Here is a 57,671-nt window from a genome sequence, read left to right on the forward strand (position 1 = left end):
ACCCGGCGGTTTTCCCCGGCGGCAACACCTTTACCCATCACATTGTCAGCCGCCTGTTCGAGGCCCAGGGCCTCACGCCGAACATCGCGATGAGCACGAACTATCTGGAAACCATCAAAATGATGGTGTCCATCGGCTTGGCGTGGAGCGTATTACCGCGCACCATGCTCGACGATCAGGTGACAAGTATCGCTTTGCCGGGCATACAACTCAGTCGCCAGCTAGGCTATATCGTGCATACCGAAAGGACGCTGTCGAACGCTGCGCGGGCTTTTATGAGCCTCTTGGATGCACAGGTCGAGCTGCCAGGGACACCGGCATGAAGCTGTGCGGCCTCAAGGCCTGAATAAAACCGCGCCGAACGCCCATCGAGCCAAGGCTTTTTGATAATGCGCAATCCCGTCGACCCTATGCCACCCCTGCCCCGCATTTACGCCCTGGACCCTGAAGAGGCGGAACAAAGCTGGGACAGCGCCCCGCAACTGCTGGCAGCGCTTAACGCTGCACGGCTGGGTGCATGGTGCTGGGAAATCGATACCGGGCGTATCAGTTGGTCACGGGGCACCCAGGCGCTGTTCGGCTTCGACCCGCGCCAACCGTTGCCCAAGGATCTGGAGTACCTGGACCTGCTCGCGCCGCAAGACCGCGCCCGGGTGATACGCGCGTTTCACGCGGTGCTGGCCGGCGAGCCATTCGAGCAGGCCATGCACCACCACATCCAGTGGCCGGATGGCAGCCAGCACTGGCTGGAAATCAACGGCAGCCTGGCGCCGGACAAAGCCGGCCGGCGCCGCATGATCGGGGTGATCCGCGAGACTACCCGCCAGCGCGAGCGGGAACACGCCCTCAGCCACTCCGAAAAGCGCTTCGCCACGCTGTTTCACCTGTGCCCGAACATGGTCCTGCTCACCCGCCAGTCCGACGGCTTGATCAGCGAAGCCAACCAGTATTTCCAGATCCTCTTCGGCTGGCCGGTCGCCGACGCCATCGGTCGCACCACCCTGGACCTCGGCCTGTGGCTCCACCCTGAACAGCGTGCGCAATTGGTCAGGGCCACCCAGCGCAAGGGCGAACCCATCACCATGGAAGTGCAATTCTGTGCCAGCAACGGGCAGATCCACGATGGCACGCTCTGCGCGCAGAAGGTCGAGCTGGACGGCGAGGCCTACCTGATCAGCACCTTTCTCGACACCACCGAGCGCAAAAACGCCGAGCAAGCCTTGAAAGACAGCCAGGAGCGCCTGGACCTGGCCCTGGACTCCGCGCAATTGGGCACCTGGGACTGGCACATTCCCACCGGCATGCTCTACGGCTCGGCCCGCGCCGCCCAACTGCACGGCCTGCCGGCGGAAGCGTTCCATGAATCGTTCGAGGCGTTTTTCGAGGGCATGCCCAAGGAAGAGCGCGAGAGTATGCGCAACGCCTATCGCACCCTGCGCGAAGGCCCGGCCGGCAACTATCAGCTGACTTACCGTGTACAACTGGAAGACGGCAGCCCGCGCTACCTGGAAAGCCGCGCACGCCTGTACCGCGACGAAAAAGGCGCGCCACTGCGCATGGCCGGCACCCTGCTGGACATCACCGACCAGGTCGAGCGCGAACAACGCCTGAGCGCCTCCGAAGAAAAATTCGCCAGCCTGTTCCAGGCCAGCCCCGACCCGATCTGCGTCACCCGCCTGGACAACGGCGAGTTCATCGAGATCAACCCCGCCTTCACCCAGACCTTTGGCTGGACGGCCGCCGAAGTGATCAACATGAGCGCCGAACAGATCGGCCTGTGGGACGAGTCGAGCCAGCGCCTGCAACGCATCGAACAGGTGATTCGCGACCAGGCGCTGAACAACGTGGCGATCATCGCGCACCACAAAAGCGGCCAGGCCCTGACCTGCGTGATTTCCAGCCGGATGATCAAGGTCGGCGACCAGCCGTGCATCGTCACCACCCTGCGCGACATTACCCAGCAGCAACGCTCCGAGGCCGCGCTGAAGGCCAGCGAAGAAAAATTCGCCAAAGCCTTCCATTCCAGCCCCGACGCGATTTCCATCACCGAACACGACACCGGCCGCTATGTGGAGGTGAACGACGGGTTCTGCCGCTTGACCGGTTTTCGTGCCGAAGACGTCATCGGCCTGACGCTGTACCAGGTCGGCATCTGGGCCGATGAAAACCAGCGCGCGGTGCTGCTGGCCGAACTGCAACTCAAAGGCCGTATCCGCCATTTGGAAATGCTCTGGCACAACAAGCGCGGCGATGTGCTGGCGGTGGAGGTTTCAGTCGAGCCGATCATCCTCAACGAAACCCCTTGCCTGTTGCTGACCGCGCGGGATGTGAGCCTGTTGAAAAACGCCCAGGCGCAGATCCGCCACCTGGCCTACCACGACCCGCTGACCAACCTGCCCAACCGCGCACTGCTGATGGACCGCCTGAGCCAACAGATCGCCCTGCTCAAGCGCCATAACCTGCGCGGTGCATTGCTGTTTCTCGACCTCGACCACTTCAAGCACATCAATGATTCCCTCGGTCACCCGGTGGGCGACACCGTGCTGAAAATCGTCACCGCGCGCCTCGAAGCCAGCGTGCGTATGGAAGATACCGTGGCGCGCCTGGGCGGCGATGAGTTCGTGGTGCTGCTCAGCGGCCTGGATGGCACGCGCACCGAAGTCAGCGCCCAGGTTCAGGAACTGGCCGACACCCTGCGTGAATTGCTCTCCGAACCGATGTTCCTCGACGGCCAACGCCTGCAAGTCACGCCGAGCATCGGTGTGGCGCTGATCCCCGATCATGGCTCGACCCCGGCCGACCTGCTCAAACGTGCCGACATCGCGCTGTACCGCGCCAAGGATTCGGGGCGCAACGCCACGCAGATGTTCCACAACAGCATGCAGAAAACCGCCAGCGAACGCCTGCGCATGGAAACCGACCTGCGCCTGGCCCTGTCACGCGGCGAATTCAGCGTGCATTACCAACCCCAGGTGGACGCGCGCGGCAATAAGATCGTCGGCGCCGAGGCCCTGGTGCGCTGGCAGCATCCGCAACTGGGCGCGCAGGCGCCGTCCGAATTCATCAAGGTGCTGGAAGACAGCGGCCTGATCCTCGAAGTCGGCACCTGGATACTCGATGAAGCGTGCGCCGCCTTCGAGCAGTTGATCAAAGAAGGCAAGGTGGACCCGCTGAATTTCAGCCTGTGCGTGAACATCAGCCCCCGGCAGTTCCGCCAGAACGACTTTGTCGAACGCGTCGAGCGCAGCCTCAAGCAGCATTCACTGCCCTACTGCCTGCTGAAACTGGAAATCACCGAAGGCATCGTGATCCAGAACCTGGATGACACCATCAGCAAAATGCGTCGCCTGAAAAAGCTCGGCGTGAGTTTTGCGATGGACGACTTCGGCACCGGTTACTCATCGCTCACCTACCTCAAGCGCTTGCCGGTGGATACGCTGAAGATCGACCAGTCCTTCGTGCGCGATGCCACCCACGACCCCAACGACGCCGAAATCATCCGCGCCATTGTGGCCATGGCGCGCAGCTTGAACCTGGGGGTGATCGCCGAAGGCGTTGAAACCCCGGAGCAACTGGCGTTCCTGCAAAAGCTGGGCTGCCACTTGTTCCAGGGTTATTTGCACAGCCGGCCCTTACCGATAGAAGGGTTCAGGCTCTTGCTGGATTGAGGCTCAGACCAGCTTCAGGGCCCGGAACCCCGAACTCATCCAGCGCGATGAGGCCAGGTCGTGCTTTTTTCCATAGAAATCCAGCGCCCCATCGATCACCGCCACCGAATGCCAGTTGTCTGCCAGGGTGCCGATCGCCCCGTTGGCCAACTCTGCGACCGTGCTTTCACGCACGTAGCCAAACAACCCCAGGCGGCGCAGCGCTTCGCCAGGGTACTCGCCATCGTTGAGGGTTTGCAGAGCCGTCGTGTAACTCTGGCGGGCACGAAAATCGTTGTTCTCGATCTGCGCGCGCTTGGCACTGACTGCGTACAAAAAGTGCGCGGCATTCAGCAACTGTCGATTATTGCCATGAAAGTTCGACTCGGCGGCAGCCTGGCGCACTTCCTCGTGGGTCAGTTGCAACCGGAAGGCATCTCGCATGACCACGTCAAACCCCGTCGGCGTGATGTGAACCTGCTTATAGATCGCCCTCGGGTCTTGCCCGAACCGGATCATCGCCGCCTTGATCGCCGAGACCGTGACGCAATTGCCTTCGACCCCCTGGTAAAACCCGCTCCAGATGTCCGCGGGCCGGACGCTCGCGACCACAGGGGCGGCGCCGCGATTGCTCGGCGGCGGCAGTTGATCATCGAACAAGACATACCCATAGCCCCGATCGGCCGTTCGTGGTGTCCCGCCATCATGCCTGACCCCCTCGCGCACCAGCGCCGACCCGCGGTTATGGGTCTCCAGCACCCCTACCGCGCCCTTGCCCGCCATATCGCTCACCGGGACGAACTGCGACAGGCCGAACACCCCCATGCCTTGCAGACAACGCTGGGTGGTCTCGCCCTCGAGCGTCTTTGCCAAGGCGGCTTCGAACGTGGCATAGCCCCCGGTCAGTTGCTTGCGTTTGACAAAGGCGGCAAACATGAAATTGGCATCCTTTACCACGCCGCTGTCCGCCCCCGTGAAGCGGGAAGCCTGCGACGCCTGCTGCAACTCCTGGCGTGACAGGTGCAGCTTGAACTCATCCTTCATCGTGACGTCGTACCCATCGTCCGAGGGTAGCAACTCGTTAAACATCGCGGCTGGACGCTGACCGAACGTCATCATCATCAACTTGATCACCGCCGCGTGGCTGCTGCAATCAAAACTCTCGCCGAAGCGCCGCTCGCTCGTGTGGAATGCCGAAGCGATATCAGCCGGCCTTTCACCTGCGGGTTTCACCGGAAATACGGGAGAAGCCCCGCGCTGCTGGGCCGTTTCGATCATCGAACGGCTAGCTGTGGAGATATACATGCACTGGGTTCCTGACGCTTGTAAAAAATAAGCGGCCGAACGGGCAGCCAGGTTTGGGCTGACTGCCCCGTTCGCAGCCCTTCAATTCAACGGATTCACCAATAGGGCTATGGCACCAGAGCTATGGCATCGCCGTGCGTGGGCGCTTTTCCCTGTCGCCCCCATAGCTCTTCGCGACCGTTGATGACCGCCACCGAATGCCGGGCCCGATTGCACATGCCCAACTGCCCCTTGGCGAGCTCACGCACGGGGACCCTCTTCATGTGCTTGCTCAGCCCCAGCCGCTTCAACCCCTCCCCCGGCCCTCGCTCATCCTCGCCATCATTCAGGCTGCGGATCGCCGCACCGAAACTGCGTGCCGCCCTGCCATCGTTGTTTTCGTCCTGGGCACGCTTGGCGCTGATCGCGAAAAGAAATTGCGCGTCTTTGAGCATCTCTTTGTCAGCCCCGACAAATTTTGCCCCACGCGCACCTTCGGCGAGCTCCCGGTCCGTCAGGTTGACGGTTACGTCATCGCGCATGACCACGTGATAACCACGCTCGGTTTTTTCACCTCCTTGAAAATATCCGTAGGGCTTTGGCCAAACTGGTACATCGCCGCCTTGATGGCCGATACCGTCACGCAGTTGCCATCCGGCCCTTGGCGAAAGCCGCTCCAGATATTGTCGGGCTTCGCGCCGTTGCGCTTCTTCGAAAGGCCCGCGATCATCGCCGCAGGCTCGGGTTTGGGCGGCGCCGGCGCAGGCACCACAGGCGTAGTGACCTCCGGCCGCGATGGGGATATTCCCGGCAGCGGCTTCTCTTTGTTATCAGAGACCAAGTTAATCAGCTGAGTCAAAAACGAAGTAAACAGCGTCATTAACTTATCGAGCGGCTCTGAATTATTCGCCACGCCATGAGTGTTTTCCCGCACATGCTCCAGTACCCCCTGGCTCGCCGGAGACGGCACACTCAAGAAACCGCTTAATTGCGCAAACTGTTCATTTTTTGCTTTCATGGAATCGACAGGAAGTACCTGACGAACATCCACAACACGCGCAATATTATTAATTGAACAACATGACATACGGGCCTCCACTTGCAGGCACTTCCCGGAACATCAGCCCCAAAGAAGTGCACATCCAGTTCAATACGTATAAAGGAAGTTGCTGACGTCAGGCTCTGAATGCAGGCCGGCGGCTGGTCCGCCAGTCGCGCATATCAGATTGACGTTCAGCCGGGCCGGGACTGGTTATATCCGGGGTAGGCGTATCTGGTTGTGGTTGTGGTTGTGGTTGTGGTTGTGGTTGTGGCTGTGGCGTGATCGCAGGTACTTCCGGGGTGGCCGGTCGCGGCTTGACCTCAAGCGCATGCACACCCGGCTTGGGTGCCGGCATGACCTCCGGCGTAGGTGTGTGCTTGTGCGTAGCCGTAGGCGTAGGCGTAGGCGTAGGCGTAGGCGTAGGCATGGGCGTAGGCGTGTGCGTAGGCATGGGCGTCGGCGCAGGCGTGTGCGTGTGCGTAGGCATGGGCATGGGCGTAGGCATGGGCGTAGGCGTAGGCGCAGGCGTGTGCGTGTGCGTAGGCATGGGCATGGGCGTAGGCATGGGCGTAGGCGTAGGCGCAGGCGTGTGCGTGTGCGTGTGCGTAGGCGTGTGCACAGGCACCACTTCAACCTTGCGAGCGGCTTCCGGCATCGGCATGACGCGAGGTAAAACCGCTGCCGCATTCGGTTTCGTTTCGCCGCTCAGCGCCTTCGTATCGGGGCAATGACAATGACCGACGTTAACGTTCACTTGCACCTGATTGTCGGCATCCTTGATCACGGAGGCAGCGGATTGATGCATGTGGGGTGACATCGGAAGAGCCGGCTGGCCTCGCCGATCAGCCGTCAATGCGAGGTGTCCAGGCTTCTCCGGCAGCTTGCTCGCATCCACTGGAATGGCGGGCGTTTTATCCGCCCCAGGCAACATGCCGGACACCATGTTCCGCCCCGAAAACATCTCACGCACGGTTTTGACAACCTGCTCCAGCATGTCAAGCAAGCGTGCAAGCCCGCCTGTCTCGATTGTCATGTTGCTGTTCGAAACCTTGAAAGGGTCATGAGGCACACCAGGGTGAGCCACAGTCGTATTGGCCCCCAATGTGCCGGTTTGCGTGAAGGTTTTCGACATGGATGGCGACAACCGCTCCATGGATGTTGTATCGCCGTTGAACAAAGGTGAATGATTAATCGATAGCGACATCAGTAAGTTCCTTATTGGCACGGCCCGGCTCGGTTAATCAGCGGGGCAGGCGAGGTTTTTTTATCGACTGGAAACAACCCTTGCTGCTTCACAGTCGATACTTTCGTGGAATACGAGGCTATCGAGTTCCAGAAATCGCGACTCATATAAGGAAACCAAATCAAACTTTCGGACTTTTCCCCCTGTTAATTTTTAAAAGACCGCAAACCAAGTAGCCTTAGGGATGGTCTGAAGTAGCCATGTATTTCCCCGGCATACCACCTAGCGCAACTTTTAAACTCGCCAAATGATCAAAAAACAATCAATTCGACGAGTATTTCTTACGTTTTCGCCACCCGGACCCCACTCCGGTGGCCATTTCCCGCATTACAGGCGCACCTCTCCTGCATTCGTCAGTAAATGTCGGCGCGCCATCCACAGGTTCGACAGAGCGAACAGTGTCACCAGTTGCGCCGTGTTTTTGGCCAAGCCGCGAAAGCGCACCTTGGTGTAACCGAACTGGCGCTTGATTACCCGGAACGGATGCTCGACCTTGGCGCGCACCTGAGCCTTGGCCTTTTCAATCTTGCGCTTGGCTTTGTACAGCACGCTGCGCTTATCGAGTTTTTTGTAGGTGCTGCGGCGTGCCGCCACCTGCCAGATAACTTCACGTCCTTCATGCTCGGGCCGCTTTTCGACACCGGTGTAGCCTGCATCGGCGCAGACCACGTTTTCGTCGCCATGCAGCAATTTGTCCACCTGGGTGACATCCGCCACATTGGCCGCCGTGCCCACTACGCTGTGCACCAGACCCGATTCGTCATCGGCGCCGATGTGGGCCTTCATGCCAAAATAATACTGGTTTCCCTTCTTGGTCTGGTGCATTTCCGGGTCGCGCTTGCCGTCCTTGTTCTTGGTCGAACTGGGCGCATTGATCAGCGTTGCATCGACGATGGTGCCCTGGCGCAGCGACAGGCCGCGGTCGCCCAGATAGCCATTGATGACAGCGAGGATGCCGGCCGCCAGCTCGTGTTTCTCCAGCAAGCGGCGGAAGTTGAGAATGGTGGTTTCGTCGGGGATGCGCTCCAGGTTCAGCCCGGCAAACTGGCGCAGGATCGTGGTTTCGTACAGCGCTTCCTCCATCGCTGGATCGCTGTAGCCGAACCAGTTCTGCAGCAGATGCACACGCAGCATCGCCATCAACGGGTAGGCCGGACGGCCACCTTCACCTTTCGGATAATGTGGCTCGATCAAAGCAATCAAGCCCTTCCACGGCACCACCCGATCCATCTCGATCAGGAACAACTCCTTGCGGGTTTGCTTGCGCTTGCCAGCGTACTCGGCGTCGGCGAAGGTCATCTGCTTCATCGGGAAACTCGGTGGGTGGGGTCGCGGTATTTTGCCAAATCAGAAAGTCTTTTTCAGAGTTTCCTTAGCCAGATCCGACTGGACACACACGCTAATAAACCACCCTCTGGGCAACTTACCGACACAACCCCAAAACCTGCACGGCATCCGGCTGTGTTATTTCGCCCCGACTTCCTCGCGCCAAAACGCAAAATGCCCCGCATCTTTCGATACGGGGCATTTTCTTCAAACAAACGAGCTGCGCATTCAAGCGCAACGGGTCACCCCTCAGACGCGGCAGGATGGGCCATCCCCAACAACCGGCTCACCTGCTCCAAGTCCGTCTCCCGACGCATGGCGGTGAACAGCTCGACGGCCTCCGGGTAATTGCGCGTCAGCATCGCCAACCACTGCTTCAGCCGGCCGGGCGCCTGGCGTTCGGTCAGTTGGGCCACCGACTGGGTCCAGAAATCCTGGAGCATCGGCTGCATCTGCGCCCAGGTCATTGCCACGACGTCTTCGCCGGCGCGTGCCGCCGCGATCTGCCGCGCAAGATCCGGACGCGCAACCAGCCCGCGACCCAGCATGATGTCTTCGGCGCCGCTGACTTCGCGGCAACGCTTCCAGTCTTCGACGCTCCAGATATCGCCATTGGCGAACACTGGCACCTTGACCACATCCTGCACGCGTGGAATCCACTCCCAGTGAGCCGGCGGTTTGTAGCCATCGGTCTTGGTCCGCGCATGCACGACGATATGCGCCGCGCCGCCCTCGGCCAGCGCCGTCGCGCATACCAGCGCGCCATCCGGGCTGTCGAAGCCCAGGCGCATCTTGGCGGTCACCGGGATATGCGCCGGCACTGCGCGACGCACATGCTCGACGATGCGGTTGAGCAGCTCCGGCTCCTTGAGCAGCACCGCGCCGCCACGGGACTTGTTGACGGTCTTGGCCGGGCAGCCGAAATTCAGGTCGATCACCTCGGAGCCCAACTCGCAGGCCAGGGCCGCGTTCTCTGCCAGGCACACCGGGTCGGAACCGAGCAACTGCACACGCAGCGGCACGCCAGCGGCGGTGTGGGCACCGTGCAGCAGTTCGGGGGCGAGCTTGTGGAAATAGGCCGGGGTGAGCAGGCGGTCGTTGACGCGGATGAACTCGGTCACGCACCAGTCAATACCGCCCACGCGGGTCAACACGTCCCGCAGGATGTTGTCGACCAACCCCTCCATGGGCGCCAAAGCAATTTGCATGGAAAACACTCTACAAAAATCGTGGCGCAGTTTACTGGGTTTCCCGCCGCGACCGTTAACCCCCTGTCAGGGCGGCGCCGTAGCCGTCGAGAAACTCCGCCGGCATGCGCTTGGGCTTGCCGCTGGACAGTTCGATGCAGACAAAGGTGGTTTGTGCGCGCAGCAGGGTCGCGCCGTCGCGAGGGCGTACCAGCTGGAAACGCCGGGTCATTTTCAGGCGCTGGTCCCAGTCGACGATCCAGGTCGCCAGTTGCAGCTCGTCGCCTTCATAGGCGGCCGCCAGGTAGTCGATCTCATGGCGCACCACCGCCATGGCGCGGTCCAGTCGCCGGTACTCGGTGAGGTCCAGCCCCAGGCGCTGGGAATGGCGCCAGGCGCAACGTTCCAGCCAGGACACGTACACCGCGTTATTGGCATGCCCCAGGCCGTCGATGTCCTCAGCGACGACCTGCAGATCGATGATAAACGGCGTTGCCAAATCCCAGCCCATACCTTGCTCCTGTCGATTGATGTCGGCAGGGCAGTGTATCAGGCAGTTTGGCGCGCCTGTAAACGGCAGCCCGCCAGCAGCGCCAGCACCGCCTCGACGACCCGCGGATCGGCCAGCACGCGCTGGTGCCCGCCCTGCTCCAGGCGCAACAGGCGGCTGTCAAACCAGGCGTCGTGGATGACCTGGGAAGCGCTGACCGGCACGAAGGTATCGTCTTCGGCATGCACGATCAGGCCGGGGAGGTCCATCTGGTAATGGGCCACGTCCAAGTGCTTGAGCGGCATGCCCAGGGTCAGCTCGACTTCCTGGATAAACGCTGAGCGCGCCCGCGACGGCAAACCGACCATCCCGGCAAACCCGCCGAGCACATCAAGGAAGCGCGACGGCGCGGCAATGCTCACCAGCGCTTCGGTACGCAGCCCCAATTGCACCGCCAGCATCGCACTGGCGCCGCCCATGGAGTGGCCGACCACCGCATGCAACGGCGGCAGCTCGGCCGCCGCTTCAAGCATCGCGCGGGCAAACAGCAGTACGTGGGCTTCACGCCCCGGCGAACGGCCATGGGCCGGGCCATCGAGGGCGAATACCGAATAGCCGTTCTGCACCAGCGCAGTGATCAGGCTGGCGAACTGGGTGGGCCGACCTTCCCAACCGTGCATCAGCAGCACCGCCGGGCCCTGGCCCCAGCGCAACGCCGACAGGCCGAAACGCAAGGTGACGCGCTCGGCGTGCGCCAGCAGCGGCAACTCCCAATCCCGCGGTGGCAGATCCCGCGGGGTCATGAAGACCCGCCGCATGCTGTTGGCCACCGTGTGCGGCGCCAGGCGCCCCAAAGTGCCGTTGACGCCACGAATCCAGGTCAATGCGCCCATTCTTATAACCCCTCTTAACGTATGGCCGACTTGGCGGCACGCAACACACGATCGGACAATTCACCCGGCCCCAGGGCACGCGCCAATGCCAGCCCACCGACCATCAAGGCCATGTCCGCCAGGGCCTTGTCAGTGTCTTCCGGGCTGGCGGCCAGTTGTGCGGCCATCAGTTCCACATGTTCGTTGAGGACATCGCGAAAGGCGTCCGGCAGGCGGCCCATCTCGCCCACGGTTGCCGGAATCGGGCAAGCCTTGGCCGTGGAGTCGCGGTGCTTGCGCGACAGGTAGAACGCCGCAACCAGGGCACGGCGCTCTTCGCCGGTGAGTTGGGCATCCATGTCGTCGATCGATGCACGGCGCTGGGCCAGCAATTGGCTGAAGGCTTCCAGCATCAGCGCATCTTTGCTTTCAAAGTGCGCATAGAAGCCGCCGACAGTCAGCCCCGCCGCCCCCATGACCTCGCCAACGCTCGGCTCGGCCGGGCCACGCTGGACCAACGCGGCGCTAGCAGCCTGCAGGATACGTTCGCGGGTTTGCGCTTTTTTATCGCTCATCGTGTGCCTCCGACTCTCATGGGTTAAATATTATAGCCATAATAATATTTCGCAAGCGAGCGGCACGACCATTGGTCAGAAGCCCGGAGGGGCAAGGGAAGGGAGAATTGGCCAAACGCCAGACAAACAAAAGGGCCATTCAATAATTGAATGACCCTTAAAAATCCCGCAGAGCGGGTAATCGTGGCGTCCCCTAGGGGACTCGAACCCCTGTTACCGCCGTGAAAGGGCGGTGTCCTAGGCCACTAGACGAAGGGGACACAAACCTTCTATACAACTGATCAGGCTGAGACTGATCGATCCAAGGGCGGCGTGGCCAAAACCTTGAACCTGTAAATTGGTGGAGCTAAACGGGATCGAACCGTTGACCTCTTGCATGCCATGCAAGCGCTCTCCCAGCTGAGCTATAGCCCCGGATTTTTCGCCTCGCGGCGCAGCAGACCTTGCGAACTGCTTGTTGAAACTGGCGTCCCCTAGGGGACTCGAACCCCTGTTACCGCCGTGAAAGGGCGGTGTCCTAGGCCACTAGACGAAGGGGACAAAACCTTCTGTACAACCTGATCAAGCTAGGCCTGATCGATTCAAGGACGGTGTGGCCAGACCTTGAACCTGTAAATTGGTGGAGCTAAACGGGATCGAACCGTTGACCTCTTGCATGCCATGCAAGCGCTCTCCCAGCTGAGCTATAGCCCCTCATCGGTGAGGACGGGGCGAATCTTAATGGCGCTTTGGGAACGTGTCAAATTTATTTTCAACAATTTCCAAAATTTTTTGCCGGGATAACAATCACTTACCAACCAAACCCCGAAAAACCGGGGTTTGGCCGCCACAAGCGCTGACTCAGGCGATCGCGCCCAGCAGCTTCTCCCACTCTTTGTTTTCTTTCTTCGACACACCACCAAGCAAATCAAGGGCTTGGCGCAGACGGAAACGCGTAAGGTCCGGGCCGAGAATTTCCATCGCGTCGAGTACCGACACCGAACTGGCCTGCCCGGTGATCGCGGCAAACATCAGCGGCATGGCATCGCGCAATTTCAGCTCGAGGGATTCGACCACGGCCTGGATCGTCGCGGTGATGGCGTCCTTCTCCCACTGGCGCAGGCTTTCGAGCTTCCACAGGATCAGTTGCATCAACTGGCGCACCTGATCGGCGGAGAGTTTCTTCGACTCAAACAGTTTGACGTCCGGGTTCACGCCACCGGCGAAGAAGAAACTGGCCAACGGTGCGACCTGGCTGAACGTCTCCACCCTGCCCTGCACCAGCGGCGCGATCTTCATCATGTACTCGGGGTTCAACGCCCACTGCTGCACGCGGCTGGCGAACTCTTCCACCGGCAGGTCACGCAGCCACTGGCCATTGAGCCACGACAGCTTCTCGATATCGAAGATCGGCCCGCCCAGCGACACGCGGGACAGGTCGAAGTTATCGACCATTTCCTGCAGCGAGAACTTCTCGCGCTCGTCCGGCATCGACCAACCCATGCGGCCCAGGTAGTTGAGCATCGCTTCGGGCATGAAGCCCATGCGCTCGTAGAAGGTCACCGAGGTCGGGTTCTTGCGCTTGGACAGCTTGCTCTTGTCCGGGTTGCGCAGCAGCGGCATGTAGCACAACTGCGGTTGTTCCCAGCCGAAGTACTCGTAGAGCAGGATCAGCTTCGGCGCCGAGGGCAGCCATTCTTCCCCGCGCAGCACATGGGTGATGCCCATCAGGTGGTCATCGACCACGTTGGCCAGGAAGTACGTCGGCAGGCCGTCGGTCTTCATCAACACTTGCATGTCCATGCGGTCCCACGGGATCTCGACGTCGCCGCGCAACATATCCGGCACCACGCACACGCCTTCGCTCGGCACCTTCATGCGGATCACATGGGGCTCGCCGGCGGCCAGGCGCGCGGCCACTTCTTCTTTCGACAGCAGCAGCGCGCGGCCATCGTAGCGCGGGGTTTCTCCACGGGCCTGTTGTTCGGCGCGCATCTGGTCCAGTTCTTCGGCGGTGCAGAAGCAGGGGAACGCATGGCCCATGTCGACCAACTGCTGGGTGTACTGCTTGTAGATGTCGCTGCGCTCGCTCTGGCGATACGGGCCGTGCGGGCCGCCGACGTCCGGGCCTTCCGACCAGGTGATGCCCAACCAGCGCAGGGCATCGAAAATCTGCTGTTCGGACTCGCGGGTCGAACGCAGTTGATCGGTGTCTTCGATCCGCAGGATGAATTCACCGCCGTGCTGCTTGGCAAAGCAGTAGTTGAACAAGGCGATGTAGGCAGTGCCGACGTGGGGGTCCCCGGTAGGCGATGGCGCGATGCGCGTGCGGACGGTGGTCATGGCTGGTCTCGAATGGGCGATATAACTGAAATTGAAACAAGGGGCGAATGGTAACAGCCATGGGCACTTAGGCTCCAGCGTCCTCCGTACCGAGCATGGCATATAGGCCAAGTTTGAGCCTGGAGACTCGCCGTAGCTATTTGCCAACTGGCTGGCTGGTTATATTCCATTACCTCTTGTTACAGACTCCGCGCCCATGCCTGCCCCACTGAAACGCCGCCTGCTTATCTTCGTATTGATCGTGAGCCTGATCGCCCTGGGTTTCTTCGCCCATTGGTTCTTCAGGGGCCGCTTCTACGAAAGCACCGACAACGCCTACGTGCAGGGTGAGATTACCCGTGTCTCCAGCCAGCTCGGCGCGCGGATTGTCGAGGTGCTGGTGGGCGACAACGAGCACGTGCAACAAGGCCAGTTGCTGGTGAGGCTTGAAGACGACGACTTCCACCTCGCCGTGGACCGCGCCAACGCCGCCCTCGCCATGCGCGAAGCCGAGCGCACCCAGGCGCAGAGCAAGTTGACCCAGCAAGCCAGCCTGATCGCCGCCGGCGAAGCCAAAGTCGCGTCCAGCCAGGCCAGCCTGGGTCGTTCGCAGATCGACCTGTCCCGCGCCCAAACCCTGCGCAAACCCGGCTACGTCTCGGAAGAACGGGTGACCACCCTCTCCGCCGACAACCATATCGCCCGCTCCCAAGTGGCCATGGCCCAGGCCGACCTGCAGGGGCAGCGCCAGCAGGTCAACGCGCTGAATGCCGAGATCAAGCGCCTCGACGCGCTGATCGCCAATGCCAGAACCGACCTGGCCCAGGCCGAGCTGAACCTGACCCGCAGCGAAATCCACGCGCCCATCAGCGGCCTGGTCGGCCAACGCGCCGCGCGCAACGGCCAATACGTACAGGCCGGCGCCTACCTGCTGTCGATCGTCCCCGACCAGGACATCTGGATTCAGGCCAACTTCAAAGAAACCCAGATCGGCCACATGCAGCCTGGGCAAAAGGCCGAGCTGACGTTCGATGCTTACGGCGATACGCCGATCGAGGCGCGGGTCGACAGCCTGTTCGCGGCCTCCGGGGCGCAGTTCAGCCTATTGCCGCCGGACAATGCCACCGGCAACTTCACCAAAGTCGTTCAACGGATTCCGGTGAAACTTACGTTTGCTGCGGATAACCCGCTGAAGGGCAAGATCCGCCCCGGCATGTCCGTCACCGTCAAAGTGAACATCAAAGATCAGCCTGATGGCCGGTGATCAACTGCTGCGCCCGGTCGGCGAACCGACCCGGCGCGACTGGATCGCGGTGATGAGCGTGATGCTCGGCGCCTTCATGGCGGTGCTCGACATCCAGATCACCAACTCGTCCCTCAAGGACATCCAGGGCGCGCTGTCGGCCACCCTGGAAGAAGGCTCGTGGATTTCCACCTCCTACCTTGTGGCCGAAATCATCATGATCCCCCTCACCGCCTGGCTGGTGCAGTTGCTCTCGGCACGGCGCCTGGCGGTATGGGTGTCGGTGGGGTTCCTGATCGCCTCGCTGATGTGCTCCATGGCCTGGAGCCTGGAAAGCATGATCGTGTTCCGCGCCCTGCAGGGTTTTACCGGCGGCGCGCTGATCCCGCTGGCGTTTACCCTGACCCTGATCAAGCTGCCCGAGCACCACCGCGCCAAAGGCATGGCGATGTTTGCCATGACCGCCACCTTCGCGCCGTCCATCGGCCCGACCATCGGCGGCTGGCTCACGGAAAACTGGGGCTGGGAATACATCTTCTACATCAACGTGCCGCCCGGGCTGCTGATGATCGCCGGGCTGCTCTACGGCCTGGAAAAAAAGGCGCCCCACTGGGAGCTGCTCAAAAGCACCGACTACACCGGCATCGTCAGCCTCGCCATCGGTTTGGGCTGTTTGCAGGTGTTTCTGGAAGAAGGCCACCGCAAGGACTGGCTCGAGTCGAACCTGATCGTCAGCCTGGGCAGCATCGCCCTACTGAGCCTGATCACCTTCGTGATTGTGCAGCTGTCCAAACCCAACCCGCTGATCAACCTTGGCATCCTGGCCAATCGCAACTTCGGCCTGTCGAGCATTTCCAGCCTGGGGATGGGTGTCGGGTTGTATGGCTCGATCTATCTGTTGCCGTTGTACCTGGCGCAGATCCAGAACTACAACGCGCTGCAGATCGGCGAAGTGATCATGTGGATGGGCATTCCGCAGCTGTTCCTGATCCCGCTGGTGCCCAAGCTGATGAAATACGTGTCGCCCAAATGGCTGTGCGCCGTAGGCTTCGGGCTGTTCGGCCTGGCGAGTTTTTCTTCGGGGGTGCTCAACCCAGACTTTGCCGGCAGCCAGTTCAACCAGATCCAGATCATCCGCGCCCTCGGGCAGCCGTTGATCATGGTAACCATCTCGCTGATCGCCACGGCCTACATCCTGCCGCAGGACGCCGGGTCGGCTTCCAGCCTGTTCAACATCCTGCGCAACCTCGGCGGCGCCATCGGCATCGCGCTGCTGGCGACCTTGCTGGATGCGCGCACCAAGACCTATTTCGATTATTTACGCGAAGCGATCGTGCCGACCAACCCGCAGGTGGCGGAACGGCTGGCGACGCTGACGGAACAGTTCGGCAACCCGACGGCGGCGCTGGGCAAACTCAGTGAGATTACGCACCAGCAGGCGCAGATCATGGCCTACAACGATGCGTTTCACTGCGTGGGGTTCGCGTTGGGCGTAAGCATGCTCGCGATCTTGTTGACCAAGGCGTTGCCGGCGGGGCTTAAGGCTGGGGGGAGTCATTGAGACCGTGTCGCGCCTATCGGGAGCAAGCTCCCTCCCACATTTGATCGGGTTCCAACGTTGAAATGCGGTCAAATGTGGGAGGGGGCTTGCCCCCGATGAGGCCAGTACCGCCACTACCGATCAAACCGCCAACAGGCGCTCACGCAACTTGCCGATCTCATCGCGGGTTTGCGCCGCCGCTTCGAACTCCAGATCCCGCGCCAGTTGGTACATTTTCTCGCCTATCGGGAGCAAGCTCCCTCCCACACTTGATCGGGTTCCAACGTTGAAATGCGGTCAAATGTGGGAGGGGCTTGCCCCCGATGAGGCCAGTACCGCCACTACCGATCAAACCGCCAACAGGCGCTCACGCAACTTGCCGATTTCATCGCGGGTTTGCGCCGCCGCTTCGAACTCCAGATCCCGCGCCAGCTGGTACATTTTCTCGCCTATCGGGAGCAAGCTCCCTCCCACACTTGATCGGGTTCCAACGTTGAAATGCGGTCAAATGTGGGAGGGGGCTTGCCCCCGATGAGGCCAGTACCGCCACCACCGATCAAACCGCCAACAGGCGCTCACGCAACTTGCCGATTTCATCGCGGGTTTGCGCCGCCGCTTCGAACTCCAGATCCCGCGCCAGTTGGTACATTTTCTCTTCCAACTGGCGGATACGCTTGGCGATCTCGCTCGGCGAGCGCAGTTCGTTTTCGTACTTGGCGCTTTCCTCGGCGGCCTTGGCCATGCCTTTGCGCTTCTTGCTGCGCGAGCCAGGCACGGTGGCGCCTTCCATGATATCGGCGACGTCCTTGAACACGCCTTTGGGCGTGATGCCGTTCGCCAGGTTGAAGGCGATCTGCTTGTCGCGACGGCGCTCGGTCTCGCCAATCGCCCGCTCCATGGAGCCGGTGATGCGGTCGGCGTAGAGAATCGCCCGGCCATTGAGGTTACGCGCCGCACGGCCGATGGTCTGGATCAGCGAACGCTCGGAGCGCAGGAAGCCCTCCTTGTCCGCGTCCAGAATCGCCACCAGCGACACTTCCGGCATGTCCAGGCCTTCGCGCAGCAGGTTGATCCCCACCAGCACATCGAAGGTGCCCAGTCGCAGGTCGCGGATGATCTCCACGCGCTCCACGGTGTCGATGTCCGAGTGCAGGTAGCGCACGCGCACGCCGTGGTCGGCCAGGTAGTCGGTCAAGTCTTCGGACATGCGCTTGGTCAGCGTGGTGACCAGCACCCGCTCTTCCAGGGCCACGCGCTTGCTGATTTCCGAGAGCAGGTCGTCGACCTGGGTCAACGCCGGGCGGATTTCGATCTGCGGGTCGACCAGGCCGGTCGGGCGCACCAGTTGCTCGATCACGCGCCCCGCGTGCTCAGCCTCGTAATTGCCGGGCGTCGCCGAGACGAAGATGGTCTGCGGGCTGATGCGTTCCCATTCGTCGAAGCGCATCGGCCGGTTGTCCAGCGCCGACGGCAGGCGGAAGCCGTATTCCACCAGGGTTTCCTTGCGCGAACGGTCGCCCTTATACATCGCGCCGACTTGCGGCACGCTGACGTGGGATTCGTCGATCACCAACAGCGCGTCGTCCGGCAGGTAGTCGTAGAGCGTCGGCGGCGGCGCTCCGGATTCACGGCCCGAGAGGTAGCGCGAGTAGTTTTCGATGCCGTTGCAGTAGCCCAGTTCCAGGATCATCTCCAGGTCGAAACGGGTGCGTTGTTCCAGGCGCTGGGCTTCCACCAGCTTGTTGTTGGCGCGCAAGTATTCCAGGCGCTCGGCCAGCTCGACCTTGATGCCCTCGACGGCGCCCATCAGGGTTTCGCGCGGCGTGACGTAGTGGCTTTTGGGGTAGAAGGTGAAACGCGGCAGTTTGCGGATCACTTCGCCGGTCAACGGGTCGAACGCCGACAGGCTCTCGACTTCATCGTCGAACAACTCGATGCGGATCGCTTCCAGGTCGGACTCCGCCGGGTAGATGTCGATCACATCGCCGCGCACGCGGAAGGTGGCGCGGGCGAAGTCCATGTCGTTGCGCGTGTATTGCAAGCTCGTCAGCCGACGCAGCAGTTCGCGCTGGTCGAGTTTGTCGCCACGGTCGACGTGCAGCACCATCTTCAGATAGGTTTCCGGGCTGCCGAGGCCGTAGATGCACGACACCGTGGTGACGATGATCGCGTCCTTGCGCTCCAGCAGCGCCTTGGTCGCTGACAGACGCATCTGCTCGATGTGGTCGTTGATCGATGCGTCCTTCTCGATAAAGGTATCGGAGGACGGCACATAGGCTTCGGGCTGGTAGTAGTCGTAGTAGGAAACGAAGTACTCCACCGCGTTGTTCGGGAAGAACGCCTTGAACTCGCCATACAACTGCGCGGCCAGGGTTTTGTTCGGTGCCAGTACCAGGGTCGGGCGGTTGATCTGCGCGATCACGTTGGCGATGCTGAACGTCTTGCCCGAACCGGTCACCCCGAGCAGCGTCTGGTGCGACAGGCCCGCTTCGATGCCTTCGACCATCTGGCGAATCGCTTCGGGTTGATCGCCGGCGGGTTCAAAGCGGGTGACGAGCTGGAAATCCGACATAACGTACCTCTTTCAAGTCACCCCCGGCTGCACTCCACCAAGGACGAAAAAAGCTCAGCGACCCGCGAATTTTCATCGCAGGTTGCAGGAAAAAACCATGATAGCTGTAGAAGTGGTGACGAATGTGCCGGGTTTCAAGGCAATCGTCCGACCTGCCGTCTACGCTCAAGGTTGGATTAAGACTGACGGTCGGTAAATAAACCGAAAAACTTGGCCGAAAAGCCGTTTCGGTTGTCGCCCTTGACCGTGATGGCCTCTATACTAGCTCCCCGTTTGTGCACCGCTCTAGTGCATTCGGCTGGAGCGCGACACGTCCCTCCTTTCCCCCAAAGAGCTGCCGCAAAAATGAGCCTGTTCTCCGCTGTCGAAATGGCACCACGCGATCCAATCCTGGGCCTCAACGAAGCATTCAACGCCGATACACGAACCACCAAGGTCAACCTTGGCGTGGGCGTTTACTGCAACGAGGAGGGGAAGATTCCACTCTTGCGTGCCGTTGCCGAAGCGGAAGCCATTCGCGTGGCGCAACACGCTGCCCGTGGCTACCTGCCGATCGACGGGATCGTGGCCTACGACCAGGCTGTGCAAAAGCTGCTGTTTGGCGCTGACTCGCCGCTGCTGAGCGCTGGCCGCGTGATCACCGCACAAGCGGTCGGCGGCACCGGCGCGCTGAAGATCGGTGCAGACTTCCTCAAGCAACTGCTGCCCAATGCCGTGGTTGCCATCAGCGACCCAAGCTGGGAAAACCACCAGGCGCTGTTCGAAAAAGCCGGCTTCCCGGTGCAGACCTACCGCTACTACGACGCCGCCACCCACGACGTGAACCGTGCCGGCCTGCTCGCCGACCTCAACGCCCTGCCGCCGCAATCGATCGTGGTGCTGCACGCCTGCTGCCATAACCCGACCGGCGTCGACCTGAGCCCGGCCGACTGGCAACAAGTGCTCGACGTGGTCAAGGCGAAAAACCTGGTGCCGTTCCTCGACATGGCCTATCAGGGTTTTGGCGATGGCATTTACGAAGACGCCGCCGCGGTGCGCCTGTTCGCGGAATCGGGCCTGACGTTCTTTGTATCGAGCTCGTTCTCCAAGTCGTTCTCCCTGTACGGCGAACGCGTGGGCGCGCTGTCGATCGTCAGCGAATCCAAGGAAGAAAGCGCGCGCATCCTGTCCCAGGTCAAGCGTGTGATCCGCACCAACTACTCCAACCCGCCGACCCACGGCGCGGCGGTCGTGGCCGCAGTGCTGAACAACCCTGAGCTGCGCGCCCAGTGGGAAGCCGAGCTGGCGGAAATGCGCCTGCGCATCCGTGGCATGCGCGAGCAGATGGTCGCCGAACTGGCCAAGGCTGCGCCGGGCCACGACTTCAGCTTCGTCGGTCGCCAGCGTGGGATGTTCTCCTACTCCGGCCTCACCGTTGAGCAAGTCACCCGTCTGCGCACCGAGTTTGGCATCTACGCGCTGGACACCGGGCGTATCTGTGTGGCCGCGTTGAACCAGTCGAACATTGGTGCGGTAACGAAGGCGATTGTTCAGGTTCTATAAACCTGGCGGCGCTGAACGAAGGGAAGCTACGGCTTCCCTTTTTAATGCCTGTCAGAAAACGCCCTGCTCCCCTAGACTGAACCCCGACTGCCCCTTTGCTGTGAGAGCCCTATGAGAAACGACGACCTGGACCTGCGTGCCGACCGCGACGAACTGGACCACTTCACCCCGCGCGCGCCGCAAGCCAAGCGCCAGAAAAGCCTGGTCTTGCAAGTGGCCCTCGGCGTATTCCTCGGCGGGTTGGCCCTGTGGCTGGTGCAATTGGGTGCGACAGCGATAATGGCCAAATTGGCGATGGGTACCCTGCAATTCGGCGGCTGATGAAGATTGAAAGGTGGGAGGGGCAAGCCCCTCCCACATTGGTTTTATGGGGTTGCCAGGACGCGTTCCTCCAGTAACCTTACGAAGCTGTTCAGGCTCTGCGACACCGTGCCTCGGCGCCAGATCAACCAAGTGTGCAAGACGCGGAAACTGTCCGTCAGCGGCCACACACTCACCGTGGTAAACCCCGGCATGCTTTCCAACATGCTGCGCGGCATCAGCGCCAGGCCGGCCCCGGCGCTGACGCAGGCAAGCATGCCGTGGTAAGACTCCATCTCGAAAATCCGCCCCGGCACCGCGCCGTCCTGTGCGAACCAGCGCTCGAAGTGGTGGCGGTACGAACAGTTGGAGCGAAAGGTATAGATGCTTTCCCCGTTCACATCCTGCCCGCGGGTGATCGGCGCGTGATGCAGCGGTGCAATCACCACCATCTCCTCCTCGAACACCGCCAGGCCCTCCAGGGTGGCATGCAACACCGGCCCATCGACGAATGCCGCCGCCAGACGCCCCGACAACACGCCTTCGATCATCGTGCCCGAGGGCCCGGTACTCAGGTCCAGCTCGACCTTGGCGTGCTTCTGGTTATATGCCGCCAGCAGTGCGGGAATACGCACCGCTGCGGTGCTTTCCAACGAACCGAGGGCAAACGCGCCCTGGGGCTCCTCCCCCGCCACCGTCGCACGGGCTTCTTGTACCAGGTCGAGAATACGCCGCGCATAGCCGAGGAAATTCCACCCGGCCGGGGACAGACGCAGGCGGCTCTTCTCGCGGATAAACAGCGCCACGCCAAGATCCTGCTCCAGTTGCTTGATGCGCGTGGTCAGGTTGGACGGCACCCGATGAATCAACTGCGCGGCGGCGCTGATGCTGCCTTGCTCGGCAACGGCCTTGAAGATTTCCAGCTGCACCAGGTCCAAATCATTCTCCAATCGTGAACGTATTGCTTAATATTATTCACTTTCCAGAAAAGATATAGCCCCTTACGCTGATTCCAATCCAAACCTTCAGCAGGACGGTGCCATGAACGCTATCGCTCACCAGACCCACGCCCTCTCGATCAACCCCGCCACCGGCGAAACGGTCGGCAGTTACCCGTATGAAAACGAGAGCCAGCTGGACGCCACCCTCAACCGCGCGACCGCCGCTTTCCGCACCTGGCGCCGCCAGCCGCTCAGCCAGCGCGCAGAGCGGTTGCAGGCCCTGGCCGGCGCGCTGCGTGAGCAAGCCGAAGCAATGGCGCAGATGATCACCCTGGAAATGGGCAAACCCATCATCCAGGCCCGCGCCGAAATCGAGAAATGTGCGCAACTCAGCGAATGGTACGCCGCCCACGGTCCAGCCATGCTCGCCGCGGAACCGACGCTGGTGGACAACGGCAGCGCGCACATCGAATACCGCCCGCTGGGCCCGATCCTCGCGGTGATGCCGTGGAACTTCCCGGTCTGGCAAGTCCTGCGCGGCGCCGTGCCGACGCTGCTCGCCGGCAACACTTACGTGCTCAAACACGCACCGAACGTGATGGGCAGCGCCTACCTGATGAAAGCGGCGTTCCACAAAGCCGGCTTTTCCGAAGGCCTGTTCGAAGTGCTCAACGTGACCCAGGACGGCGTTTCCAAAGCCATCGCCGACCCACGCATCGCCGCCGTCACCCTCACCGGCAGCGTGCGCGCCGGTATGGCCATCGGCGCCCAGGCCGGTGCCGCGCTGAAGAAATGCGTGCTCGAACTGGGCGGCTGCGACCCGTTCATCGTGCTCAACGACGCCGACCTCGACGCCGCCGTCCAGGCCGCGGTGATCGGCCGTTTCCAGAACAGCGGCCAAGTCTGCGCCGCGGCCAAGCGCCTGATCATCGAAGCCGGCGTGGTGGACGCCTTCACCGCCAAGTTCGTCGAAGCCAGTCGCCAACTGGTGATGGGCGACCCGACCTCGACCCACACCTACGTCGGCCCGATGGCCCGCTTCGACCTGCGCGACGAACTGCACGGCCAGGTCCAGGCGACCCTGGCAGAAGGCGCGACCCTGCTGCTGGGCGGCGACAAAGTGCCCGGCGCCGGCAACTACTACGCACCGACCGTGCTGGCCGACGTCACCGACCAGATGACCTCGTTCAAACAAGAGCTGTTCGGCCCCGTCGCCTCCATCATCAGCGCCCGCGACGCCAATCACGCCGTGGCCCTGGCCAACGACAGCGAGTTCGGCCTGACCGCGAGCATCTTCACCCGCGACTCGGCGAAAGCACGCGAGATCGCCGACCAGCTGGAAACCGGCGGGATCTTCGTCAACGCCTTCAGCGTGTCCGACCCGCGGGTGGCGTTTGGCGGCGTGAAGAAAAGCGGCTTTGGGCGAGAGTTGTCGCACTTTGGCGTGCGGGAATTCTGCAATGCGCAGACGGTGTGGCTGGATCGCAAATAATCCACCGCAACCCCTGCGGCAAGGGCGCGTGATCCCACGGGGCTGCGCAGCAGGCTCAGCAGCGGATATGCCGGCGCACGCACTGCACCAGCCCGTCCAGCGCCTCTGACTTCACTGGCGCGAGCACACAGACCGTGTGCTCGCGCTCACCTTCGGTCACGGTCAGGGTGTAATGCACCTGGCCTGGATTACCGGGTTCCGGCGCGGTGCTTTGCGGCAACTGAAAGAAATGTGAAGCCTCGATCAGTTGCCGCAACTCTTGCTGGTCCGCCTCGGGCAGCGTCTCCAGTTCCACGGTGTTCGGTCGGGCCAGGCCCGGGAAAAACGCGGGTCCCCCAATTTCCTTGATCGAAATTTGCATGGCTGTTCCTCACCGCCCAGGCGGGTTGTCAGACGTTAATGCCCACTGCTTTCCAGCCTTCCTTCACCGCCTTGTGCTCGGCCTTGCCAGCACCGTACAGCCGACCGGCAATGTCGTAGGTGATGCGCGCGAAACGCAGAAACCCCGCGTTCGGCCGCAACCGCGCATCGCGTAACGCGTCATACCAGATACGCCCTGCGCGCTCCCAGGCAAACCCGCCGATCTTCGTGGCTACCTGATAGAACGCATGGTTGGGAATACCGGAATTGATATGCACCCCGCCGTTGTCCTCATAGGTCTGAACAAAATCGTCCATATGCCCCGGCTGAGGGTCCTTGCCCAGCAGCTTGTCATCGAACGCGGTGCCCGGCGCTTTCATCGAGCGCAACGCAGTGCCTTTGATTTTCTTGGTAAACAACCCTTTGCCGATCAACCAATCCGCATCTTGCGCCGTTTGCTGCAGCGCGTACTGCTTGATCAGTGAGCCGAACACGTCGGACAGCGACTCGTTCAACGCACCGGATTGATTGAAATACATCAGCTTGGCCTCATCCTCGGTCACACCGTGGGCCAACTCATGGCCAATGACATCAAGGGCTATCGTGAAACGGTTGAATAGCTGCTGATCGCCATCACCAAACACCATCTGGCTCGAGTTCCAGAATGCATTGTTGTAGTTCTGGCCAAAATGAACGGTCGCGTCCAGCGCCATACCGGCGTCGTCTATAGAGTTGCGGTCGAAGACCTGATCGAAAAAATCGAATGTGGCGCCCAACCCATCGTAGGCCTCGTCCACCGCCACATCACCACTGACGGGCTGCCCTTCGCCACGGATCAACTTGCCCGGCAGACTATCGGCGCCCTCGGCGCTGTAGATCGAACGCCGTTTTTCGGCGCCCATGGGCAGGGCCATGTGGGCGGCCCCGTTGGCGGGTACGGCAACCATGCGCAACGAACGGAACGTGCTGTCTTTGGCGCGTGTGCGTAACGCGACTTCCCGTTGCGCTTTATCGCCGTTGCGGGCGATCTGGTCGAGCATGTATGGCGGGATCAGGCAGAAAATCGGGTTGCGATGCTGGCGAACACACATTGGCTGGCTCCATTTTGGCGTGAGGTGAATGTCCGGATAACCGTTCAAGAATAGTCCTGCCGTGGCGGCTTGGGCCAAATTGTCATGAAGCTATGCTGCAGTAGTGTTAATCCGAGGACTGCGAGGAACTTACAATGCCCCCACGCGCCACCAAAATCGACCTTTCGCACCGCCCCCGGCTCGCCGATCTGCGCCCGTTGATCGCAGCCGGCCCCAGCCTCATGGAGGCCCGGGCGGCGACTGCGCGTGTCACTGCGGCCAAGGACCTGCAGGACCGGCGCGGCTACGCTGAAGCGTTTCTCGACCGCTTCGTGGTGCCATGGCCCACGGTGGATGAAGCCCTGCTGGCTGACGTACAGCCGCTGCGCCTGGACTACACGCACTTCTCAGTGACCATGTCGCGCTCGAGGCGACTGGCACTCTACGTGGGCGCCAATATCGATGGCGCACAGCATGTGGATATCATCCGCAGCAACGACGCCTGGGCCTACGACGGCCGCCTGCCCATCAGCGCACAGGTGGGTGATGCGCTCTACACCGACAATGGCCTGGACCGCGGTCATCTGGTGCGCCGACAGGACCCCAACTGGGGTGACGCGGCCAACACCGCCAATGCCGACACCTTCCACTTCACCAACTGCTCACCGCAGATGAGCGGGTTCAACCAGAAGACCTGGCTGGAACTCGAGGACTACATTCTTGATAACACTCAACGCTGGAAAGCCCGGGCCACGGTGTTTACCGGCCCGGTGTTGGCGGACGACGACCGCGTCTACCGGGGCGTTAAAATCCCCAAAGCGTTCTGGAAAGTGGTCGCCTACCTCAGCGACGACGGCAAGCCCTGCGCCAGCGCCTACATGATCGACCAAAGCCGCGAGCTGGGTCAGCTCGACCTCATGTTCGGCCAGCTCAGAACCTACCAGCGCAGTGTGATTCAGATCGAACGATTGACCGGTATCCGCTTCGCCAACCTGGCCGACTACGACGGTTTCAGCAATGAAGAGCGCGCCACGGGGACGCGAATTGAAGCGCTGATCCAGGGCCCTGAAGATATTCGTCTGTAACCGGGCGACCTAAGGCTATATCGCCCCGCCGTGATCGACTACCATACCGCGCCGGTTCCCAAACGGGACTAATAGGGAATCCGAAGCGCGGTACACCGCGCCAATCGGAACTGCCCCCGCAACTGTAGATGCCGAGCCCGCTCCCCCACTGCCACTGGACCCCGTCCGGGAAGGCCGGAGCGTGGCGACGACGCATCAGTCAGGAGACCTGCCGGCCCAGCAAAATCACTAACCGGCGGGGTGTCCGGGAAGGACATCCTTGCCTGCCTCACCCGCAGCGGTCGAGGGCGTGTTTCCGAACCGTACACCCCCTGTTCCAGGTACGGCTCCAAGGAGATTGCCCAATGCTGCCACGCGTTACCGCCCTGCTCACCGGCCTGGGCCTGTGTGCCCTGGCCCAAGCGGCCCCCACTCAGTACCCGCTGACGGTGGAGAACTGCGGCAGCAGCCTGACCTTCGCGCAAGCGCCCGCCCGCGCCGTGACCATCGGCCAGGCCGCCACCGAAATGCTCTATGCCCTCGGCGTGGGCGATAGAGTGGTCGGCACATCGCTGTGGTTCAATAACGTGCTGCCGCAATTCAAGGCGCTGAACGACGGCATCGAACGCCTGGCCAATAACGAACCGAGCTTCGAGTCGGTGATCGCCAAGCGCCCGCAACTGGTGGCGGCCGAGCTGGAATGGGTGGTCGGCCCGCAAGGCGTGGTGGGCACCCGCGAGCAGTTTCATGAGTTGAAGATCCCCACCTACCTGCTGCCCTCCGACTGCGAAGCCAAGAACAACCGGGTGGGCGCCGACGGCACGCGGCTGGAGCCGTTCCGCATCGACACGATCTACAAGGGCATCCGCCAGTTGGCGGAGATTTTCGACGTGCAGGATCGCGGCCAGCAACTCAACGATGAACTCAAGGCACGCCTGGCCAAGTCCGTCGCCACCGTGCAAGGCAAGGGGCTCAAGCAGGCCAGCGCGCTGGTGTGGTTTTCCAGCGCCGAGATGGCCAGCGATCCCTATGTGGCCGGTCACAAGGGTGTCCCCGAATTCATGCTGCAAACGCTCGGACTGCGCAACGTGGTGCAGTCCGATGAGGAATGGCCCGCCGTCGGCTGGGAAACCATCGCCAAGGCCAACCCCACCGTGCTGGTGATCGCCCGCATGGACCGCCGCCGCTACCCGGCCGACGATCATGCACAGAAGCTCGCCTTCCTGCGCAGCGACCCGGTGACGCGCAACATGGACGCGGTGAAACACAACCGCATCATCATCCTCGACGCCATGGCCCTGCAGGCCAGCGTGCGGACCTTCGAGGGTCTTGAACAACTGGCTGCGGCCATCGACGGCTACGACCTGCCGAAATGATACGAACCCTAATCGCCCTGGCATTGCTACTGATCGCCGTGCTCGCCGGCGTGGCCATCGGCGAAACCGCCATCGCGCCGCAGGTGGTGTTGCAGGTACTCGCCAACAAACTGTGGGCGGCCGGCTACGTGCTGGACCCGATCGATGAAGGCGTGGTGTGGAACTACCGCCTGACCCGCGCCCTGGTCGCCGCCGCATGCGGGGCCGGGCTGGCCACCTGCGGGGTGATTTTGCAGTCGTTGTTGCGCAACCCCCTGGCCGATCCTTACCTGCTGGGCATCAGCGCCGGCGCTTCGACCGGCGCAGTCCTGGTGGTGCTGATGGGCGTCGGCGGCGGCTTGGTTTCGCTGTCGGTCGGTGCGTTCGGCGGGGCGATGGCGGCGTTTGCGCTGGTGGTATTGCTCGCACGGGCCAGCGGTTCGTCCAGCGGCACCGGGCAGATCATCCTCGCAGGGATTGCCGGCTCGCAGCTGTTCAATGCGCTCACCGCGTTCCTGATCACCAAGTCGGCCAGCTCCGAACAGGCACGCGGCATTCTGTTCTGGCTGCTGGGCAACCTCAGCGGCGTGCGTTGGCCGTCGGTGTGGCTGGCGGTGCCGGTGGCGGTCGCCGGGTTGGCGGTGTGCCTGTGGCATCGTCGGGCGCTGGATGCGTTCACCTTCGGCCGCGACTCGGCGGCCTCCCTCGGCATCCCGGTGCGCCGCGTGCAATGGGTGCTGGTGGGCTGCGCGGCGCTGGTCACGGCGGTGATGGTATCGATTGTCGGCTCCATTGGTTTTGTCGGGCTGGTGATTCCCCATGCCGCGCGCCTGCTGCTCGGCACCGGGCACTCGCGCCTGTTGCCGGCCAGCGCATTGGGCGGCGCGCTGTTTTTGATTGCAGCGGATGTGCTGTCGCGCACCTTGATCAAGGGCCAGGTGATTCCGGTTGGCGTCGTCACTGCGCTGGTCGGCGCGCCGGTGTTTGCACTGATTCTGATCGGCCGGAGAAACCCTCGATGAGTGCGCCGGTATTGAGCTGCAGCGGGCTGGGCTTCAAGGTGCGGGAAGCCGAGTTGCTGCGGGATATCCACCTGGAGGTGACGCTCGGCGAAACCCTCGGGATCGTCGGCCCGAACGGCTCGGGTAAATCCACCTTGCTCAAACTGTTGGCCGGGTTGCGTACCCCCGCTCATGGCGAAGTACGCCTGGGTGGCGAGCGCCTGGGCGAGCTGTCCCGCCGCACCGTGGCACAACGTCTGGCCGTGGTGGAACAACAGGCCGACACCGACGATGCCATTCGGGTGTTCGACGCTGTCGCATTGGGCCGCACCCCGTGGCTGTCAGCGCTGAGCCCGTGGTCCGAGGCAGACGATCGCATCGTGCGCCAGGCGCTGCACGACGTGGACGCCATGCACTTGAGCAACCGCGCCTGGCGCAGCCTCTCCGGCGGTGAGCGCCAACGCGTACACATCGCCCGCGCCCTGGCGCAACAGCCACAGATTCTGGTGTTGGATGAGCCGACCAACCACCTGGATATCCAGCATCAACTGTCGATTCTCAAGGGCGTGCAGGCGTTACCCGTGACCACCCTGATCGCCCTGCACGATCTCAACCAGGCACTGACCTGTGATCGCCTGGCCGTGCTGGACCGCGGGCGTTTGGTGGCGCAGGGCAAGCCGCAGGACGTGCTGACGCCGCAGCGGCTGCAGGACACCTTCGGAGTGCAGGCGCACTACCTGACGGACCCGTTTGACGGGGCGCAGATTCTGCGACTGCGCGCTTAACGGCAACACCGTTCAAATGTCGGCACTGTAGAGCCCGGCGAGGCGGCGATGGGATTAGCGCGCAACACCTGCCGAACTGCCGCGCGCGCTGGGCTAATCCTCGACAATCCTCAGCCAAGGCCACCGCGCCTGATAGCTGCGCGCCTTCTGCACAAACAACTCCGGCTCAGGATTGATCGGGTTGATCCTGAGCAGGCCCTGCTCCATATCAGTCAAACCAAATGGCGCATACACCTCGCCCGTCGCCACATCCAGCCCGATGCACGTCCCGGCCACCAGGTAACGATCAATCCCGGCGCGCGCGGAGTGCAGCTGCGGATACGGTCGGCCAAACCGCTGGCCATACCAAAGGTGAACGCGCGCCTGATTCTTCACTTCAATTTCTACCTCCAAATCCTCGAACAGCCGCTGTGCAGCGCGAATGACCGCGTCTTCGGCCTCCCAGGAAAGGTCCGGGTCGAAGTAAAAAACGTCGTAGTCCTTCACTCCCTGGTCAGCAGGCAGATTCGACTGATGATTCCAAACAGCCTGGAACAGACAGCCCGCGGTCAGCATGCACTGGTTCACACCAAGGGCGGGCAGGCGCGCGGTGATCTCGGCGTTGATGGGGTTGGCCATGGCCAACTCGAGAAAGGTTTCGACGGTCAATGTCATGTTCAATCCTTTGTAGTGGGCACCTGTCTTGGGGAGCCAACAGTACAACAACGCAGGTTACGCTTTCACGTAACGGCCTCTTCTTCACGTCATCAAAATTCGCTAAGGTGCCTCGACACACCGCTCCCCTATTGCCCTCACCGAGACGCCGACCTTGGCCCATTCCCCGACTGATCGCCCCGCCAGCTCCTGGTCGGTGTTTCTGATTTTCCTGCGCTTGGGGCTCACCTCCTTCGGCGGCCCCGTCGCGCACCTGGGTTACTTTCGCGACGAATTCGTCACCCGGCGCCGCTGGCTGAGCGAGCGCAGTTATGGGGATTTGGTCGCGCTGTGCCAATTCCTGCCCGGCCCGGCCAGCAGCCAGGTAGGTATCGCGTTGGGCCTGTCGCGGGCCGGCTACGGTGGGGCGCTGGCGGCATGGTTGGGGTTTACGCTGCCGTCGGCCGTTGTGCTGATCCTGTTCGCCTTGGGCATTGCCCAGCACAGCACGGCGCTCCCGCCGGGTGCGCTGCATGGCCTTAAAGTGGTGGCCGTCGCCGTGGTCGCCCAAGCCGTGTGGGGCATGGCGCGCAATCTGTGTAGCGACGCAGCGCGCATCAGCGTGATGCTGATCGCGGCGTGCGTGGCGCTGCTGCAAACTTCGGCGTGGGGCCAGGTCGCCGTGATCAGCGCGGCGGCGCTGGCTGGTCTGCTGCTGTTCAAGCCCACGCCACCGGCCGCGCACGATGCGTTACCCGTGACGCTCAGCCGCCGCGTGGGGGCGATGTGGTTGTCGCTGTTTGTGCTGGTGTTGGCCGGCCTGCCGATCCTGGCCCAACTGATCCCCAATCAGAGCCTGGCGATGACCGACGCGTTCTACCGCAGCGGCTCGCTGGTGTTCGGCGGCGGCCACGTGGTGCTGCCGCTGCTGCAGGCCGAAGTCGTGCCCACCGGCTGGGTGAGCAACGATGTCTTCCTCGCCGGCTATGGCGCCGCCCAGGCCATGCCCGGCCCCTTGTTCACCTTCGCCGCGTTCCTCGGCGCGTCGATGAGCCAGGCCCCGAGCGGCTGGCTCGGTGGCCTGCTCTGCCTGCTGGCCATCTTCGCCCCGTCGTTTTTACTGGTGCTCGGCGCACTGCCCTTCTGGGAAAGCCTGCGCCGCAGCCCGCGCACCCAGGCCGCCCTTGCGGGCGTGAACGCAGCGGTGGTGGGGCTGTTGCTGGCGGCGCTGTACCAGCCGGTATGGACCAGTGCGATCTTCAGCGCACGGGATTTCGGCCTGGCCCTGATCGGCCTGGTGGCGTTGATGGTGTGGAAGCTGCCACCGTGGCTGGTGGTTGTCGGAAGCGGCGCGCTCGGATGGTTATTGAGTCTTGCCCTGTAACGCGTCCACCGCGCCTTGCTGCTTGACCTGTCCGAAGACCTCGGCGGCTGACGACTAGCCCTTCAACTCACTCGCGCGATTGCTCGCCGCGTCGTCGTAAGCCACATACAACGACTCGGCGATTTGGCTCTTGATGGCTTTGGTGGATTCGAGGCCCAAGACAAACCCTTCGGCTTTGCCGCCGGCACGGTTGAGTTCTTCGTGGGTGGAGGCACCGGTGATGGCGTCGAGGAGTTTGGAGGCGTGAGGGCCGACACCTTTTGGAAGGGAGATTTGGTCGATGGTCATTGCGAAGCCTTTATGAAAAATGGACGGTAGCGCGTGGACCACTGCCGGGCTGGCATGGTAGACCTGTTTGTCGAGAAAGGGGCTGCTTTCGGCCCAAAACCGGACATCGAGTGTCTACAGATTCAGTGGCCCTTTCCGACCGCCCAAAACAAAACCCCTGTCTGCATAAGCAAACAGGGGTTCTGGAATTTAATCTTGACGATGACCTACTCTCACATGGGGAAACCCCACACTACCATCGGCGATGCATCGTTTCACTGCTGAGTTCGGGATGGGATCAGGTGGTTCCAATGCTCTATGGTCGTCAAGAAATTCGTGTACTGAGTCGTGGCCAGCTGGCCTCGCTTCAGCAAATTGGGTATGTGATAGTTTTCGGTGTTTTGTAAGAGTCGAACTTTCGGTTCGTTTCGTCTTCACACACCGCAATCTGGTCTCTTTCGAGTTCGCAAATTGCTTGGGTGTTATATGGTCAAGCCTCACGGGCAATTAGTATTGGTTAGCTCAACGCCTCACAGCGCTTACACACCCAACCTATCAACGTCGTAGTCTTCGACGGCCCTTCAGGGGACTCAAGGTCCCAGTGAGATCTCATCTTGAGGCTAGTTTCCCGCTTAGATGCTTTCAGCGGTTATCTATTCCGAACATAGCTACCCGGCAATGCCACTGGCGTGACAACCGGAACACCAGAGGTTCGTCCACTCCGGTCCTCTCGTACTAGGAGCAGCCCCTCTCAAATCTCAAACGTCCACGGCAGATAGGGACCGAACTGTCTCACGACGTTCTAAACCCAGCTCGCGTACCACTTTAAATGGCGAACAGCCATACCCTTGGGACCGGCTTCAGCCCCAGGATGTGATGAGCCGACATCGAGGTGCCAAACACCGCCGTCGATATGAACTCTTGGGCGGTATCAGCCTGTTATCCCCGGAGTACCTTTTATCCGTTGAGCGATGGCCCTTCCATACAGAACCACCGGATCACTAAGACCTACTTTCGTACCTGCTCGACGTGTCTGTCTCGCAGTCAAGCGCGCTTTTGCCTTTATACTCTACGACCGATTTCCGACCGGTCTGAGCGCACCTTCGTACTCCTCCGTTACTCTTTAGGAGGAGACCGCCCCAGTCAAACTACCCACCATACACTGTCCTCGATCCGGATAACGGACCTGAGTTAGAACCTCAAAGTTGCCAGGGTGGTATTTCAAGGTTGGCTCCACGCGAACTGGCGTCCACGCTTCAAAGCCTCCCACCTATCCTACACAAGCAAATTCAAAGTCCAGTGCAAAGCTATAGTAAAGGTTCACGGGGTCTTTCCGTCTAGCCGCGGATACACTGCATCTTCACAGCGATTTCAATTTCACTGAGTCTCGGGTGGAGACAGCGCCGCCATCGTTACGCCATTCGTGCAGGTCGGAACTTACCCGACAAGGAATTTCGCTACCTTAGGACCGTTATAGTTACGGCCGCCGTTTACCGGGGCTTCGATCAAGAGCTTCGCGTTAGCTAACCCCATCAATTAACCTTCCGGCACCGGGCAGGCGTCACACCCTATACGTCCACTTTCGTGTTTGCAGAGTGCTGTGTTTTTAATAAACAGTCGCAGCGGCCTGGTATCTTCGACCGGCATGAGCTTACGGAGCAAGTCCTTCACCCTCACCGGCGCACCTTCTCCCGAAGTTACGGTGCCATTTTGCCTAGTTCCTTCACCCGAGTTCTCTCAAGCGCCTTGGTATTCTCTACCCAACCACCTGTGTCGGTTTGGGGTACGGTTCCTGGTTACCTGAAGCTTAGAAGCTTTTCTTGGAAGCATGGCATCAACCACTTCGTCATCTAAAAGATGACTCGTCATCAGCTCTCGGCCTTAGAATCCCGGATTTACCTAAGATTCCAGCCTACCACCTTAAACTTGGACAACCAACGCCAAGCTGGCCTAGCCTTCTCCGTCCCTCCATCGCAATAACCAGAAGTACAGGAATATTAACCTGTTTTCCATCGACTACGCTTTTCAGCCTCGCCTTAGGGACCGACTAACCCTGCGTCGATTAACGTTGCGCAGGAAACCTTGGTCTTTCGGCGTGGGTGTTTTTCACACCCATTATCGTTACTCATGTCAGCATTCGCACTTCTGATACCTCCAGCAAGCTTCTCAACTCACCTTCACAGGCTTACAGAACGCTCCTCTACCGCATCACTTACGTGATACCCGTAGCTTCGGTGTATGGTTTGAGCCCCGTTACATCTTCCGCGCAGGCCGACTCGACTAGTGAGCTATTACGCTTTCTTTAAAGGGTGGCTGCTTCTAAGCCAACCTCCTAGCTGTCTAAGCCTTCCCACATCGTTTCCCACTTAACCATAACTTTGGGACCTTAGCTGACGGTCTGGGTTGTTTCCCTTTTCACGACGGACGTTAGCACCCGCCGTGTGTCTCCCATGCTCGGCACTTGTAGGTATTCGGAGTTTGCATCGGTTTGGTAAGTCGGGATGACCCCCTAGCCGAAACAGTGCTCTACCCCCTACAGTGATACATGAGGCGCTACCTAAATAGCTTTCGAGGAGAACCAGCTATCTCCGAGCTTGATTAGCCTTTCACTCCGATCCACAGGTCATCCGCTAACTTTTCAACGGTAGTCGGTTCGGTCCTCCAGTTAGTGTTACCCAACCTTCAACCTGCCCATGGATAGATCGCCCGGTTTCGGGTCTATTCCCAGCGACTAGACGCCCTATTAAGACTCGCTTTCGCTACGCCTCCCCTATTCGGTTAAGCTCGCCACTGAAAATAAGTCGCTGACCCATTATACAAAAGGTACGCAGTCACCTAACAAAGTAGGCTCCCACTGCTTGTACGCATACGGTTTCAGGATCTATTTCACTCCCCTCTCCGGGGTTCTTTTCGCCTTTCCCTCACGGTACTAGTTCACTATCGGTCAGTCAGTAGTATTTAGCCTTGGAGGATGGTCCCCCCATATTCAGACAAAGTTTCTCGTGCTCCGTCCTACTCGATTTCATGACTAAGAGATTTTCGCGTACAGGGCTATCACCCACTATGGCCGCACTTTCCAGAGCGTTCCGCTAATCTCAAAGCCACTTAAGGGCTAGTCCCCGTTCGCTCGCCACTACTAAGGGAATCTCGGTTGATTTCTTTTCCTCAGGGTACTTAGATGTTTCAGTTCCCCTGGTTCGCCCCTTACACCTATGTATTCAGTGTAAGGTAACCATCTTATGATGGCTGGGTTCCCCCATTCAGACATCTCCGGATCAAAGTCTGTTTGCCGACTCCCCGAAGCTTTTCGCAGGCTACCACGTCTTTCATCGCCTCTGACTGCCAAGGCATCCACCGTATGCGCTTCTTCACTTGACCATATAACCCCAAGCAATCTGGTTATACTGTGAAGACGACATTCGCCGAAAATTCGAATTTCTCAATTAAGAGAACTCACAAATTTTACCTTAGCCTGATCCGTTACCAGTGAAAGTAACGTTCAGTCTATCTTTCTATCACATACCCAAATTTTTAAAGAACGGTTCTGAAAAAGATCAGAGCTAACTATTCGATTCGAATGTTTAGCTCTGCACTTTGACAAACGCATGAATCAAGCAATTCGTGTGGGAACTTATGGAGCAGCTGATGTCGTCGATTAAGGAGGTGATCCAGCCGCAGGTTCCCCTACGGCTACCTTGTTACGACTTCACCCCAGTCATGAATCACACCGTGGTAACCGTCCCCCCGAAGGTTAGACTAGCTACTTCTGGTGCAACCCACTCCCATGGTGTGACGGGCGGTGTGTACAAGGCCCGGGAACGTATTCACCGCGACATTCTGATTCGCGATTACTAGCGATTCCGACTTCACGCAGTCGAGTTGCAGACTGCGATCCGGACTACGATCGGTTTTCTGGGATTAGCTCCACCTCGCGGCTTGGCAACCCTCTGTACCGACCATTGTAGCACGTGTGTAGCCCAGGCCGTAAGGGCCATGATGACTTGACGTCATCCCCACCTTCCTCCGGTTTGTCACCGGCAGTCTCCTTAGAGTGCCCACCATTACGTGCTGGTAACTAAGGACAAGGGTTGCGCTCGTTACGGGACTTAACCCAACATCTCACGACACGAGCTGACGACAGCCATGCAGCACCTGTCTCAATGTTCCCGAAGGCACCAATCTATCTCTAGAAAGTTCATTGGATGTCAAGGCCTGGTAAGGTTCTTCGCGTTGCTTCGAATTAAACCACATGCTCCACCGCTTGTGCGGGCCCCCGTCAATTCATTTGAGTTTTAACCTTGCGGCCGTACTCCCCAGGCGGTCAACTTAATGCGTTAGCTGCGCCACTAAGAGCTCAAGGCTCCCAACGGCTAGTTGACATCGTTTACGGCGTGGACTACCAGGGTATCTAATCCTGTTTGCTCCCCACGCTTTCGCACCTCAGTGTCAGTATCAGTCCAGGTGGTCGCCTTCGCCACTGGTGTTCCTTCCTATATCTACGCATTTCACCGCTACACAGGAAATTCCACCACCCTCTACCATACTCTAGTCAGTCAGTTTTGAATGCAGTTCCCAGGTTGAGCCCGGGGATTTCACATCCAACTTAACTAACCACCTACGCGCGCTTTACGCCCAGTAATTCCGATTAACGCTTGCACCCTCTGTATTACCGCGGCTGCTGGCACAGAGTTAGCCGGTGCTTATTCTGTCGGTAACGTCAAAACAATCACGTATTAGGTAACTGCCCTTCCTCCCAACTTAAAGTGCTTTACAATCCGAAGACCTTCTTCACACACGCGGCATGGCTGGATCAGGCTTTCGCCCATTGTCCAATATTCCCCACTGCTGCCTCCCGTAGGAGTCTGGACCGTGTCTCAGTTCCAGTGTGACTGATCATCCTCTCAGACCAGTTACGGATCGTCGCCTTGGTGAGCCATTACCTCACCAACTAGCTAATCCGACCTAGGCTCATCTGATAGCGCAAGGCCCGAAGGTCCCCTGCTTTCCCCCGTAGGACGTATGCGGTATTAGCGTCCGTTTCCGAACGTTATCCCCCACTACCAGGCAGATTCCTAGGCATTACTCACCCGTCCGCCGCTCTCAAGAGAAGCAAGCTTCTCTCTACCGCTCGACTTGCATGTGTTAGGCCTGCCGCCAGCGTTCAATCTGAGCCATGATCAAACTCTTCAGTTCAAACATCTTTGGGTTTTTAAGAAACCCTAAACTTGGCTCAGCAATCGTTGGTTACATCTTTGATTTCTCGCGGAGTAACTTGTGATGCTGATAATCTTGTTGACTATCAGTCTGACTCCACAAGCACCCACACGAATTGCTTGATTCAGTTGTTAAAGAGCGGTTGGTTAAGATCTTTCGTCTCAACCGAGGAGCGCACTCTACAGCACACCCTTCGAAGTAGCAACCCTAAAAGTTTTTAATTTTATCAACGAAATCAATTACTTAAGCCAGACCAGCAGCGAACTGCTCGTTAGCGGGAGGCAAATAATACAGGATTAAATTACGCGGTCAACCCCCAGATCAAAATTCTTTTCCCTACTCAGGCTCAGGAGTCTGAGTAGGGCAAGTAGCTGTCCAGCCGCGCAGCCCCAAGCCTAACCTGGCTGATCGACCGCCATGCGGCCCGCGCCCGACGCTGCTGCGCCGTAGAGTTCACGCGCCTTGTACCAGAGGTCGTAAAGGTCGTCTGCCATGCGCTCTGCCGCTTGCGCTCGCATCCCCGATGCAAGCAGTGTCATCAGGTGCTCGTCGCTGGGGTGTTTCATATTGAGTTCGGTGGTGAAGCGCCAGAGCAAGCCATTTTCGCTGACGCCATCGTTCTCCAACAACAGCGTCAGCATTTCCAGTTGCCCGAAATCGCGAGGATGGGATTCGGCATCGCAGCAATAGCCACAATAGAAGCGATGATTAAGCTCGATGTAGACCGAGCCCGCCATAAAGCCCAGCTCGTAGTGAAGGCCGTAATAACGGTTATTCTTGGCCGCGCTGTAGTAACGGTCGATAACCGCCGCGGTGGGCGCTTCAGAGGGCTTGGGCAGCGCGGGGTATTTATCTTCGACGCACTTGGCAACGGCTTGCCAGAGTTCCAGTTGCAGGTCTTTGAGCGTCTCGGTGAAGGCTCTCTGCAGGTCCTTGACCACGAGCAGGTTGTTGTCCTGGCGTAACGTCTGCTTGAGCGCGTCCATGTAGGCGTGTCCTTGGTTCTGGAAAGTCAGTTTTGCGATGAGGTCAATGTACTGCAGCAGGCTTTCTCGCACGCCCGCTTCGCGGATCACCCAAGGTTGGCATTGCTCAAGCCAAGGCAGGATGTCGGCGGCGTAGCTGATGCGTTGGTAGTCGATGCCCAGGCAACTGCGCGTGTCGGCGTCGCGCCCGTCCAGGGTGAGGTACAACGGCGGGAACGTCTGGTAGCCCTCGCCCTGGAGCGCTTCCAGGTAACGGTGCAACTGGGCGTCCTGGTCCTCGGCGTTGAGCTTGTTCTCAATGATGATCGCCTGGCGCTTGCCGTTGCGGATCAGGATGTCGACATTGCGGTACTCGACATCCACCGTGACAGCGCGACAATCGAAGCCTTCTATATTCAACGCCGCGAGCCACAGCTCCAGCAGTTTCCCGCCCGCGGCGTGGGCGCCCTTGGGGTTGAGCAAAAAAGCCAGGTAGCGAGAGTGCAGGCGGACCTCGTCCGAAGCACTGCGCAACAGCGTGAACAGGTTGAAGGGTTCAGGGCGATGAAGCGTGGCCCTGAGTGAGGCGGCGCGAGTGATCAATAGGTGCAAGGCTCATCTCCTTGTGCTTGCGATGCCTGAGAATGAGGCATTGTGCCACTATTTTATGACACCGCACCGTCAAAATCGGGCCCATTGTTTTTAGCTGATATCATTCGAGAATTGACCAGGTAGGTGAGACCAACATGAACCGTCGTAAAAAGATCAATCAGCTATTAAAGGCCAACGCGAAAAAGGCCAGCGCCAAATTGGCGCCGAAAACCAAGGACAAGTACATCAGCAAGGCTGACCGATTGAAACTCGAGGTAGAGTCCAGTCAGGACACAAACTAGACCGGCTTACACCCGGCGGCCTATTCAGCTCAGGCGGAAACGTGCGGTGTTGTCACTCAGCGCACGACTGCCCTTGCTCAACGTATCCGCTGCCTGATTCACCGCCCGCGCGCCATCGAGCAAGCGCCCCGCCGCCTGGTCCACTTGCTGGATATTGCCGCTCACCTCGTCCGCCGTCGTCGCTTGTTCTTCCACCGCCGCCGCGATGTGCGCCAGGGTGTCGGTGACGTTCTGCACGGCTCCAGCGATCTCGCCCAGCCGCGCGCCCAGCCCGGTAACGGATTCGGCATCGGTCAGCGCCTGGGCACAGGCGACGCTCATCAGTGTGACGGCCTGGCTGACCGTGGCGCGCAGGCTGTCGACGGTGCCGGCGATTTGCGCGGTGGAGGCCTGGGTGCGTTGCGACAGGCTGCGCACTTCATCGGCGACCACGGCAAACCCCCTGCCCTGTTCGCCGGCCCGCGCGGCTTCGATGGCGGCGTTGAGTGCCAACAGGTTGGTTTGCTCGGCGATACCTCGAATGGTGTCGACCACCGACTGAATCTGCTGGCCCTGTTGGCTCACTTGCTCCAGGGCGTTGGCGGTGTCGGTCAGGCGCTGGTTGAGTTGCTGGATGCTCGCCGTGGTGCGCTGGCTGTCGCGGCTGCTGTCTTCAGCGATGCGGCGGGTGTGTTGGGCGCTGCCGGAGGCTTGCTCACAACTTTTGGCGACGCCCATGGAGGTGGCGGCCAATTGCGTCGCCGCCGCAGCGATCTGGCTGATCTGGTGTTGCTGGTCTTCGACGTCGCTGAGGGTGCTGCCCGACTGCGAATTGAGCGTAAGCACCGCCGACCCGAGTTGCTGAGTCTCGTGATTGACCCCCAGCAGGCTGGTACGCAGTTGCACCACCGCCACGTTGAGCGCCGCGCTGATCGCCGCCAGCTCATCGCGACCGTCCACAGCCACTTCCACACACAGGTTGCCGTCGCGCAACGACTCAGCCAGCGTGGTGATACCGCTGGCACTGCGGCGGATCGAGGCTTGCAGGCACATGAACAGGTACAGCGCCGCCAGGGCCAGCAGGCTGAAAACAGCCGCTACGGGGATGAATTGCTGCAAGGAGCGGTCGTGGTAATGGGTCAGGCGCGCATCCAGCGAGCCGAGCGATTGCTTGCGCAACGCGCCCAGGCTGCCGAGCATGGTGTCGACACTGCGCTCGAAACTGGCAGGGTCAAGCTTGATGGTGCCGCCAAACACGCCGTCGTCGAGCACTTTGAGCTCGCTGTCCAGTTGTTGCAGGCTGTTGTCGTACTGCGCGGTCCAGGGTTCCAGGCCGGCGTATGGCTTGGCCTTGAGCGATGCCGCTGCCTTGACCAACTGGTCCCGCGCATCGCCGATACGGCCGCGCAGGTCGCGCATCTGCAAGCGGCTTTGCAAGGTGAACTGGCCCGAGGCGATGGACGACTGACCAATACTGGCCATGCGCCCGATACGCTCGATCAGGTCCGGCGTGTGCTGGCTGGAAATCTGCATCAGCAGGTAAGTCTCCAACCAGGGGTCGAGGATCAGGCCGGCGTCGAGGGTGATCTGTTCACGCAGGGTTTGCATGGCGCTCAGCGCCGAGGTGAAGCGGTCGTAGCCGTCTGGCCACCAGCCGACGGTGCGCAGGGATTGCACATCCATCCCCTTGACCGCTGCCTGCAACGCATCGAAGCGGGCCAGGGTATCGGCGCTCGCGCCCTGTTTCTTGAGCGCGTCGCCCAGGGCTTGCAGGCTTTGCAGGATGAGCGGGTTGTTCGCATCCACCTGGTCCATCGCCGCCTTGGCTGCGGGAGTCGGTTCACGCAGCAGGTCCAGCGCTTTCCAGCGCGACGCCAGGTTGCGTTGGGCCGTTAATTGGCCATCTAGCGCGTCCAGGGTCAGCAGTTGAGAAACGCCGGACTTTTCGCTGGAAATCACCGCGAGTTTGTCGCGATAGTCCAGCCCGATCATCCAGAGGCTCCCGGCCAAGGGCAGCATGAACAGAATAAACAGAATCTGGAATTTGCGTGCGAAGCCGAAACGTCCGAGCAGGCGGATACCGGGTGACAAAAGACTGTGCATGGCCGACTACTCCCTAAAACCACCCACACGCGGCAACGATGGGTGACGCCTTGAAATGACTAACGGCAAAGTGCCATGTCATTGATTGGGAAGGCTCAAGCAAGATACGGGCCGCAGAGAGCGCCCCCCTGAACAGGCGGTGCGACACCCGAAAAATCGTGTGCCGTGCGCGAAGATGGGGCGAAAGCACTCAGCGTCGGGAACGACCGCGTAGCGAGTGGGTTCGATCAACCCGCTGCGCTCACGCCAGCAACGCGGTGATCCACTGCACTTGCCGGGCGACCTCTTGCACCTTGGCCGGCGGTAACGCCTGGCGGGCCTGTTCGAAACCGGCCAGGGTTTTCTGCTTTTGCCGCAGCAGGCGTTGCCACTTGGCCAGGAAGTCCGGGCTGCGGGCCTGCAGGTGCAGCGGGCCGAAGTACAACTCCTCGGCACTGTACACCCGCGGTTCGGCGCGCTCGGCGACGATGATCTCGTAGTAGAAGCGGTTTTCCCGCAACAACTCTTCGACCAGGATGCGGTAACCGTTGTCCATCAGCCATTGGCGCAACGGTTGTTCACCGCCGTTGGGTTGCAGGATCAGGCGCTCCTGGCCGGTGAGATAGGCCTTGCCGCTGTCGAGGATGTCGCGGATGGTCTCGCCGCCCATGCCGCAGACGCTGATCGCACTGATCGCGTCGCCGGGTTCGATGGCTGCCAGGCCATCGGCCAGGCGCACGCTGACATGTCGCTCCAGGCCATTTTCACGCACGGTGCGTTCGGCGGCCTGGAATGGCGTCGCGGCCACCTCCCCCGCCACCGCCGCCGCGATCAGGCCGCGGCGCAGCAACGCCACCGGCAGGTAGCCATGGTCGGAGCCGATATCCGCCAACCGCGCCCCGGCCGGTACATGCGCCGCCACGCGTTCCAGGCGCATGGACAATGTGTGTTCGTTCAACTGGGGCCCCTTCTTCACCACGAGTGTCAGTGCGAGGGCTATTGACGCACAAACTCCACCACCCGCTCCAGCATTCGATCACAGGCATCCAGTTGTTGCAGGCTGATGAATTCATCCGCCTTGTGCCCCTGCTCCATGCTGCCCGGCCCGCATACCACGGTGGGAATCCCCGCCTGATCGAACAACCCGCCCTCGCTGCCGAAGGCGACGGTACCGAAGTCCCGCGAACCGCAAAACTGCGCGACCCACTCAGCGGCCTGGCTTTGCGACGAAGTCGCCAACCCCGGATAGCTGGACAACTCACTGAAACCGATCGCGCACTGCGCACTCACCGCCTGCATCGCCGGCAGCAGGGTATGCTCGGCATACAACCGTAACTGGTGCGCCACCTGCCACGGGTCCTGGGCCGGCAGCGAGCGCACTTCGAAATCGAAGCTGCACTGCTGCGGCACGATATTCAGCGCCTTGCCGCCGCTCATCACCCCGGTTTGCACCGTGGAAAACGGCGGATCGAACGCCGCGTTCAGGTGTTGCGGCGCCTTGAGTTCTTCACCGAGCCGCACCAGCTCCCGGATCAAGCAGGCCGCGTATTCGATGGCGTTGACGCCCGACGGCGCATAGGCCGAATGACACGCCGCGCCATGCACATCGCAACGCATGGCCAATTTGCCTTTGTGCCCCAGCACCGGCTTGAGCTCGGTGGGCTCGCCGATCACGCACAACAGCGGCTTGACCGGCTGCGCGCAAAACCGTTCGATCAATGAACGCACGCCCAGGCACCCCACCTCCTCGTCATAGGACAGCGCGATATGCACCGGCATGCGCAACGACGCCCGCACCAGCGCCGGCACACAGGACAACACACAGGCGATATAGCCCTTCATGTCGGCGGTGCCACGCCCGTACAATTTGCCGTCTTGTTCGGTGAGGTCGAACGGCGCCACGCTCCAGCGCTGGCCGTCCACCGGCACCCCATCGGTATGCCCGGACAACACGATGCCGGGCACATCCGCCGGGCCGATGGTCGCCAGCAGGTTGGCCTTGTTCTTGTGTTCGTTGAACACCAGTTCACAGGCGACGCCGTGGCCCTGCAAATAAGTACGCACGAAGTCGATCAACGCGAGGTTGGATTCGCGGCTGGTGGTGTCGAAACGCACCAGTTGCGCCAGCAGGTCACGGCTGTGGCTCATCGGTCATCTCCCGGCACCGCATAGCCCGGCGCGATGTGCGGGTGCAGGGCGCGGTCGAGGTAGTCTTGCAGTTGCCCGCGATAGGCCTGCCACAACTGATCGAGGGCGCCGATCGGCTCGGCATCGGCCCAGTCCACGCGCAGATTGACGATGGGCCAGAGCAGATCGTCGACCACCACCAGGGCCGCCGAATGCACCGGCCCCGCTTCGCCGCCGAGGGCCTGGCCTGCGTGCATCGCGGCGAGCAGCCGGTCAGCCAGATGCCCCGAGGCGTTTTCGAACGCGCCGACCATCGCGGCAATCACACCGGGATTGGCCAGCATGTTCCCCGCCGCGACGCATTGCTCGCCGCTCTGCGCGGCATGCAGGCCGAGGGTCTGCGCGCCGCTGAAGTGCGCGGTGCGGCCCAGCCGATCGATCACCGTCACCTGCCGATAGTCGCGATGGTCCTGCCCGGCGAACACTGCCGCCACGGCTTCACTCGGCGTCATGCCCTGCTCCAGCAGGTCGAGAATCTGCGGGCCCAGGCTCGGCAAAGTGATGTTCTGCGACGCCACCGCGCCCACACCGGGGCGCAGCCACGGGCAACGCGCGCCCACGGCGATGCTCGACGAACTGATGGCGATCCCCAACTGGCCCGTCTCGGCACAGCGGGCAACAACGGAAAAGGTCATAGCGCTTCCTCAGTCGAGCACCGACGCATCGGCATCGATCATCATTTGCTTCATTTCTTCAAAATGCTGGCGCGAGAAATCGGTGATGCCTTCCCAGCCCCGCGCGGTTTTTTCCGCCACTTCATCGGACAACACCCGCAGCGGCTGCCCGGTGGACCACGCCGTGACGAGGATCTGGCAGGCGCGCTCCAGGGTCCAGATATCGTCGAACGCTTCACCGATGGACGAAGCGGTCACCATCACGCCATGGTTGCCCATCAACAGGCGGCTCTTGCCGTCGAGCAGGCCGACCAGGCGCGCGCCTTCGGCTTCGGTATCGGCCATGCCGCCGTAGAGTTCGTCCACCGCCACGCGGTTGAAATAGCGCGCGGTGTTCTGGTCGATCGCCGGGATGTGCGGCTTGGCCAGGCACGCCACCGCCGTGGTGTAGACCGGGTGCAGGTGCAGCACGGCGCGGGTGTGCGGCAGCAGTTGGTGGATCTGCCCGTGGATCGACCAGGCGGTGGCGTCCACGTTCGGGTGGTCGGCACAGCTGGGGTCATCGGCGTTCAATAGCAGCAGGTCGCTGGCGCGAATGCGCGAGAAGTGCTTCCACTTCGGGTTGAGCAAAAACTGTTTGCCATCGGCCGACACGGCAGCGCTGAAGTGGTTGGCCACCGCTTCGTGCATGCCCAGGTGGGCGACGATGCGAAAGGTCGCTGCCAGGTCGATGCGCGTCTGTTCTTCGAGGGATAACGCCATGGATCGGTCTCCGCAGGGCGCGACCGCAAGACAGCGGCCGCGCAATAGGCTTACTTGGGCATCAGCGCCGCAAGGTCGGCATCGGTGGGGGCCTCGAAGTTGTACTTCTTGAGCAAGGCCGCGTATTCCGGCGTGGCGCGGTACTTCTCCAGGCCGTCGAGCAAGGCTTTTTTCACCGTGTCGTTGCCCTTCTTCACGCCGAAGCCGTTCAGCACCGGGTAGATCAAGGCGTCGGAGGAAATCACCACGCGGCTGCCCAGCTTGTCGATCACGCCACGGGCCACGGCCGCGTCGGTGATCTGCGCTTCGACCGCATGGGCCAGCAACGCCTGGGTGGTTTGCGGGTCGGTGCTGTACTCGCTGATCTGGATCGGCTTCAAGCCCTTGGCCACGCAGTACTCGGCCGACAGTTTGTTCATCTGCGCGAGCCAGGACGTAGCGCCCATGGAGCCGATCTTGTGGCCGCAGAATTCTTCCGGGGTCTTGGGTTGGAAAGCACTATCCTTGAGGGTCAGGATCGACTCACCGCTTTTCAGGTAGGGGATCATGTCGATGACCTTGACCCGCTCGGCGGTGATGTACATCGACGAGTTGGTCACATCGAAACGCCCGGCCTGCAGGCCGGTGATCAGGTTGGGAAAACGCGTGTCGAGGGTCTCGACCTTGCGCCCCATGACCTTGCCCAGGCCGTCCATGAACTCGATATCGAAGCCCGCTGGCTTGTTGTTATCCATGTACTCATAGGGGAAGAACGTCACATCGGAACCGGCGATGATCTTGCCGTCCTGCTGGAACGCCGAAGCCGCCAACGAGGTCATCGCAACCGCTGCGCCCAGCAGGCACACGGCAAGGGGACGAACACTTTTACGAAACGCTGTCATGGTCAATACCTGCAAGGGGGTTGGGAGGTTAGGCAGTGGCAGAATCTTGTCCGGCCTGTTGCACGAAGAAAGACGCGCCACGGGGTTTCTGCGGCAAGCGCAGTTGGTTGTCCGTGGAACGTATCAAGCCACTTTCTTCACCGGCCACCAGCAGGCCGGCATGTGCGCTGGGCAGAGGGTTTTCGCCGAATGGCAGCGCGTCTTCAGCGGCGTAGACGCTGATGAACAGGGTGCGCGGCAGTTCGGTCTCGTTAGGGCTGGAGGCATGCAAAAGCCGGGTGTGCATGAAGCACACGGAACCGGCCGGGCCGTAGCAGGCGACCGGTTGCCGACAGTGTTGCGCGACCACGGCGTCGTCCACCGCGCCGGTGAAACGCTGGTTCTGCCAGTGCGACCACAACGGGCCTTTATGGCTGCCGGGGATCACATTCAGCGGGCCGTTTTGCGGGGTCACTTCGCTGACCATCAGCAAGGCGGTGATGATGTCGTCGTTGCTGTGGGGCGTGAATAGAAAGTCCTGGTGCCACTTCACCTGGGTCGCGGTGCGGGGCAGCTTCGAGTTGATCTTGCTGTGGTGAAAGCGCGTGCCACTGGCGCCGATCAACTGCGCGGAAATCGCCGCCATGCGTGAATGCAACGCCACGCGCTCATACACCGGGGAAATCTCGGTGGGCGAACTGACCCGCCGCAGCGACGGGTGATCGGCGCGATGGTCGCCCTCCAGATCGAAGCGTGCGCGGCCATCCACGGTGGTGCCCCAGCCCTGGTCATGGCGGCGACTTTCTTCTACCCATTGGTCGAAGTCGTGCTGCAACGCGGCCACTTCGTCCATCGACAACACGCCTTCCACCACCAGGTAGCCATCGCGCTGGAACTGCTCGATTTGATGTTGCTCGATCATTTTGTTTTTCCTGAACGTTAGAGGGTCACGCCAGCGAGACGTCCTTGAGGAACGCCTCCACGCGTGGGTTCTGGCCGCTGCGCAATACCGCAGGCGTGTCGTCGCAGACCACACGCCCCTTCTCCATGAACACGATCCGATCGGAGACCTTGAACGCGAAATTCATCTCGTGGGTGACGATCACCATGGTGATGCCCTCCTCGGCCAAGGCTTCGATGACTTGCAGCACTTCGTTGACTTTCTCCGGGTCGAGCGCCGAGGTGGGCTCGTCGAACAGCATGATCTGCGGGCGCATCATCAACGCGCGGGCGATCGCCACGCGTTGCTGCTGGCCGCCGGAGAGTTGGTGCGGGTACTTCCAGGCGTGGTCGAGCATGCCAACCTTGTGCAGCAGCGCGTAGGCCTGTTGCTTGAGCGCGTCGGTACGCCCCAGGCCGTGGTATTTCGGCGCCATCAGCAGGTTGTCGAGCACGCTCAAGTGCGGGAACAGATTGAAGCTCTGGAACACCATGCCGATGTTCAGGCGATGCTCGGCGTGTTCGACGTACTGCGGTTTCTGCGCGCCGGTTTTGTTCAGGTGGATGAACGGCTGGCCGTTGATCTTGATCTCGCCGTTGTCCAGTTGCTCCAGGCCGTTGAGCAGGCGAATCAAGGTGGTTTTGCCCGACCCCGACGGCCCGATCACCGACACCACTTCACCGGGCTGGACCTGCAGGTTGACCGAGCCCAGCACCTCGATGTCGTTGTAGGCCTTGTGCAGCCGCGTGGCTTGCAGCGCCGGGGCCCCGGTGGTTGCCGGACGTTGCAGCGCAACCCGTTGTTGCGTGGCCAGCGCCAGCACCGCCGCATCGGGAACCCGCGACACATTGCGTTGGTTGACGTCGAGAAAGCGCTCCAGGCGTTTGAGCAGGAAGTCGAACACGGTGACGATAAACACGTAGAAAAACGCCACCGCCGCCATGGTTTCGATCACCAGGAAGTTCTGCGAATACAGGCGCTGGCCGACCATCAGGATTTCCGTCAGCGAGATCACCGACACCAGCGAGGTGAGCTTGACGATGGAGATGTATTCGTTGGCCAGGGACGGCAGCGCCACCCGCACGGCCTGGGGGATCACCACGCGCCATTGGGTGCCGAAAAACTTCAAGCCCAACGCCCGCGCTGCCTCACCCTGGCCTTTGGGGATCGAGAGCAGACCGCCGCGATGGATCTCGGCCACATACGCCGTTTCGCAAATCACCAGGGCCAACAGGCCGGACCAGAACGGGTCGGCCAGAATCGCCGACGTGCCGGGCAGCGCTTGCGGCAGGTTGTAGATAAAGATCAACAGCACCAACAACGGCAGGCTGCGGAACAGCCAGATATAGCCACGCGCAGGAACGCTGAGCAGCCCATGCCTGGATTGCTTGGCCAGCGCCAGCAGAAAGCCCAGACCGATGCTCAAGACCCAGGTCAGGGTGCTGAGCTTGATCACCGTCCACGTTGCGCGCCAGAACTCGGCGTCACCCAGCAGCCCCAACATATAATTCCAGTCGAATGTCATCGTCGCGCTGCCCTGCCCCAAAAGAAGGAAATTGATCTGCGTCAATGAAATCAGAGTCGTGGGGACGGGCCCTTGGGGTCAATTCGTAAAACCCGGTCCACTGGGTAGGCAGAACCTACGCAGCCCGCCGCCGCCCTCGAAACCACCAAAAACCAATGTGGGAGGGGGCTTGCCCCCGATAGCGGCGCATCAGCAACACATCAGCAAGCTGACCCACTGCAATCGGGGGCAAGCCCCTCCCACATTGGATAGGCTGTAGGCCCTGACCGAAAGGGTGCGCGCCTGAACTCACCGCGCCGAACACGCCACCTTTTGGTGCAAATTCAGCTCACACTGCTGAGCGAGCGCACCGCATGCGGGTCAAAAAAGCTCGGCGGGGCCATGCCGGGGATGTACTGGTCGGACACAAACATGCGGCAGCGCTCGGCAAACGCCGACACCACACGCGACAGCTGGGTGTTGCTCGCCGTGGCGTAGCCCAGCTTCATCGGCCGGTGCGCGCCCGCCAGGCGCAGGCGGATCACGCGTTTGCCGTCCTGGGACAGGTTCGATTTGGGCCGCGCATTCGCGAAGGAATAACCGATCCCATTGCCGACCATGGCGCGCACCGTTTCGAGGTTGGTGGAGCGCATGATGATGTTCGGCGTGGTGCCTGCCTGCATAAACAGGCTGAGGAAATAGTCGCGGCTCCAGGGCGTGTCGAGCAGCACCACCGGGTACGCCTCCAGGTCCTGCATGCTGACTGCCGACAGACTCGCCAGCGGGTGGTACTCGCCGACCATCACATACGGCGGCAGGTGCGCCAGGGGTTGGAAATCGATGTCGGGGCTGGTCACCAGGTCGTAGGTCAGGGCGATGTCCAGCTCGCCACTGCGCAGTTTTTCCAGCAGTTCCTCGTGGTTGCCTTCGGCCTGGGTCAAGCGCACGCCGGGAAACGCACGACCGAAACCAAACACCAGCTCGGGGGTGATCATCGGCGCCAGCGACTCCAGGCAACCCACGCGCAGCGGCCCGCGCACGGTGTTCAACGACTCCGAGGCGATGGTGTAGAGGTTGCTCACCTGCTCCAGGATCTGCTTGGCTTCTTGCATCACCAGGCGCCCCACTGCCGTCAGCGAAATGCCCTGGGCGTGATGCCGGATAAACAGCTGGATGCCCAGCTCGGCCTCCATGTGAGTGATCGCCGCCGAGATCGACGGCGACGAAACATGGATGCGTTCAGCCGCGGCACTGATGCTGCCGGCCTCGCCCGACGCGACGAAATATTCCAGTTGGCGCTGAGTGATACGACTGAGCATCAGGCCTGTACCTCGGTAATGACTGTATGCCCAGCGCGTTGCAGGGTTCATGCCGGGATAGGCGCGGGCCCTGCGCAGGGCGATGACCTGCACGGGCTTCGGTTTTTCCTAAGCACTACCCCGCACAAATGCTGGTTTCGTCCGGCGACCGGCGATGTGAAGCTGACTGCATCCCGCTTCCGACGAGTCGCTCGCCATGCCCACCCATACCCGTATCCGCATGTTCAATACCAAACAGACCTATCCCAACCAGGCGCTGGACAACGACCTGTGCCAGGCCGTGCGCGCCGGCAACACCATCTATGTGCGCGGCCAGATCGGCACCGATTTCGACGGCAACCTGGTCGGCCTCGGCGACCCGCGTGCCCAGGCCGAACAGGCAATGAAAAACGTCAAGCAACTGCTTGAGGAGGCGGGTTCCGACCTGTCCCATATCGTCAAGACCACCACCTATCTGATCGACCCGCGCTACCGCGAGCCGGTGTACCAGGAGGTCGGCAAATGGCTCAAGGGCGTGTTCCCGATTTCCACCGGGCTGGTGATTTCCGGCCTCGGTCAACCGGAGTGGTTGATGGAGATCGATGTGATCGCCGTGGTGCCGGACGACTGGAGCGTATGAAGGCGGCCGACGCCCACCTCGTGCTGCACCTCGCCGAATAAGCCGGAGAACCTCATGCCCCACACCGTGTACTTCCTCAATGGCCCCAACGCCAACCTCTACGGGCTGGGCAAGGACGGCATCTACGGCAGTGCCAGCTTCGCCAGCATCGAAGCGCGTTGCCAGGGCCACGCCGCGGAGTTGGGCCTGACCCTGGACTTTCGCCAGAGCAACCATGAAGGCGTGCTGGTGGACTGGATTCAAGAGGCCCGCCTGAACGCCGACGCCATCGTGATCAACGCCGCCGGGCTGAGCTACAGCTCGGTGCCGATCCTCGATGCGCTGCTGGCGTTCGACGGCCCGATCATCGAAGCGCACATGAGCAATATCTGGAAGCGCGAAAGCTTCCGGCATCACTCCTACGTGTCCAAAGCCGCCACCGGCGTGGTCGCCGGGTTGGGCGCGCTGGGTTACCAACTGGCACTCACGGCGGTGGCCGAACTGCTCGCAGAGCCGCCGCAGTGAACGGAATCACCCACGCGTCCACATTGGCGGTCCACCGCGACCGCGCCCGTTCTTTTCAGACAGACTTCTTACTATTCAGGCCCTTCCTATGTCAGTAGAAACCATCAACACCCTGGTAGTCGGCGCTGGCCAGGCCGGCGTCGCCATGAGCGAACACCTGTCCCTGATGGGCGTGCCGCATATCGTGCTGGAGCGCAGCCGCATCGCCGAGCGCTGGCGTTCGGAGCGCTGGGACTCGCTGGTCGCCAACGGCCCGGCCTGGCACGACCGCTTCCCCGGCCTGAAATTCGAGGGCATCTCCCCCGAAGCCTTCCCGCCCAAGGAGCGCATGGCCGACTACTTCCAAGCCTATGTCGAAATGCTCAACGCCCCGGTGCGTACCGGCGTCGAAGTACAGCAAGTGGAGCGCCATGTCGGGCGCCCCGGCTTCAAGGTGACCACCTCGGCGGGCGTGATCGAGGCCGCTAACGTGGTGGCCGCCACCGGCCCGTTCCAACGCCCCTCGATCCCGGACATCGTCCCCGCCACCGCGCCGCTGCATCAGTTGCATTCCTGCGCCTACAAGAACCCCGGCCAACTGCCCGAAGGCGCCGTGCTGGTGGTCGGCGCCGGGGCCTCCGGCACGCAAATCGCCGAAGAACTGCAAAAGGCCGGCAAAACCGTGTACCTCTCGGTCGGCGAACACTACCGCCCTCCCCGCGCCTATCGCGGCCGCGACTACTGCTGGTGGCTCGGCGCCCTGGGCCTGTGGGACGAAGTCAAAATCCAGCCGAAGAAAAAACACGTGGCCTTTGCCGTCAGCGGCTACGAAGGCGGCAAGACCGTCGACTTCCGCCGCCTCGCGCATCAAGGGATCAACCTGGTGGGCGTCACCGAACAGTGGAACGCAGGCGTCATGACCTTCGCCCCAGGCCTGGCCGCCAACGTGGCGCAGGGCGATCGGGCGTACTTCGACGTACTGCGCGACGCCGATGCGTACATCGAGGCAAACGGCTTGCCGTTCCCCGAAGAACCGCAAGCCTGGGAACTGCTGCCCGACCCGCAGTGCCTGCTGAACCCGACTCTCAGCCTGGACCTGGCCGAAGCCGGCGTGACCACGATTCTATGGGCCACCGGCTTCAAGTTCGACTTCAGCTGGTTGAAGGTGGATGCGTTCGACGAGAACGGCGAACCGTTCCACAAACGCGGGATTTCGGCGCAGAGCGGGATCTACTTCCTGGGCCTGCCAAACCTGGTAAACCGGGCGTCGTCGTTTATCTATGGGGTTTGGCATGATGCGAAGTACGTGGCGGATCACATCGTGTTGCAGAACGAGTACATGGCGTATGGCAAGGCTTAGCGCCTTGCTCCCAGCGCCATTTCAACGCTCGATCCGTTACAATCGCCGCTTTGGACATTCGCCAAGGAGGCAACCATGAGCGTTCGTGGTCAAGATCGACAGATCGACAATATTGAATTCAATGTCAGCGACATTGCCCGCAGCAAAGCCTTCTACGGCAACGCCTTCGGCTGGACGTTCGTCGACTACGGCCCGACCTATACCGAATTCAGCGATGGCCGGCTGACCGGTGGTTTCACCACCGGGGAGCCGGTTCGACCGGGCGGCCCTTTAATCATCTTGTATTCGGACAATCTCGCAGACGCGCAACAGCGGCTCAAGGCTCTGGGCGCGGTGATCTCCCGCGAAACCTTTGCGTTCCCCGGTGGAAGCAGGTTCCACTTCATTGATCCCGACGGCTATGAACTGGCCGTGTGGACCGCGCAACCGTAGATCCAGTTGGAATACCGGCGGCTTCGACACTTTATGTTTGCCGACCTTGAGTTCAATGGCGCCCGCGACCAAAAGACAATTGCGCGCGCAAAGTATATTGGCCTCAATCAATGGGAAATCTGGCTGGAAGATGCCAAGACCGGTGAAGTTATCAGTCAACGCCTACACTGATCCGCGATAAAGGGGGCACACTTATTCGCCAGTTAAATGGCGGCAATAAATTGTCCTGTTCACTTTGTCGCACCCCCTCTGTTACGGCTCCAGCCCCCGCCATATCGGCCGATAACTTGATTAAGCGCAAGCCCAACGCATGCGCCCCTGACTGGATCGAGCCCGCCGCCATGAACCCACTCAACCTTCTAAAAAAAGCCCGGGCCGATCGACAAGGCACCGCCACCCTCACCTGCACCGCCAATGAACTGGAGTCCTCATTGGCCAACCTGCGCATCGCGCCCGTGCTGATCACCGGTTTCATCTCTCCGCACCTGGACATCGACCAGATTGCCGCCAAGCTCAAGCGTCGCTTTCCCCACACCAGCATCAGCCTGTGTACCACCGCTGGCGAGTTGTGCAACGCGGCGAATTCGCTGTATTGCACCACCGGCGAGCGCTGGGACCGGATTGTCCTGCAGTTGTTCGACGACAGTCTGATCGCCTCGGCCGAGGTGGTGATGGTGCCGCTGGAGTGTGAGGACATCCGCAGCGGCGGCAAGCGCATGGGGATGAAGGAGCGGATTGCCAAGCTGACGAGCAATATCAAGCGGGTACAGGCACACACGCCGATCGACCATCGCGACACCCTGGCCTATGTGGTGTTCGATGGGCTGTCCGCGTCGGAGTCGTTTTTCATGGAGGCGCTGTATGAGTCGGGGCGCTTCCCCTGCCTGTTTGTCGGTGGTTCGGCCGGGGGTAAGTTGGATTTCCAGAAAACCCTGATCCATGACGGCCAGCGCAGTTATCAGAACCACGCACAGATCGTGTTCCTGAAAACCGCCGCGAATGTGCGTTTTGGCGTATTTAAAAGCCAGAATTTCAAACCGGCTGACTTGACCTTCAGCGTGCTGACCGCCTCCGAAGAAGACCGCACGATTGACCAGGTGATCGACAGCGCGGGCAATATCAAGAGCATGGTGCAGGCGCTGTGTGACGCATTCAGTTGCGCGCCCCAGGCGCTGGAAGCGAAGTTGGCGGATTTCTCGTTCGCCATCCGCGTGGGCAATGAATTGTTCGTGCGCTCCATCGCACGGATCGACTATGAACAGCAGATCGTCCAGCTGTATTGCGACGTGGCCCCCGGCGAGGAGCTGGTGATGGTGCGGCGCACGCCGTTGCGTGAGGCCACCCGCACGGACTACGCGCAGTTCCTGCGCGGCAAGGGCGGCCAGCCGGTGGCGGGCATTCTCAATGACTGCATTTTGCGCAGGCTGAACAACCCCAGCGAATTGGGCAGCATGGCCGGGACGTTTGGCGATGTGCCGCTGGCGGGGCTGTCGACCTTCGGTGAAATCCTTGGCCTGAACCTGAACCAGACCCTGACCGCGATTTTCTTCTTTCGAGTGGCCAGGGGCGCCAGCTACAGCGACGAATACCTGGACAACTTCATTGCGCACTACGGCGAGTTCAAAGCCTTCTTCCTACGCCGCCAGGTAAATAAACTGGCCGGATTGAACCATGTGGTGGTCAAGCAGATTGCCGCGTTCAAAAACAATGATTTCAGCGGCGCCCTGAATACCCGCGGGCTGGACAGCAATATCCTGCCGGTGTTCGAGGGCCTGGCAGACCTCGGCCAAGTGCTGGCCCAGGCCGAACGTCAACAGGCGGAAATCGCCTCGCAGATCAAGCATTACTCCGGCGAATTGCACGCCTCGATGGACGAACTGGTGGGCACCATCGACCAGCAGAACAGCGTGTCTGCAAAGGCCGGGGCGACGGTCGAGGGCTTGTCCAGCCAGGCGGATGATGCCGTGGTCGGCGCGCGGACCCTGGCCGGTTCGAGTTTGCGTATCCAGTCGATTGTGCAGGTGATTCAGCAAATCGCCGGCCAGACCAACCTGCTGGCGCTCAACGCCGCCATCGAAGCCGCGCGCGCAGGCGACCTGGGCCGCGGTTTTGCGGTGGTGGCGGATGAAGTGCGCAAGCTGGCGGAAATCACCCGCAAGAATGCGGCGGAAATCGGTGTGGATATCGACCTGCTGTCCGGCGAAATCCAGCGTGTTGCCCAGCAGATTGAAGACCAGTCCAGCGGCGTCGGCGCCTTGCGCGAAATGCTCGATGCACTGGAGGCGTCAAGCCGCGCCACCGAGGGGACCGCGCAACGGACCAAGACGATTGCGGATACGCTGACAGGGCTTACGCACGCGTAGGCCCCCACGGGGTCGATGTCGGATGTTCGAGTAGCGGGAACAGCGTGTTCAGCCAGAGGTCGCTCGTGTTGGGCTGCTCGCGAGTATCTGGCTGGGCCGCCTTTCAGGCTATGATGCGGCGCTCACATCAAGGACGATAGAAACCGTGAAAACCGCCCTCACCGCTCTGCTCCTGATCTGCCTGACCACGCCCGCGCTCGCGGTCGACAACGCCATCGGCTTCCAAACCGCTACGCTGGCCGATGCTCACCATGAGCGTCCGCTGGAGATGGTCGTCTGGTACCCCGCCACCACCACCGCAACCGCCGAACCGATCGCCGACAGCGTGGCTTTTATCGGCGCCCTCGCGGTGCCCAACGCACCGCCGGCGAGCGGCGAGCATCCGCTGGTTGTGCTCTCCCACGGTTACGGCGGTAATTGGGGCAATCAGGCGTGGCTGGCCAGTGCATTGGCGCACCGGGGTTACATCGTCGCAGCGGTCAATCACCCGGGCACCACCACCAGGAATCGCAGCCCGCAAGCCGCCGCGCAGTTATGGCAACGGCCCAAAGACGTGAGCCGGGCCATCGATGCGGTGCTGGCGCAGCCGAAGCAATTTGGCGCGATCGCCAAAAACCGGATCGCTGCGGCAGGCCATTCCCTCGGTGGCTGGACCGTGATGGAACTCGCCGGGGCACGGTTCGACCCCGACCTTTTCGCCCAGGACTGCGACGCACACCCGAAGTTGGGCGGTTGCATCGTCTACCACCAGATCAACCCCGCCAACACGCCAGCCGCAAAGGCCCAACTGGCCGCGGACCTGCGCGACAAGCGCGTCAGCGCCGTGGTGTCATTGGACCTGGGCCTGTCACGCGGCATGACCGACGCCAGCCTGGCCGCACTGCCGGTGCCGACGCTGGTGATTGCGGGGGGCGTGCCCTCGGAGGATATGCCCGCCGAGTTGGAGTCCGCCGACTTGGCCAGGCGCCTACCAACAGCCTCGACGCGCTACGTAGCGATCAGCGACGCCACCCACTTCAGCTTTATGTCGATCTGCAAGCCCGGCGCGGTGGCGTTGATTGAGGAAGATTCGCCAGGCGATGGGATGATCTGCCGGGACGGCGACGGCGCGCGGCCACGGCAGGTGATCCAGCAGCAGGTCGTTGCGCTGATCACACAGTTTCTGCAGCCGACACCCCACAATTAAAACAAAGGGCGGCTCAAGACAAAGCGCATCGGGGCAGCACGTGTGCGAGCATTCTCAGCACCCGCTCAACGCCACCTGCGGCCGCTCGCCGGCAAAGAAGAACGGGCGCAACCGCACGCCGACGCTGTTGCCGATGAACGCCGCCACCAGCCACACCCAGCCATGCAGGCTGCCGGAGGCGATGCCACTGAAGTACGCGCCGATGTTGCAACCGTAGGCCAGGCGCGAGCCGTAACCGAGCAGCAGGCCACCGATCACCGCCGCCATCAGCGAGCGCGCAGGAATGTTCAGGTTGGGGGCGAAACGCCCGGCCAGGCCGGCGGCCAGGAGCGCACCGAGGACGATGCCGATGTCCATCACGCTGGTGATGTCTTCCCACACCGGCGCGGCCAGAGCCTTGGCGTTGCCCGGCATTTGCCAGAACGCCCAACTGCCCACCTCCACACCCAGGCCACTCGCCACCTTGGCGCCCCACAGCGCGAACGCCGAGGTGATGCCCCAAGGCCGCCCGGCCAGGGCCAGGGTTGCGTAATTGAGCAGGGCCAAGCCAATCGCGCCCCACACCAAGGGCCAGGGGCCACGCAGGAAACGGCGCAAGCCTTGGTGTTCGCTGGTCACGCCGGCTTCCAGTTGACCATGACGGGCCTTTTCCAGGCGCACGCTGACGGCTGCGATAAGGCCGAACACCGCCAGGTTCAGAAGCAGCGCCGGCATGACGCCGACACTTTTGACGATCGACGTCGCCGGGAACGCCGGCAGTGCAAACCACCAGCCCACATGGTGCGTGGCGATCAACGAACCACAGATAAAGAAGAACAGCGTCACCAACATGCGCGCATTACCGCCGCCCACGGTGAACAGGGTGCCCGACGCACAGCCGCCGCCCAGCTGCATGCCGATGCCGAAAATGAACGCACCGAACACCACCGATACCCCGGCCGGCGCTACCAGCCCGACCACCGGCTGGCCGAACAACGTGCCCGCCCCCAGCGCCGGGAAGAACAGCAATACCGCTATCGCCAGCATCACCATTTGCGCACGCAAACCGGCGCCGCGCCGGTCATTGATAAACACCCGCCAGGCCGAGGTGAAACCGAAGGCGGCGTGGTACAGGGTCAAGCCCAGCGCGGCGCCGACGACCAGCAACAGCACCTGGCGCATGCCGACAAGGTTGTGCAGGAATACGGCGCCCAGCACCAGGAGCGCAAAGGCCACCAGGGGCGCGACAGGCTTGCGCGCAGAGGTTGTGGAAAGAGAGGTGCTCATGAGGTATCTCAATTCATTTGAAGGGGGTTGATGACCAGATCGTCGAGTATAAACCGAGAGGGCCTGTCTCTCGGCGGAAGATTGCATAGGGGGGAGGGGTATGCCATGCTCCGCGCCTCATAGGTAGGGGGGGTATATTTTGAGCCATATAGCGGCCAATAAAGACAGTCTGATCAAGCGCGTCAAGCGCATTGCCGGTCAGATTCAAGCGGTGGAAAGAGCGTTGGAATCGGACAGCGATTGCGCCAAGACCCTGCACCTGGTCGCCGCCACACGCGGCGCCATCAACGGCTTGATGGAAGAAATCATCGAAGAACATGCCCGGGCGCATGTGGCGGACCCATCCCTCAGCGAGGAAGAACGCAACCAGGGCGTCGAAGAGTTGCTTGAAGCCATTCGGCGGTACTCCAAATGAGCCTTGATCATACCCACGAGCATGTCTTCCTCGGCTCGGCCCACGAAGAAAACGCCAAGCGCACCTTATGGGTGGTGATGTTGACGGTGGTGATGATGGTCGCGGAAATCGCCGCCGGCGCCCTCACCGGTTCGATGGCCCTGCTGGCCGACGGTTTTCATATGGCCACCCACGCGGGTGCGTTGGGCATCGCCGCCGCGGCCTACGCCTATGCCCGACGCCATGCGTCGAGCCCGCGTTTCAGCTTCGGCACCGGCAAGGTCGGTGATCTGGGCGGCTTTGCCTCGGCGCTGATCCTGGCGCTGGTGTCCCTGGGCATTGGCATCGAGTCGGTCATGCGCCTGTTGCAACCGACCGACGTGCAGTTCGGCACCGCGACGTTGATTGCCGTGGTGGGGCTGGTGGTCAATATCGTCAGTGCGCTGTTGCTCGGCCACGGTCATAGCCACGGGCATGACCACGAACACGAACATGCCCACGGCCACCATGGCCACGATAACAACCTGAGATCCGCCTATGTGCATGTTCTCGCCGATGCACTGACCTCGGTGCTGGCAATCGCTGCGCTGCTGGCGGGGCGGTACCTGGGTTGGGTCTGGCTGGACCCGGCGATGGGTATCGTCGGCGCCATCGTGATCGCACGCTGGGCCTGGAGCTTGATGGGCGTGACTGCCGGCGTACTACTCGATCAGACCCATGAGCATGTTGCTGC

General features: G+C 61.3%; 48 protein-coding genes, 4 tRNA genes, 3 rRNA genes, 2 pseudogenes and 1 riboswitch (2 of these 58 cut by a window edge). Of the genes and pseudogenes, 22 read left to right on the forward strand and 35 right to left on the reverse strand.

The features are described from left to right. Both RGV59_RS26465 and RGV59_RS26470 read left to right on the forward strand, forming a co-directional pair. Nucleotides 1-323, forward strand: partial view of a LysR family transcriptional regulator gene (locus RGV59_RS26465; RefSeq protein WP_017847706.1) — the end only. Its footprint begins 568 nt before the window's first position; 323 of the gene's 891 nt are visible here — the last part of the coding sequence; its start codon lies off the left edge, out of view; its stop codon occupies nt 321-323. A 66-nt stretch (nt 324-389) separates the two neighbouring features. After that, the gene (locus RGV59_RS26470) at nt 390-3,668 is read left to right on the forward strand and encodes an EAL domain-containing protein (RefSeq protein ID WP_126586356.1); all 3,279 of its coding nucleotides are present in this window, start codon (nt 390-392) and stop codon (nt 3,666-3,668) included. A gap of 3 nt (nt 3,669-3,671) precedes the next feature. Here RGV59_RS26470 and RGV59_RS26475 read toward each other — a convergent pair whose 3' ends face one another. The 3 genes from RGV59_RS26475 to RGV59_RS31860 all read right to left on the reverse strand — a co-directional run bounded on the left by RGV59_RS26475 (nt 3,672) and on the right by RGV59_RS31860 (nt 5,982). Further along, nucleotides 3,672-4,952, reverse strand: a complete 1,281-nt coding sequence (locus RGV59_RS26475) for a hypothetical protein (RefSeq protein ID WP_126586358.1) — start codon at nt 4,950-4,952, stop codon at nt 3,672-3,674. A 107-nt stretch (nt 4,953-5,059) separates the two neighbouring features. Further along, the gene (locus RGV59_RS31855; RefSeq protein WP_416152043.1) at nt 5,060-5,473 is read right to left on the reverse strand and encodes a hypothetical protein; all 414 of its coding nucleotides are present in this window, start codon (nt 5,471-5,473) and stop codon (nt 5,060-5,062) included. Continuing rightward, nucleotides 5,458-5,982 (reverse strand): hypothetical protein, encoded by a 525-nt coding sequence (locus tag RGV59_RS31860; RefSeq protein ID WP_416152044.1) that lies wholly within the window; start codon nt 5,980-5,982, stop codon nt 5,458-5,460. The genes RGV59_RS31855 and RGV59_RS31860 overlap by 16 nt, the downstream gene beginning before the upstream one ends. A 269-nt stretch (nt 5,983-6,251) precedes the next feature. Here RGV59_RS31860 and RGV59_RS26485 point away from each other — a divergent pair, with 269 nt between their 5' ends. Beyond that, nucleotides 6,252-6,704 carry a hypothetical protein gene (locus RGV59_RS26485; RefSeq protein WP_322247119.1) on the forward strand — a complete coding sequence of 151 codons (453 nt, stop codon included), beginning with the start codon at nt 6,252-6,254 and terminating at the stop codon, nt 6,702-6,704. Nucleotides 6,705-7,543: 839 nt separating this feature from the next. Here the strand turns inward: RGV59_RS26485 and RGV59_RS26490 are convergent. From RGV59_RS26490 to gltX, 10 genes are all read right to left on the reverse strand, one after another. Next, on the reverse strand, nt 7,544-8,524 hold the full coding sequence (locus RGV59_RS26490; protein ID WP_010466230.1) for an IS5-like element IS1384 family transposase: 981 nt from the start codon (nt 8,522-8,524) through the stop codon (nt 7,544-7,546). Nucleotides 8,525-8,784: 260 nt separating this feature from the next. After that, nucleotides 8,785-9,750 carry a tRNA dihydrouridine synthase gene (locus RGV59_RS26495; RefSeq protein ID WP_017847710.1) on the reverse strand — a complete coding sequence of 322 codons (966 nt, stop codon included), beginning with the start codon at nt 9,748-9,750 and terminating at the stop codon, nt 8,785-8,787. 55 nt (nt 9,751-9,805) lie between these two features. Beyond that, nucleotides 9,806-10,240, reverse strand: coding sequence for an acyl-CoA thioesterase (locus RGV59_RS26500; RefSeq protein WP_017847711.1), 435 nt, complete (start codon nt 10,238-10,240; stop codon nt 9,806-9,808). A gap of 38 nt (nt 10,241-10,278) precedes the next feature. Further along, entirely contained in the window at nt 10,279-11,112 is an 834-nt protein-coding gene (locus tag RGV59_RS26505) for an alpha/beta hydrolase (protein ID WP_017847712.1), read from the reverse strand. 14 nt (nt 11,113-11,126) lie between these two features. After that, on the reverse strand, nt 11,127-11,666 hold the full coding sequence (locus RGV59_RS26510) for a TetR/AcrR family transcriptional regulator (protein WP_046382629.1): 540 nt from the start codon (nt 11,664-11,666) through the stop codon (nt 11,127-11,129). Between the two features lie 184 nt (nt 11,667-11,850). Beyond that, nucleotides 11,851-11,926: transfer RNA gene (locus RGV59_RS26515), tRNA-Glu, on the reverse strand. A 78-nt stretch (nt 11,927-12,004) separates the two neighbouring features. After that, nucleotides 12,005-12,080, reverse strand: a tRNA-Ala gene (locus RGV59_RS26520). 50 nt (nt 12,081-12,130) lie between these two features. Then, nucleotides 12,131-12,206, reverse strand: a tRNA-Glu gene (locus RGV59_RS26525). Between the two features lie 77 nt (nt 12,207-12,283). Next, a tRNA-Ala gene (locus tag RGV59_RS26530) sits at nt 12,284-12,359 on the reverse strand. 147 nt (nt 12,360-12,506) lie between these two features. After that, a complete protein-coding gene (gltX, locus tag RGV59_RS26535) occupies nt 12,507-13,988 on the reverse strand; it encodes a glutamate--tRNA ligase (protein WP_017847714.1) in 1,482 nt (493 codons plus the stop codon). Nucleotides 13,989-14,184: 196 nt separating this feature from the next. Here gltX and RGV59_RS26540 point away from each other — a divergent pair, with 196 nt between their 5' ends. Together RGV59_RS26540 and RGV59_RS26545 are read left to right on the forward strand one after the other, a co-directional pair. Beyond that, nucleotides 14,185-15,231 (forward strand): HlyD family secretion protein, encoded by a 1,047-nt coding sequence (locus tag RGV59_RS26540; protein ID WP_017847715.1) that lies wholly within the window; start codon nt 14,185-14,187, stop codon nt 15,229-15,231. 49 nt (nt 15,232-15,280) lie between these two features. Beyond that, nucleotides 15,281-16,771, forward strand: coding sequence for an MDR family MFS transporter (locus RGV59_RS26545; RefSeq protein ID WP_185833598.1), 1,491 nt, complete (start codon nt 15,281-15,283; stop codon nt 16,769-16,771). A gap of 120 nt (nt 16,772-16,891) precedes the next feature. Here RGV59_RS26545 and RGV59_RS26550 read toward each other — a convergent pair. From RGV59_RS26550 to uvrB, 3 genes and pseudogenes are all read right to left on the reverse strand, one after another. Further along, nucleotides 16,892-16,993 (reverse strand): annotated as a pseudogene (locus tag RGV59_RS26550) (UvrB/UvrC motif-containing protein); the annotation flags it as partial. 105 nt (nt 16,994-17,098) lie between these two features. Continuing rightward, nucleotides 17,099-17,197: pseudogene (locus RGV59_RS26555) on the reverse strand (UvrB/UvrC motif-containing protein); the annotation flags it as partial. Between the two features lie 109 nt (nt 17,198-17,306). Beyond that, the gene (uvrB, locus tag RGV59_RS26560; RefSeq protein WP_017847718.1) at nt 17,307-19,322 is read right to left on the reverse strand and encodes an excinuclease ABC subunit UvrB; all 2,016 of its coding nucleotides are present in this window, start codon (nt 19,320-19,322) and stop codon (nt 17,307-17,309) included. Between the two features lie 345 nt (nt 19,323-19,667). Between uvrB and RGV59_RS26565 the strand changes: the two genes are divergently transcribed. Next, entirely contained in the window at nt 19,668-20,864 is a 1,197-nt protein-coding gene (locus tag RGV59_RS26565) for an amino acid aminotransferase (RefSeq protein ID WP_017847719.1), read from the forward strand. A gap of 111 nt (nt 20,865-20,975) precedes the next feature. After that, nucleotides 20,976-21,185, forward strand: a complete 210-nt coding sequence (locus RGV59_RS26570; protein ID WP_017847720.1) for a hypothetical protein — start codon at nt 20,976-20,978, stop codon at nt 21,183-21,185. A gap of 44 nt (nt 21,186-21,229) precedes the next feature. On the opposite strand, the gene ptrR is transcribed toward RGV59_RS26570, so the two are convergent. Then, a complete protein-coding gene (gene ptrR / locus RGV59_RS26575; protein WP_046382626.1) occupies nt 21,230-22,102 on the reverse strand; it encodes a putrescine utilization regulator PtrR in 873 nt (290 codons plus the stop codon). A gap of 103 nt (nt 22,103-22,205) precedes the next feature. Between ptrR and RGV59_RS26580 the strand changes: the two genes are divergently transcribed. Beyond that, the gene (locus RGV59_RS26580; RefSeq protein ID WP_126586362.1) at nt 22,206-23,597 is read left to right on the forward strand and encodes an aldehyde dehydrogenase family protein; all 1,392 of its coding nucleotides are present in this window, start codon (nt 22,206-22,208) and stop codon (nt 23,595-23,597) included. Between the two features lie 55 nt (nt 23,598-23,652). On the opposite strand, the gene RGV59_RS26585 is transcribed toward RGV59_RS26580, so the two are convergent. Both RGV59_RS26585 and RGV59_RS26590 read right to left on the reverse strand, forming a co-directional pair. After that, a complete protein-coding gene (locus RGV59_RS26585) occupies nt 23,653-23,958 on the reverse strand; it encodes a protealysin inhibitor emfourin (RefSeq protein WP_017847723.1) in 306 nt (101 codons plus the stop codon). A 28-nt stretch (nt 23,959-23,986) separates the two neighbouring features. Next, entirely contained in the window at nt 23,987-25,048 is a 1,062-nt protein-coding gene (locus tag RGV59_RS26590) for a M4 family metallopeptidase (RefSeq protein ID WP_017847724.1), read from the reverse strand. Between the two features lie 134 nt (nt 25,049-25,182). Here RGV59_RS26590 and RGV59_RS26595 point away from each other — a divergent pair, with 134 nt between their 5' ends. From RGV59_RS26595 to RGV59_RS26610, 4 genes are all read left to right on the forward strand, one after another. Continuing rightward, a complete protein-coding gene (locus RGV59_RS26595; RefSeq protein WP_017847725.1) occupies nt 25,183-26,112 on the forward strand; it encodes a DNA/RNA non-specific endonuclease in 930 nt (309 codons plus the stop codon). 35 nt (nt 26,113-26,147) lie between these two features. Continuing rightward, a riboswitch (cobalamin riboswitch) is annotated at nt 26,148-26,343 on the forward strand. Between the two features lie 113 nt (nt 26,344-26,456). After that, the gene (locus RGV59_RS26600) at nt 26,457-27,467 is read left to right on the forward strand and encodes an ABC transporter substrate-binding protein (protein WP_102618876.1); all 1,011 of its coding nucleotides are present in this window, start codon (nt 26,457-26,459) and stop codon (nt 27,465-27,467) included. After that, a complete protein-coding gene (locus RGV59_RS26605) occupies nt 27,464-28,468 on the forward strand; it encodes a FecCD family ABC transporter permease (protein ID WP_102618877.1) in 1,005 nt (334 codons plus the stop codon). Before RGV59_RS26600 ends, RGV59_RS26605 begins: the two co-directional genes overlap by 4 nt. Then, nucleotides 28,465-29,232, forward strand: a complete 768-nt coding sequence (locus tag RGV59_RS26610; protein WP_126586363.1) for an ABC transporter ATP-binding protein — start codon at nt 28,465-28,467, stop codon at nt 29,230-29,232. The genes RGV59_RS26605 and RGV59_RS26610 overlap by 4 nt, the downstream gene beginning before the upstream one ends. A 93-nt stretch (nt 29,233-29,325) precedes the next feature. Here the strand turns inward: RGV59_RS26610 and RGV59_RS26615 are convergent, their stop codons facing one another. After that, nucleotides 29,326-29,886: a nucleotidyltransferase family protein gene (locus RGV59_RS26615; protein ID WP_017847729.1), complete on the reverse strand. Its 561-nt coding sequence runs from the start codon at nt 29,884-29,886 to the stop codon at nt 29,326-29,328. Between the two features lie 154 nt (nt 29,887-30,040). On the opposite strand from RGV59_RS26615, the gene chrA reads away from it, so the two are divergent. Beyond that, nucleotides 30,041-31,249 carry a chromate efflux transporter gene (gene chrA, locus RGV59_RS26620; RefSeq protein ID WP_104902747.1) on the forward strand — a complete coding sequence of 403 codons (1,209 nt, stop codon included), beginning with the start codon at nt 30,041-30,043 and terminating at the stop codon, nt 31,247-31,249. Between the two features lie 54 nt (nt 31,250-31,303). Here the strand turns inward: chrA and RGV59_RS26625 are convergent, their stop codons facing one another. The 5 genes from RGV59_RS26625 to RGV59_RS26645 all read right to left on the reverse strand — a co-directional run bounded on the left by RGV59_RS26625 (nt 31,304) and on the right by RGV59_RS26645 (nt 38,307). Further along, complete coding sequence (locus tag RGV59_RS26625) at nt 31,304-31,537, reverse strand: hypothetical protein (RefSeq protein WP_017847731.1); 234 nt, start codon at nt 31,535-31,537, stop codon at nt 31,304-31,306. A 193-nt stretch (nt 31,538-31,730) separates the two neighbouring features. Further along, nucleotides 31,731-31,846: ribosomal RNA gene (gene rrf, locus RGV59_RS26630) — 5S ribosomal RNA — on the reverse strand. A 156-nt stretch (nt 31,847-32,002) separates the two neighbouring features. Beyond that, a 23S ribosomal RNA gene (locus RGV59_RS26635) occupies nt 32,003-34,894 on the reverse strand. Nucleotides 34,895-35,172: 278 nt separating this feature from the next. Further along, a 16S ribosomal RNA gene (locus RGV59_RS26640) occupies nt 35,173-36,709 on the reverse strand. The 16S, 23S and 5S rRNA genes sit together here, the layout of an rRNA operon. 416 nt (nt 36,710-37,125) lie before the next feature. Further along, entirely contained in the window at nt 37,126-38,307 is a 1,182-nt protein-coding gene (locus tag RGV59_RS26645; protein WP_126587166.1) for a PD-(D/E)XK nuclease family protein, read from the reverse strand. 134 nt (nt 38,308-38,441) lie between these two features. Between RGV59_RS26645 and RGV59_RS26650 the strand changes: the two genes are divergently transcribed. Continuing rightward, nucleotides 38,442-38,588: a DUF2986 domain-containing protein gene (locus tag RGV59_RS26650; protein WP_017849362.1), complete on the forward strand. Its 147-nt coding sequence runs from the start codon at nt 38,442-38,444 to the stop codon at nt 38,586-38,588. A gap of 24 nt (nt 38,589-38,612) precedes the next feature. Here the strand turns inward: RGV59_RS26650 and RGV59_RS26655 are convergent, their stop codons facing one another. From RGV59_RS26655 to RGV59_RS26695, 9 genes are all read right to left on the reverse strand, one after another. Next, the gene (locus RGV59_RS26655) at nt 38,613-40,670 is read right to left on the reverse strand and encodes a methyl-accepting chemotaxis protein (RefSeq protein WP_017849363.1); all 2,058 of its coding nucleotides are present in this window, start codon (nt 40,668-40,670) and stop codon (nt 38,613-38,615) included. A 241-nt stretch (nt 40,671-40,911) separates the two neighbouring features. Beyond that, nucleotides 40,912-41,607, reverse strand: coding sequence for a tRNA (adenine(22)-N(1))-methyltransferase (locus RGV59_RS26660; RefSeq protein ID WP_126587167.1), 696 nt, complete (start codon nt 41,605-41,607; stop codon nt 40,912-40,914). 38 nt (nt 41,608-41,645) lie between these two features. Beyond that, on the reverse strand, nt 41,646-42,797 hold the full coding sequence (gene argE, locus RGV59_RS26665) for an acetylornithine deacetylase (protein ID WP_126587168.1): 1,152 nt from the start codon (nt 42,795-42,797) through the stop codon (nt 41,646-41,648). Beyond that, nucleotides 42,794-43,471, reverse strand: a complete 678-nt coding sequence (locus tag RGV59_RS26670; protein WP_017849366.1) for a DUF1028 domain-containing protein — start codon at nt 43,469-43,471, stop codon at nt 42,794-42,796. The genes argE and RGV59_RS26670 overlap by 4 nt, the downstream gene beginning before the upstream one ends. A 9-nt stretch (nt 43,472-43,480) precedes the next feature. Then, complete coding sequence (locus tag RGV59_RS26675) at nt 43,481-44,212, reverse strand: class II aldolase and adducin N-terminal domain-containing protein (RefSeq protein ID WP_126587170.1); 732 nt, start codon at nt 44,210-44,212, stop codon at nt 43,481-43,483. Between the two features lie 50 nt (nt 44,213-44,262). Continuing rightward, complete coding sequence (locus RGV59_RS26680) at nt 44,263-45,093, reverse strand: ABC transporter substrate-binding protein (protein ID WP_057005960.1); 831 nt, start codon at nt 45,091-45,093, stop codon at nt 44,263-44,265. 28 nt (nt 45,094-45,121) lie between these two features. Continuing rightward, nucleotides 45,122-45,994, reverse strand: coding sequence for a phytanoyl-CoA dioxygenase family protein (locus RGV59_RS26685; protein WP_017849369.1), 873 nt, complete (start codon nt 45,992-45,994; stop codon nt 45,122-45,124). Between the two features lie 25 nt (nt 45,995-46,019). Then, nucleotides 46,020-47,537, reverse strand: coding sequence for an amino acid ABC transporter permease/ATP-binding protein (locus RGV59_RS26690; RefSeq protein WP_046382612.1), 1,518 nt, complete (start codon nt 47,535-47,537; stop codon nt 46,020-46,022). A gap of 323 nt (nt 47,538-47,860) precedes the next feature. Continuing rightward, a complete protein-coding gene (locus tag RGV59_RS26695; protein ID WP_017849371.1) occupies nt 47,861-48,835 on the reverse strand; it encodes a LysR family transcriptional regulator in 975 nt (324 codons plus the stop codon). A gap of 196 nt (nt 48,836-49,031) precedes the next feature. Between RGV59_RS26695 and RGV59_RS26700 the strand changes: the two genes are divergently transcribed. The 6 genes from RGV59_RS26700 (at nt 49,032) to RGV59_RS26725 (ending at nt 55,278) form a co-directional block, all read left to right on the forward strand. Next, nucleotides 49,032-49,454 (forward strand): RidA family protein, encoded by a 423-nt coding sequence (locus tag RGV59_RS26700; protein WP_017849372.1) that lies wholly within the window; start codon nt 49,032-49,034, stop codon nt 49,452-49,454. A 54-nt stretch (nt 49,455-49,508) separates the two neighbouring features. Then, nucleotides 49,509-49,958 (forward strand): type II 3-dehydroquinate dehydratase, encoded by a 450-nt coding sequence (locus RGV59_RS26705; protein WP_104902742.1) that lies wholly within the window; start codon nt 49,509-49,511, stop codon nt 49,956-49,958. A gap of 88 nt (nt 49,959-50,046) precedes the next feature. Further along, on the forward strand, nt 50,047-51,297 hold the full coding sequence (locus RGV59_RS26710; protein ID WP_322247121.1) for an NAD(P)/FAD-dependent oxidoreductase: 1,251 nt from the start codon (nt 50,047-50,049) through the stop codon (nt 51,295-51,297). Between the two features lie 75 nt (nt 51,298-51,372). Next, entirely contained in the window at nt 51,373-51,729 is a 357-nt protein-coding gene (locus tag RGV59_RS26715; RefSeq protein ID WP_017849375.1) for a VOC family protein, read from the forward strand. A gap of 341 nt (nt 51,730-52,070) precedes the next feature. After that, on the forward strand, nt 52,071-54,092 hold the full coding sequence (locus tag RGV59_RS26720) for an FIST N-terminal domain-containing protein (RefSeq protein WP_126587172.1): 2,022 nt from the start codon (nt 52,071-52,073) through the stop codon (nt 54,090-54,092). A gap of 145 nt (nt 54,093-54,237) precedes the next feature. Next, entirely contained in the window at nt 54,238-55,278 is a 1,041-nt protein-coding gene (locus RGV59_RS26725) for an alpha/beta hydrolase family protein (RefSeq protein WP_126587173.1), read from the forward strand. Between the two features lie 54 nt (nt 55,279-55,332). On the opposite strand, the gene RGV59_RS26730 is transcribed toward RGV59_RS26725, so the two are convergent. Further along, nucleotides 55,333-56,544 (reverse strand): YeeE/YedE family protein, encoded by a 1,212-nt coding sequence (locus RGV59_RS26730; RefSeq protein WP_017849379.1) that lies wholly within the window; start codon nt 56,542-56,544, stop codon nt 55,333-55,335. Nucleotides 56,545-56,683: 139 nt separating this feature from the next. Here RGV59_RS26730 and RGV59_RS26735 point away from each other — a divergent pair, with 139 nt between their 5' ends. Together RGV59_RS26735 and dmeF are read left to right on the forward strand one after the other, a co-directional pair. Then, nucleotides 56,684-56,959 (forward strand): metal/formaldehyde-sensitive transcriptional repressor, encoded by a 276-nt coding sequence (locus RGV59_RS26735; protein WP_017849380.1) that lies wholly within the window; start codon nt 56,684-56,686, stop codon nt 56,957-56,959. Beyond that, nucleotides 56,956-57,671: the 5' portion of a CDF family Co(II)/Ni(II) efflux transporter DmeF gene (dmeF, locus tag RGV59_RS26740; protein WP_102618557.1), read on the forward strand. The gene runs 205 nt beyond the window's last position; the window shows 716 of its 921 coding nt (coding positions 1-716); it begins with the start codon at nt 56,956-56,958; its stop codon lies beyond the right edge, outside the window. Before RGV59_RS26735 ends, dmeF begins: the two co-directional genes overlap by 4 nt.

It is taken from the genome of Pseudomonas sp. FG1 (genome assembly GCF_034313875.1).
Classification (GTDB): Bacteria; Pseudomonadota; Gammaproteobacteria; order Pseudomonadales; family Pseudomonadaceae; genus Aquipseudomonas; species Aquipseudomonas veronii.

Excerpts from the sequence above, each read along its gene's own strand:
- RGV59_RS26470 (WP_126586356.1), top strand. The coding sequence starts at position 390 with ATGCGCAATCCCGTCGACCCTATGCCACCCCTGCCCCGCATTTACGCC.
- RGV59_RS26475 (WP_126586358.1), bottom strand. The coding sequence starts at position 4,952 with ATGTATATCTCCACAGCTAGCCGTTCGATGATCGAAACGGCCCAGCAG.
- RGV59_RS31855 (WP_416152043.1), bottom strand. The coding sequence starts at position 5,473 with ATGCGCGATGACGTAACCGTCAACCTGACGGACCGGGAGCTCGCCGAA.
- RGV59_RS26490 (WP_010466230.1), bottom strand. The coding sequence starts at position 8,524 with ATGAAGCAGATGACCTTCGCCGACGCCGAGTACGCTGGCAAGCGCAAG.
- RGV59_RS26495 (WP_017847710.1), bottom strand. The coding sequence starts at position 9,750 with ATGCAAATTGCTTTGGCGCCCATGGAGGGGTTGGTCGACAACATCCTG.
- RGV59_RS26500 (WP_017847711.1), bottom strand. The coding sequence starts at position 10,240 with ATGGGCTGGGATTTGGCAACGCCGTTTATCATCGATCTGCAGGTCGTC.
- RGV59_RS26505 (WP_017847712.1), bottom strand. The coding sequence starts at position 11,112 with ATGGGCGCATTGACCTGGATTCGTGGCGTCAACGGCACTTTGGGGCGC.
- RGV59_RS26510 (WP_046382629.1), bottom strand. The coding sequence starts at position 11,666 with ATGAGCGATAAAAAAGCGCAAACCCGCGAACGTATCCTGCAGGCTGCT.
- gltX (WP_017847714.1), bottom strand. The coding sequence starts at position 13,988 with ATGACCACCGTCCGCACGCGCATCGCGCCATCGCCTACCGGGGACCCC.
- RGV59_RS26540 (WP_017847715.1), top strand. The coding sequence starts at position 14,185 with ATGCCTGCCCCACTGAAACGCCGCCTGCTTATCTTCGTATTGATCGTG.
- uvrB (WP_017847718.1), bottom strand. The coding sequence starts at position 19,322 with ATGTCGGATTTCCAGCTCGTCACCCGCTTTGAACCCGCCGGCGATCAA.
- RGV59_RS26565 (WP_017847719.1), top strand. The coding sequence starts at position 19,668 with ATGAGCCTGTTCTCCGCTGTCGAAATGGCACCACGCGATCCAATCCTG.
- RGV59_RS26570 (WP_017847720.1), top strand. The coding sequence starts at position 20,976 with ATGAGAAACGACGACCTGGACCTGCGTGCCGACCGCGACGAACTGGAC.
- RGV59_RS26580 (WP_126586362.1), top strand. The coding sequence starts at position 22,206 with ATGAACGCTATCGCTCACCAGACCCACGCCCTCTCGATCAACCCCGCC.
- RGV59_RS26585 (WP_017847723.1), bottom strand. The coding sequence starts at position 23,958 with ATGCAAATTTCGATCAAGGAAATTGGGGGACCCGCGTTTTTCCCGGGC.
- RGV59_RS26590 (WP_017847724.1), bottom strand. The coding sequence starts at position 25,048 with ATGTGTGTTCGCCAGCATCGCAACCCGATTTTCTGCCTGATCCCGCCA.
- RGV59_RS26595 (WP_017847725.1), top strand. The coding sequence starts at position 25,183 with ATGCCCCCACGCGCCACCAAAATCGACCTTTCGCACCGCCCCCGGCTC.
- RGV59_RS26600 (WP_102618876.1), top strand. The coding sequence starts at position 26,457 with ATGCTGCCACGCGTTACCGCCCTGCTCACCGGCCTGGGCCTGTGTGCC.
- RGV59_RS26605 (WP_102618877.1), top strand. The coding sequence starts at position 27,464 with ATGATACGAACCCTAATCGCCCTGGCATTGCTACTGATCGCCGTGCTC.
- RGV59_RS26610 (WP_126586363.1), top strand. The coding sequence starts at position 28,465 with ATGAGTGCGCCGGTATTGAGCTGCAGCGGGCTGGGCTTCAAGGTGCGG.
- RGV59_RS26615 (WP_017847729.1), bottom strand. The coding sequence starts at position 29,886 with ATGACATTGACCGTCGAAACCTTTCTCGAGTTGGCCATGGCCAACCCC.
- RGV59_RS26625 (WP_017847731.1), bottom strand. The coding sequence starts at position 31,537 with ATGACCATCGACCAAATCTCCCTTCCAAAAGGTGTCGGCCCTCACGCC.
- RGV59_RS26650 (WP_017849362.1), top strand. The coding sequence starts at position 38,442 with ATGAACCGTCGTAAAAAGATCAATCAGCTATTAAAGGCCAACGCGAAA.
- RGV59_RS26655 (WP_017849363.1), bottom strand. The coding sequence starts at position 40,670 with ATGCACAGTCTTTTGTCACCCGGTATCCGCCTGCTCGGACGTTTCGGC.
- argE (WP_126587168.1), bottom strand. The coding sequence starts at position 42,797 with ATGAGCCACAGCCGTGACCTGCTGGCGCAACTGGTGCGTTTCGACACC.
- RGV59_RS26670 (WP_017849366.1), bottom strand. The coding sequence starts at position 43,471 with ATGACCTTTTCCGTTGTTGCCCGCTGTGCCGAGACGGGCCAGTTGGGG.
- RGV59_RS26675 (WP_126587170.1), bottom strand. The coding sequence starts at position 44,212 with ATGGCGTTATCCCTCGAAGAACAGACGCGCATCGACCTGGCAGCGACC.
- RGV59_RS26680 (WP_057005960.1), bottom strand. The coding sequence starts at position 45,093 with ATGACAGCGTTTCGTAAAAGTGTTCGTCCCCTTGCCGTGTGCCTGCTG.
- RGV59_RS26685 (WP_017849369.1), bottom strand. The coding sequence starts at position 45,994 with ATGATCGAGCAACATCAAATCGAGCAGTTCCAGCGCGATGGCTACCTG.
- RGV59_RS26690 (WP_046382612.1), bottom strand. The coding sequence starts at position 47,537 with ATGACATTCGACTGGAATTATATGTTGGGGCTGCTGGGTGACGCCGAG.
- RGV59_RS26695 (WP_017849371.1), bottom strand. The coding sequence starts at position 48,835 with ATGCTCAGTCGTATCACTCAGCGCCAACTGGAATATTTCGTCGCGTCG.
- RGV59_RS26700 (WP_017849372.1), top strand. The coding sequence starts at position 49,032 with ATGCCCACCCATACCCGTATCCGCATGTTCAATACCAAACAGACCTAT.
- RGV59_RS26705 (WP_104902742.1), top strand. The coding sequence starts at position 49,509 with ATGCCCCACACCGTGTACTTCCTCAATGGCCCCAACGCCAACCTCTAC.
- RGV59_RS26710 (WP_322247121.1), top strand. The coding sequence starts at position 50,047 with ATGTCAGTAGAAACCATCAACACCCTGGTAGTCGGCGCTGGCCAGGCC.
- RGV59_RS26715 (WP_017849375.1), top strand. The coding sequence starts at position 51,373 with ATGAGCGTTCGTGGTCAAGATCGACAGATCGACAATATTGAATTCAAT.
- RGV59_RS26720 (WP_126587172.1), top strand. The coding sequence starts at position 52,071 with ATGAACCCACTCAACCTTCTAAAAAAAGCCCGGGCCGATCGACAAGGC.
- RGV59_RS26730 (WP_017849379.1), bottom strand. The coding sequence starts at position 56,544 with ATGAGCACCTCTCTTTCCACAACCTCTGCGCGCAAGCCTGTCGCGCCC.